The sequence below is a fragment of the Rhodococcoides kroppenstedtii genome (genome assembly GCF_900111805.1).
Lineage (GTDB): Bacteria > Actinomycetota > Actinomycetes > Mycobacteriales > Mycobacteriaceae > Rhodococcoides > Rhodococcoides kroppenstedtii.
Genome location: NZ_FOJN01000001.1, coordinates 169674 through 226677 on the forward strand (window position 1 = coordinate 169674; position 57004 = coordinate 226677).

At 70.4% G+C, this 57004-nt stretch carries 52 protein-coding genes and 1 other RNA gene (2 of these 53 only partly in view); 32 read left to right on the forward strand and 21 right to left on the reverse strand.

Going from position 1 to position 57004, the window contains the following annotated elements:
• A protein-coding gene (locus BMZ18_RS00830) for a hypothetical protein (RefSeq protein ID WP_068365838.1) crosses the window boundary here: on the reverse strand, positions 1-159 show its start. The gene continues 321 nt to the left of window position 1, outside the view; only the first 159 of its 480 coding nucleotides appear in the window; its start codon is at positions 157-159; its stop codon lies beyond the left edge, outside the window.
• Positions 160-436: 277 nt separating this feature from the next.
• On the opposite strand from BMZ18_RS00830, the gene ctaE reads away from it, so the two are divergent.
• The 4 genes from ctaE (at position 437) to qcrB (ending at position 4971) form a co-directional block, all read left to right on the forward strand.
• Positions 437-1051: an aa3-type cytochrome oxidase subunit III gene (gene ctaE / locus BMZ18_RS00835; RefSeq protein WP_068100383.1), complete on the forward strand. Its 615-nt coding sequence runs from the start codon at positions 437-439 to the stop codon at positions 1049-1051.
• 79 nt (positions 1052-1130) lie between these two features.
• Complete coding sequence (qcrC, locus tag BMZ18_RS00840; RefSeq protein ID WP_068100381.1) at positions 1131-2012, forward strand: cytochrome bc1 complex diheme cytochrome c subunit; 882 nt, start codon at positions 1131-1133, stop codon at positions 2010-2012.
• A complete protein-coding gene (gene qcrA, locus BMZ18_RS00845; RefSeq protein WP_082895225.1) occupies positions 2009-3247 on the forward strand; it encodes a cytochrome bc1 complex Rieske iron-sulfur subunit in 1239 nt (412 codons plus the stop codon). Before qcrC ends, qcrA begins: the two co-directional genes overlap by 4 nt.
• Positions 3244-4971, forward strand: coding sequence for a cytochrome bc1 complex cytochrome b subunit (gene qcrB / locus BMZ18_RS00850; RefSeq protein ID WP_068100378.1), 1728 nt, complete (start codon positions 3244-3246; stop codon positions 4969-4971). The genes qcrA and qcrB overlap by 4 nt, the downstream gene beginning before the upstream one ends.
• A gap of 958 nt (positions 4972-5929) precedes the next feature.
• Here qcrB and BMZ18_RS00855 read toward each other — a convergent pair.
• Together BMZ18_RS00855 and ctaC are read right to left on the reverse strand one after the other, a co-directional pair.
• Positions 5930-6346, reverse strand: a complete 417-nt coding sequence (locus BMZ18_RS00855; RefSeq protein WP_068100376.1) for a cytochrome c oxidase subunit 4 — start codon at positions 6344-6346, stop codon at positions 5930-5932.
• Between the two features lie 6 nt (positions 6347-6352).
• Positions 6353-7402 (reverse strand): aa3-type cytochrome oxidase subunit II, encoded by a 1050-nt coding sequence (ctaC, locus tag BMZ18_RS00860; protein WP_235606463.1) that lies wholly within the window; start codon positions 7400-7402, stop codon positions 6353-6355.
• A 266-nt stretch (positions 7403-7668) separates the two neighbouring features.
• Between ctaC and asnB the strand changes: the two genes are divergently transcribed.
• Complete coding sequence (gene asnB, locus BMZ18_RS00865; RefSeq protein ID WP_068365500.1) at positions 7669-9594, forward strand: asparagine synthase (glutamine-hydrolyzing); 1926 nt, start codon at positions 7669-7671, stop codon at positions 9592-9594.
• A 55-nt stretch (positions 9595-9649) separates the two neighbouring features.
• Here asnB and BMZ18_RS00870 read toward each other — a convergent pair whose 3' ends face one another.
• Both BMZ18_RS00870 and BMZ18_RS00875 read right to left on the reverse strand, forming a co-directional pair.
• Positions 9650-10621: a carbohydrate kinase family protein gene (locus tag BMZ18_RS00870; RefSeq protein ID WP_068365501.1), complete on the reverse strand. Its 972-nt coding sequence runs from the start codon at positions 10619-10621 to the stop codon at positions 9650-9652.
• Positions 10622-10787: 166 nt separating this feature from the next.
• Entirely contained in the window at positions 10788-11165 is a 378-nt protein-coding gene (locus BMZ18_RS00875) for a HesB/IscA family protein (protein WP_068100370.1), read from the reverse strand.
• A gap of 151 nt (positions 11166-11316) precedes the next feature.
• Between BMZ18_RS00875 and BMZ18_RS00880 the strand changes: the two genes are divergently transcribed.
• Genes BMZ18_RS00880 through BMZ18_RS00895 form a run of 4 tightly spaced genes read left to right on the forward strand, consistent with a single transcriptional unit; the run spans position 11317 to position 14343 of the window.
• A complete protein-coding gene (locus tag BMZ18_RS00880; protein WP_068105346.1) occupies positions 11317-11994 on the forward strand; it encodes a DUF3043 domain-containing protein in 678 nt (225 codons plus the stop codon).
• 8 nt (positions 11995-12002) lie between these two features.
• Positions 12003-12554, forward strand: coding sequence for a bifunctional adenosylcobinamide kinase/adenosylcobinamide-phosphate guanylyltransferase (locus BMZ18_RS00885; RefSeq protein WP_068365502.1), 552 nt, complete (start codon positions 12003-12005; stop codon positions 12552-12554).
• Positions 12551-13606, forward strand: a complete 1056-nt coding sequence (gene cobT, locus BMZ18_RS00890; protein ID WP_068365503.1) for a nicotinate-nucleotide--dimethylbenzimidazole phosphoribosyltransferase — start codon at positions 12551-12553, stop codon at positions 13604-13606. The genes BMZ18_RS00885 and cobT overlap by 4 nt, the downstream gene beginning before the upstream one ends.
• Positions 13603-14343: an adenosylcobinamide-GDP ribazoletransferase gene (locus BMZ18_RS00895; RefSeq protein WP_068365504.1), complete on the forward strand. Its 741-nt coding sequence runs from the start codon at positions 13603-13605 to the stop codon at positions 14341-14343. The genes cobT and BMZ18_RS00895 overlap by 4 nt, the downstream gene beginning before the upstream one ends.
• Here the strand turns inward: BMZ18_RS00895 and BMZ18_RS00900 are convergent.
• Together BMZ18_RS00900 and gcvT are read right to left on the reverse strand one after the other, a co-directional pair.
• A complete protein-coding gene (locus BMZ18_RS00900) occupies positions 14329-15444 on the reverse strand; it encodes a branched-chain amino acid aminotransferase (protein ID WP_068365525.1) in 1116 nt (371 codons plus the stop codon). The two genes, BMZ18_RS00895 and BMZ18_RS00900, sit on opposite strands and share 15 nt — an antisense overlap.
• Before the next feature lie 107 nt (positions 15445-15551).
• The gene (gcvT, locus tag BMZ18_RS00905) at positions 15552-16652 is read right to left on the reverse strand and encodes a glycine cleavage system aminomethyltransferase GcvT (protein WP_068100363.1); all 1101 of its coding nucleotides are present in this window, start codon (positions 16650-16652) and stop codon (positions 15552-15554) included.
• Between the two features lie 34 nt (positions 16653-16686).
• On the opposite strand from gcvT, the gene BMZ18_RS00910 reads away from it, so the two are divergent.
• The gene (locus BMZ18_RS00910; RefSeq protein WP_082833772.1) at positions 16687-18246 is read left to right on the forward strand and encodes a leucyl aminopeptidase; all 1560 of its coding nucleotides are present in this window, start codon (positions 16687-16689) and stop codon (positions 18244-18246) included.
• Positions 18247-18339: 93 nt separating this feature from the next.
• Here BMZ18_RS00910 and BMZ18_RS00915 read toward each other — a convergent pair whose 3' ends face one another.
• Positions 18340-18675, reverse strand: a complete 336-nt coding sequence (locus tag BMZ18_RS00915; RefSeq protein WP_068100359.1) for an oxidoreductase — start codon at positions 18673-18675, stop codon at positions 18340-18342.
• Between the two features lie 345 nt (positions 18676-19020).
• On the opposite strand from BMZ18_RS00915, the gene sucB reads away from it, so the two are divergent.
• The 5 genes from sucB (at position 19021) to BMZ18_RS00940 (ending at position 24723) form a co-directional block, all read left to right on the forward strand.
• Entirely contained in the window at positions 19021-20913 is a 1893-nt protein-coding gene (gene sucB / locus BMZ18_RS00920) for a 2-oxoglutarate dehydrogenase, E2 component, dihydrolipoamide succinyltransferase (protein WP_068365505.1), read from the forward strand.
• Positions 20914-21088: 175 nt separating this feature from the next.
• Positions 21089-21976 carry a TIGR01777 family oxidoreductase gene (locus tag BMZ18_RS00925; protein WP_068365506.1) on the forward strand — a complete coding sequence of 296 codons (888 nt, stop codon included), beginning with the start codon at positions 21089-21091 and terminating at the stop codon, positions 21974-21976.
• Between the two features lie 36 nt (positions 21977-22012).
• Complete coding sequence (gene lipB / locus BMZ18_RS00930) at positions 22013-22768, forward strand: lipoyl(octanoyl) transferase LipB (RefSeq protein ID WP_068365507.1); 756 nt, start codon at positions 22013-22015, stop codon at positions 22766-22768.
• Positions 22769-22828: 60 nt separating this feature from the next.
• Entirely contained in the window at positions 22829-23872 is a 1044-nt protein-coding gene (gene lipA / locus BMZ18_RS00935; RefSeq protein WP_170851431.1) for a lipoyl synthase, read from the forward strand.
• Between the two features lie 92 nt (positions 23873-23964).
• Complete coding sequence (locus BMZ18_RS00940; protein ID WP_068100352.1) at positions 23965-24723, forward strand: DUF4191 domain-containing protein; 759 nt, start codon at positions 23965-23967, stop codon at positions 24721-24723.
• A 116-nt stretch (positions 24724-24839) separates the two neighbouring features.
• On the opposite strand, the gene BMZ18_RS00945 is transcribed toward BMZ18_RS00940, so the two are convergent.
• Positions 24840-25313 carry an RDD family protein gene (locus BMZ18_RS00945; RefSeq protein WP_068365508.1) on the reverse strand — a complete coding sequence of 158 codons (474 nt, stop codon included), beginning with the start codon at positions 25311-25313 and terminating at the stop codon, positions 24840-24842.
• Between the two features lie 218 nt (positions 25314-25531).
• Between BMZ18_RS00945 and glnA (BMZ18_RS00950) the strand changes: the two genes are divergently transcribed.
• The 5 genes from glnA (BMZ18_RS00950) to BMZ18_RS00970 all read left to right on the forward strand — a co-directional run bounded on the left by glnA (BMZ18_RS00950) (position 25532) and on the right by BMZ18_RS00970 (position 30846).
• Positions 25532-26968 carry a type I glutamate--ammonia ligase gene (gene glnA, locus BMZ18_RS00950; RefSeq protein WP_068100346.1) on the forward strand — a complete coding sequence of 479 codons (1437 nt, stop codon included), beginning with the start codon at positions 25532-25534 and terminating at the stop codon, positions 26966-26968.
• 236 nt (positions 26969-27204) lie between these two features.
• Positions 27205-27855, forward strand: coding sequence for an ABC transporter permease (locus BMZ18_RS00955; protein ID WP_068100343.1), 651 nt, complete (start codon positions 27205-27207; stop codon positions 27853-27855).
• On the forward strand, positions 27848-29053 hold the full coding sequence (locus tag BMZ18_RS00960; RefSeq protein WP_068365509.1) for an ABC transporter ATP-binding protein: 1206 nt from the start codon (positions 27848-27850) through the stop codon (positions 29051-29053). Before BMZ18_RS00955 ends, BMZ18_RS00960 begins: the two co-directional genes overlap by 8 nt.
• 74 nt (positions 29054-29127) lie before the next feature.
• On the forward strand, positions 29128-29862 hold the full coding sequence (locus tag BMZ18_RS00965; protein WP_068105343.1) for an ABC transporter permease: 735 nt from the start codon (positions 29128-29130) through the stop codon (positions 29860-29862).
• On the forward strand, positions 29863-30846 hold the full coding sequence (locus BMZ18_RS00970; protein WP_068365510.1) for a glycine betaine ABC transporter substrate-binding protein: 984 nt from the start codon (positions 29863-29865) through the stop codon (positions 30844-30846).
• Positions 30847-30908: 62 nt separating this feature from the next.
• Here BMZ18_RS00970 and BMZ18_RS00975 read toward each other — a convergent pair whose 3' ends face one another.
• From BMZ18_RS00975 to BMZ18_RS00985, 3 genes are all read right to left on the reverse strand, one after another.
• The gene (locus BMZ18_RS00975) at positions 30909-33923 is read right to left on the reverse strand and encodes a bifunctional [glutamine synthetase] adenylyltransferase/[glutamine synthetase]-adenylyl-L-tyrosine phosphorylase (protein ID WP_068365511.1); all 3015 of its coding nucleotides are present in this window, start codon (positions 33921-33923) and stop codon (positions 30909-30911) included.
• A gap of 64 nt (positions 33924-33987) precedes the next feature.
• Positions 33988-35328, reverse strand: coding sequence for a type I glutamate--ammonia ligase (glnA, locus tag BMZ18_RS00980; RefSeq protein ID WP_068100336.1), 1341 nt, complete (start codon positions 35326-35328; stop codon positions 33988-33990).
• A 108-nt stretch (positions 35329-35436) separates the two neighbouring features.
• Positions 35437-36987, reverse strand: coding sequence for an alpha/beta hydrolase (locus BMZ18_RS00985; RefSeq protein WP_068365526.1), 1551 nt, complete (start codon positions 36985-36987; stop codon positions 35437-35439).
• 232 nt (positions 36988-37219) lie between these two features.
• On the opposite strand from BMZ18_RS00985, the gene panB reads away from it, so the two are divergent.
• The 4 genes from panB (at position 37220) to BMZ18_RS01005 (ending at position 41206) form a co-directional block, all read left to right on the forward strand.
• Positions 37220-38086: a 3-methyl-2-oxobutanoate hydroxymethyltransferase gene (gene panB / locus BMZ18_RS00990; RefSeq protein ID WP_068365512.1), complete on the forward strand. Its 867-nt coding sequence runs from the start codon at positions 37220-37222 to the stop codon at positions 38084-38086.
• Between the two features lie 13 nt (positions 38087-38099).
• Positions 38100-38540 (forward strand): hypothetical protein, encoded by a 441-nt coding sequence (locus tag BMZ18_RS00995; protein ID WP_068365513.1) that lies wholly within the window; start codon positions 38100-38102, stop codon positions 38538-38540.
• Complete coding sequence (gene pip / locus BMZ18_RS01000) at positions 38537-39511, forward strand: prolyl aminopeptidase (protein WP_068365514.1); 975 nt, start codon at positions 38537-38539, stop codon at positions 39509-39511. The genes BMZ18_RS00995 and pip overlap by 4 nt, the downstream gene beginning before the upstream one ends.
• Before the next feature lie 132 nt (positions 39512-39643).
• Positions 39644-41206: a CYTH and CHAD domain-containing protein gene (locus tag BMZ18_RS01005; protein WP_074921675.1), complete on the forward strand. Its 1563-nt coding sequence runs from the start codon at positions 39644-39646 to the stop codon at positions 41204-41206.
• Between the two features lie 9 nt (positions 41207-41215).
• Here BMZ18_RS01005 and BMZ18_RS01010 read toward each other — a convergent pair whose 3' ends face one another.
• Positions 41216-41395, reverse strand: a complete 180-nt coding sequence (locus BMZ18_RS01010; protein WP_068365516.1) for a hypothetical protein — start codon at positions 41393-41395, stop codon at positions 41216-41218.
• 413 nt (positions 41396-41808) lie between these two features.
• Positions 41809-42234: RNase P RNA component class A (rnpB, locus tag BMZ18_RS01015), an RNA gene on the reverse strand.
• A 61-nt stretch (positions 42235-42295) separates the two neighbouring features.
• Here rnpB and BMZ18_RS01020 point away from each other — a divergent pair.
• Both BMZ18_RS01020 and BMZ18_RS01025 read left to right on the forward strand, forming a co-directional pair.
• Complete coding sequence (locus tag BMZ18_RS01020; RefSeq protein ID WP_068365517.1) at positions 42296-42817, forward strand: DUF1697 domain-containing protein; 522 nt, start codon at positions 42296-42298, stop codon at positions 42815-42817.
• The gene (locus tag BMZ18_RS01025; RefSeq protein WP_068365518.1) at positions 42814-44091 is read left to right on the forward strand and encodes an SLC13 family permease; all 1278 of its coding nucleotides are present in this window, start codon (positions 42814-42816) and stop codon (positions 44089-44091) included. The genes BMZ18_RS01020 and BMZ18_RS01025 overlap by 4 nt, the downstream gene beginning before the upstream one ends.
• A gap of 59 nt (positions 44092-44150) precedes the next feature.
• Here the strand turns inward: BMZ18_RS01025 and BMZ18_RS01030 are convergent, their stop codons facing one another.
• From BMZ18_RS01030 to cobC, 4 genes are read right to left on the reverse strand one after another with little or no spacing between them, the layout of a single operon-like run.
• The gene (locus BMZ18_RS01030; protein ID WP_068365519.1) at positions 44151-45269 is read right to left on the reverse strand and encodes a bifunctional RNase H/acid phosphatase; all 1119 of its coding nucleotides are present in this window, start codon (positions 45267-45269) and stop codon (positions 44151-44153) included.
• Positions 45266-46003 (reverse strand): zinc ribbon domain-containing protein, encoded by a 738-nt coding sequence (locus tag BMZ18_RS01035; RefSeq protein ID WP_068105339.1) that lies wholly within the window; start codon positions 46001-46003, stop codon positions 45266-45268. The genes BMZ18_RS01030 and BMZ18_RS01035 overlap by 4 nt, the downstream gene beginning before the upstream one ends.
• 16 nt (positions 46004-46019) lie before the next feature.
• Entirely contained in the window at positions 46020-47174 is a 1155-nt protein-coding gene (locus tag BMZ18_RS01040; RefSeq protein WP_068365520.1) for a Nif3-like dinuclear metal center hexameric protein, read from the reverse strand.
• On the reverse strand, positions 47171-48205 hold the full coding sequence (cobC, locus tag BMZ18_RS01045) for an Rv2231c family histidinol phosphate aminotransferase CobC (protein ID WP_068365527.1): 1035 nt from the start codon (positions 48203-48205) through the stop codon (positions 47171-47173). The genes BMZ18_RS01040 and cobC overlap by 4 nt, the downstream gene beginning before the upstream one ends.
• A 113-nt stretch (positions 48206-48318) precedes the next feature.
• Here cobC and BMZ18_RS01050 point away from each other — a divergent pair, with 113 nt between their 5' ends.
• Genes BMZ18_RS01050 through BMZ18_RS01060 form a run of 3 tightly spaced genes read left to right on the forward strand, consistent with a single transcriptional unit; the run spans position 48319 to position 50443 of the window.
• Entirely contained in the window at positions 48319-49029 is a 711-nt protein-coding gene (locus BMZ18_RS01050; RefSeq protein ID WP_068100316.1) for an HAD hydrolase-like protein, read from the forward strand.
• Positions 49026-49514, forward strand: a complete 489-nt coding sequence (locus tag BMZ18_RS01055; protein ID WP_074921678.1) for a low molecular weight protein-tyrosine-phosphatase — start codon at positions 49026-49028, stop codon at positions 49512-49514. Before BMZ18_RS01050 ends, BMZ18_RS01055 begins: the two co-directional genes overlap by 4 nt.
• A gap of 2 nt (positions 49515-49516) precedes the next feature.
• A complete protein-coding gene (locus BMZ18_RS01060) occupies positions 49517-50443 on the forward strand; it encodes an SURF1 family cytochrome oxidase biogenesis protein (protein WP_068365521.1) in 927 nt (308 codons plus the stop codon).
• On the opposite strand, the gene BMZ18_RS01065 is transcribed toward BMZ18_RS01060, so the two are convergent.
• Positions 50425-51393 (reverse strand): cobalamin biosynthesis protein, encoded by a 969-nt coding sequence (locus tag BMZ18_RS01065; RefSeq protein ID WP_068365522.1) that lies wholly within the window; start codon positions 51391-51393, stop codon positions 50425-50427. The genes BMZ18_RS01060 and BMZ18_RS01065 overlap by 19 nt on opposite strands.
• Before the next feature lie 60 nt (positions 51394-51453).
• Between BMZ18_RS01065 and BMZ18_RS01070 the strand changes: the two genes are divergently transcribed.
• Positions 51454-52173, forward strand: a complete 720-nt coding sequence (locus BMZ18_RS01070) for an acetoacetate decarboxylase family protein (protein ID WP_068365523.1) — start codon at positions 51454-51456, stop codon at positions 52171-52173.
• Between the two features lie 121 nt (positions 52174-52294).
• On the opposite strand, the gene BMZ18_RS01075 is transcribed toward BMZ18_RS01070, so the two are convergent.
• A complete protein-coding gene (locus BMZ18_RS01075; RefSeq protein ID WP_074921680.1) occupies positions 52295-53782 on the reverse strand; it encodes an amidase in 1488 nt (495 codons plus the stop codon).
• Between the two features lie 178 nt (positions 53783-53960).
• Here BMZ18_RS01075 and BMZ18_RS01080 point away from each other — a divergent pair, with 178 nt between their 5' ends.
• Both BMZ18_RS01080 and BMZ18_RS01085 read left to right on the forward strand, forming a co-directional pair.
• Positions 53961-55439 carry an MFS transporter gene (locus tag BMZ18_RS01080; RefSeq protein WP_068361839.1) on the forward strand — a complete coding sequence of 493 codons (1479 nt, stop codon included), beginning with the start codon at positions 53961-53963 and terminating at the stop codon, positions 55437-55439.
• 5 nt (positions 55440-55444) lie between these two features.
• Positions 55445-56602: an iron-containing alcohol dehydrogenase gene (locus tag BMZ18_RS01085; RefSeq protein WP_068361836.1), complete on the forward strand. Its 1158-nt coding sequence runs from the start codon at positions 55445-55447 to the stop codon at positions 56600-56602.
• A 122-nt stretch (positions 56603-56724) separates the two neighbouring features.
• On the opposite strand, the gene BMZ18_RS01090 is transcribed toward BMZ18_RS01085, so the two are convergent.
• Positions 56725-57004 carry the 3' portion of a hypothetical protein gene (locus BMZ18_RS01090; protein WP_068361833.1) on the reverse strand. It continues 260 nt past the right edge of the window, so 280 of the gene's 540 nt are visible here — the last part of the coding sequence; its start codon lies off the right edge, out of view; the stop codon is at positions 56725-56727.

Consider the following 57004-nt stretch of genomic DNA (forward strand, 5'->3'; position numbering starts at 1 on the left):
CGGTGTGGACGCGGCGCGGTCGAGCGTGACCGAGCACGCCTCGACGTCGTCGAAGCACGACGCGACGACCACCAGGTCCGCACGGGTGGGGTCCAACGGCGCCGGATCACCACCGCCGAACAGACGCCGCCACCACCGGCCGGATCGCTTCTCGGTCATCACCCGAGGTTGCCAGACGGCGCCTCCCGCGGTGCCGAATCCCGTCGACTCTCGACCACCGATCGAGAGTCGGCCGTCTCGTTCGTCACGTCCGCCGAAAAACTTTTCGCACCCCCGTCCACCGGGGCCGACACCGCCTACTGGACTGAAAGTCCAGTACCGGGGCTCGAGACCGGCAGTCTCGCGCCCGTTTGGTACGCGCGCGCGAACGACGACCGACCCGCCGTCCGCACACCCGGCTATGCCATCCGTACTACGACGAGTCATACTTGCGAACGTGACGAGCGCAGTAGGTACTTCGGGAACAGCCATCACCCAGCGTGTCCACTCGCTGAACCGGCCGAACATGGTCAGCGTGGGCACCATCGTGTGGCTGTCCAGCGAGCTGATGTTCTTCGCCGGTCTCTTCGCGATGTACTTCGTCGCGCGCGCGCAGGCGCCGGAGGGCCAGTGGCCGCCGGAGCCCACCGAACTCAACCTCGCGCTCGCCGTACCCGTGACGGCCGTGCTGATCGCCTCGTCGTTCACCTGCCAGCTCGGCGTGTTCGCGGCGGAGCGCGGCGACGTCTTCGGCCTTCGCCGGTGGTATGCGATCACCCTCGCGATGGGCGCGTTCTTCGTCCTCGGACAGGGCTACGAGTACTACCACCTGGTGCACGAGGGCACGTCGATCTCGAGCAGCGTCTACGGCTCGGTCTTCTACATCACCACCGGCTTCCACGGCCTGCACGTCATCGGCGGTCTGATCGCCTTCGTCTTCCTGATCGCGCGCACGCTCGTCTCCAAGTTCACGCCCGCACAGGCCACCGCGGCCATCGTCGTGTCGTACTACTGGCACTTCGTCGACATCGTCTGGATTGCTCTGTTCGCCACGATCTACTTCATCCGCTAGCCGACCGCGCATCGAATCTTCCGATGACAGCCTCATCGGTCTCGTCCGACAAGCCGTCCCGACACGACAAGGGATACAGATGAGCTCCTCACCCCCCTCCACCTCCGGTGACGACGTCACCGGGACCGACGGTGCCGCCGACACCGCCGCGGCGGTCAAGGCGCGTCGTCGGCGACGCACCCGTCGTCGGGTCAGCGGTGCCATGGCGCTGTTCATGGGTCTCGTGGGTGCCGGCTTCCTGGCCGCTGCCCTGACCCCCAGCGCACAGGTCGCGACCGCGCAGGAGGACACCGCCGCCATGGTCCGCAAGGGCCAGCAGATCTACGACACGTCCTGCGTGACGTGCCACGGCGTGAACCTGCAGGGTGTGCAGGACCGCGGACCGTCGCTCATCGGCGTCGGCGAAGCCGCCGTCTACTTCCAGGTGTCGTCGGGCCGCATGCCGATGGCCCGAAACGAGGCCCAGGCCGAGCGGAAGCCCCCGAAGTACAACGAGGAGCAGGTCGACGCTCTCGGTGCCTACATCCAGGCCAACGGCGGCGGACCGACCGTCGTCCGCAACGCCGACGGATCCATCGCGCAGGAGTCCCTGCGCGGCGGCGACGAGGCCCGCGGCAGCGAGCTGTTCCGGCTCAACTGCGCGTCCTGCCACAACTTCACCGGTCGCGGCGGCGCGCTCTCGTCCGGCAAGTACGCGCCGATCTTGGATCCGGCCAACGAGCAGCAGATCTACCAGGCCATGGTGACCGGCCCCCAGAACATGCCCAAGTTCTCAGACCGGCAGCTCACGCCGGAGGAGAAGGCGGACATCATCGCCTACGTCAAGTCGTCGTCCGAGACCCAGCCTCCCGGCGGGTACGGACTCGGCGGCTTCGGTCCCGGTACCGAGATGATCGCCATCTGGGTCGCCGGCATCGGTGCAGTCGTCGCAGCAGCATTGTGGATCGGAGTGAGGTCATGAGCGACGAGGGTCGCAAGGACGGCGACGGAACCGCCGGAACCGACGGAACGGACGCGAGGGCTTTCGACCCCGACCGGAAGTACACCGACGAGGAACTGTCGGCCATGAGCCGCGACGAGTTGGTCGCTCTCGGCACCAATCTCGACCACGTCGACGTGGCGTTCCGTCGCCACCGGTGGCCCGTGCCCGGCACCAAGGCCGAGAAGCGCGCCGAGCGCAACGTCGCCCTGTGGTTCTTCCTGGCCGGCCTGTCGGCGATCTCCTTCGTCGCGATCTATCTGTTCTGGCCCTGGCAGTACGCGGGAATGGGCGAGGACAACTACGGCCTCTACAGCCTGTACACACCGCTGATCGGCCTCACGATGGGTCTCGCGATCATCTTCGTGGGTGTCGGAGCGGTGCAGTTCACCAAGAAGTTCATCCCCGAAGAGGTCTCCATCCAGGACCGCCACGACGGTGGCTCGTCCGAGGTGGACAAGAAGACCGTGGTGGCCGAGCTGTCCGACTCGTTCGAGACCTCCACCCTCGGTCGCCGCAAGATGATCAAGCGCAGCCTGGTCTTCGGTGGCGGCGCGCTCGGCATCATGTCGGTCCTCCCCCTCGGCGGGCTCATCAAGAACCCGTGGGCCGAGGGCGACGACTCCCCGCTGTGGGTGTCGGGCTGGACGCCGAACTACCCCGGCGAGACCATCTACCTTCGTCGCTACACGGGTCGCGTCGACGACGTCGTCCTGGTTCGCCCCGAGGATCTCGACGCCGGCGCCATGGAGACGGTGTTCCCGTTCCGCGAGTCCGAGCGCGGCAACGAGGAAGAGCTCTCGCACTCTCTCAAGGGCATCCGTAACGCCGTCATGTTGATCCGTCTCCGCACGGAGGACGCCGATCGCGCCGTCAAGCGGGTCGGACAGGAGAGCTTCAACTACGGCGACTACTTCGCCTACTCGAAGATCTGCACCCACCTCGGGTGCCCCACCTCGTTGTACGAGCAGCAGACCAACCGCATCCTCTGCCCGTGCCACCAGTCGCAATTCGACGCGTTGGAGTACGGAAAGCCGATCTTCGGACCGGCCGCCCGCGCTCTTCCGCAGCTTCCCCTGACGGTCAACGACGAGGGCTACCTCGTGGCCGCGGGTGATTTCATCGAGCCGCTCGGCCCCGCTTACTGGGAACGTCCGGCCGGAGTACACGAGCCGGAGAGCGCATCTGCGGCCTCGTCATCGGAAGGTGCACGATGAGTCCATCCATCGCCACGTTGGCCGCGAAGCAGGCGGAGGGAGTCGACTCCCGCTACCACCTGTCGTCCGGCCTCCGTCGTCAGATCAACAAGGTCTTCCCGACGCACTGGTCGTTCCTGCTCGGTGAGATCGCGCTGTACAGCTTCATCATCCTGTTGCTGTCGGGCGTGTACCTCACCCTCTTCTACGACCCCTCCATGTCGGAGACGATCTACGAGGGCGCCTACGCTCCCCTGCGCGGCGTCGAGATGACCAAGGCCTACGCCACCACCCTGGACCTGTCGTTCGAGGTGCGCGGCGGTCTGTTCATCCGCCAGATCCACCACTGGGCCGCGCTGCTCTTCGCGGCGTCGATCATCGTGCACATGATGCGCATCTTCTTCACCGGTGCGTTCCGTCGTCCGCGTGAGGCCAACTGGGTCATCGGCTCGCTGCTGCTCATCTTGGCGATGTTCGAGGGCTTCTTCGGCTACTCGCTCCCCGACGATCTGCTGTCCGGCACGGGCCTGCGCGCCGCGTTCTCCGGCATCACCATCTCGATCCCGGTGATCGGTACCTGGATGCACTGGCTGATCTTCGACGGGGACTTCCCGGGCACGATCATCATCCCGCGCCTCTACGTCGCCCACGTGCTGCTGTTGCCGGCCATCATCCTTGCCCTCATCGCCGCTCACTTGGCGCTGGTCTGGTACCAGAAGCACACGCAGTTCCCCGGCCCCGGCCGGACCGAGACCAACGTCGTCGGCGTGCGCATCCTGCCCGTCTTCGCCGTGAAGTCCGGTGCGTTCTTCGCCATGACCTTCGGCGTCCTCGCCGTCATGGGTGGTGTTCTGCAGATCAACCCGGTGTGGAACCTCGGTCCGTACAACCCGGCCCAGGTCTCCGCCGGATCGCAGCCCGACTTCTACATGATGTGGACGGACGGCCTCGCTCGACTGTGGCCTGCGTGGGAGCTGTACATCGGCAACTACATGATCCCCGCCGTGTTCTGGGTGGCCGTGATCATGGGTGCGGTCTTCGCGATCATGATCGCGTACCCGTGGATCGAGAAGCGGTTCACCAAGGACGACGCGCACCACAACCTGCTGCAGCGTCCGCGCGACGTGCCGGTGCGTACCGCGGCCGGCGCCATGGCGATCGCGTTCTACGTCGTCCTGACGCTCTCCTGCGTCAACGACCTCATCGCGTACAAGTTCTCCATCTCGCTGAACGCGATGACGTGGATCGGCCGCATCGGCCTGCTGGTGCTGCCGCCCATCGTGTACCTGATCACCTATCGCTTCTGCATCGGCTTGCAGCGGAGTGACCGTCAGGTGCTCGAGCACGGCATCGAGACCGGTGTGATCAAGCGTCTGCCGCACGGCCAGTACGTCGAGATCCATCAGCCGCTGGGACCGGTCGACGAGCACGGACACCCGATCCCGCTCGAGTACCAGGGTGCTGCCATCCCGAAGAAGATGAACAAGCTCGGAACGGCCGGCAAGCCCGGCTCCGGCAGCTGGTTCACCCCGGACTCGGACGAGGAGCACCGCCTGCACGAGGAGCTCGCTCACAAGGGTGAGCACGACCAGCTCACCATGCTCCGCACCTACCAGGCGAAGGTCCTGGCGCAGGGCAACGGGCACTCCCACGGCAACGGCTCGTCCAACGGCAACGGGCACGCTCCTGACACCAACGGCTCGTCCAACGGCAACGGCCACGGTCCGGAGTCCAACGGACACTGATCCCGGTCCAGCCGACAGGCGTCACCCCACACGGGGTGGCGCCTGTCGGCGTTTCGGAGGACCCCTCCCCTCCCCCACCCCCTATTCTGCTGCGCTGCGCAGCCCCCGGTGCGCAGCGCCAAAGGATCCGCGCGACTTCCAGCAATCCGCGTCGGCTGCAACACCAGCGGACAGCTGGAACGCACGCGGATCGCCGCCGGGGCCGCAACGTACACGCGCCCGGCGGGTGTTTCCGCTTCTCGCAGCACCGACAGGCGCTCCCGCCATCGATCCGCGTGACCTTCAGCAATCCGCTGGTGTTGCAGCCGACGCGAATGCCTGGAACCGGCGCGAATCGCCCACCCAGGGGCCCGCGACAGCCGCAGCACAGCCCCCGCCGCGCAGCCCAGCCACACGGGGGCGATTCGCTACCCCTCCAGCCACCTGCGCCTACTGTCGGCTCCGGTCGAAAACCGAGCATGTAGTCCGGTCGAAAAGTGAGCACTCATCTCGACGATGGAGGAGTGATCACTGTGGAGGACTTGGGCGTTGCTTCGTCGGCTGCAACGCCAGCGGATGCCTGGAACCGGCGCGAATCGCCCACCCAGGGGCCCGCGACAGCCGCAGCACAGCCCCCGCCGCGCAGCCCAGCCACACGGGGGCGATTCGCTACCCCTCCAGCCACCTGCGCCTATTGCAACACCCGCGGATGCCTGCAACCCGCGCGGATCGCCCGCCACGGGGTCGCCGGAGCCGCTCCCCCCACAGGTGCCCCCGCTAGCCCGGCCACCGATCCGCACGACTTCCAGCAATCCGCGCCAGCTGCAACACCAGCGGATGCCCGAAACCCACGCGGATCGCCCACCCAGGGGCCCGCGCCAGCACCTGCGGATCGACTGACCCGGCCGAGAGCGCACGAACCCCACCGACGCCGAACGCCCCCGAACCGGTCGGTTCGGGGGCGTTCAGGGACAGCGCGTCAGTGCTTCTCGGGTCCGACGTGGTACTCGAACACCAGGCCGGCAGCGGCGCTGATGATGGCGAGGGCACCGACCGCGAGCATCCAGGGCTCGTAGAAGGCGAAAGCCAGGGCCATGAACGCACCGGACGCGGCCAGCACGATGGGCCAGAAGCTGCCCGCGCTGAAGAAGCCGAGGTCACCGGCGCCGTCGGCGATCTCCGCGTCGTCGTAGTCCTCCGGGCGCGTGTCGAGACGGCGAGCCACGAACCGGAAGTACGTGCCCACGATCAGCGTCAGGCCCGCCGACAGAGCGATGGCGGTGAGGCCGGCCCACTCGACGCCCGTGCGCGAGAAACCGGTGAACACGCCGTAGAGGATGCCGACCAGGATGAAGAAGAGGGTCAGGATCTCGAAGAGCTTGGCTTCGATCTTCATCGGTGGTCAGTTCCCTTCGGCCACGGTCGCGGACTTGACGGTGCGATCGGTGTTGAACGGCGAGGTGGACGTGGCGCGCGGGGCCTGACCGATGGACTCGAGGGCCTGCGCGTTGGTCTGACCGTCGCGACGTGCGTCCATGTAGTTCTCGAACGCCTCCGGGCTGACCGCGCGCACCTCGAAGTTCATCATCGCGTGGTACGAGCCGCACATCTCGGCGCAGCGTCCGACGAAGGCGCCTTCACGATCGATCTCGCTGATCTGGAAGACGTTGTCGGAGTGGTTCTCCTTGGGGTTCGGCAGCACGTCCCGCTTGAACAGGAACTCCGGGACCCAGAAGGAGTGGATGACGTCCGAGGACGCGATCTCGAACTCGATGCGCTTGCCGGTGGGGAGCACGAGCACGGGGATCTCGTTGCTGGTGCCGACGGTCTCGACCTCGTTGTAGTTGAGGTACGACTGGTCGGACTTCTCGCGGCCGTGCACCTGGCCTTCGCCCTCTTCCGCAGGCGTGCCGGCGGCCTCGGCCGCGGCCTCGCGCTCGGTGTCGGTGCCGTCGTAGAGCGGACGCCCGTCCTTGAGGTCGACGGTGCGGTAGCCGAACTTCCAGTTCCACTGGAAGGCCGTCACGTCGACGACGACGTCCGGGTTGTCTTGCTTCTCGTGCACGTAGTTCTGCACCACGACGGTGAAGTAGAAGAGCACCGCGATGATGACGAACGGCACGGCGGTGTAGAAGAGCTCCAACGGCACGTTGTAGGCGGTCTGCCGCGGGAAGTCGGGCGAATCCTTCTTCTTCCGGTGGAAGGTCACGGTCCAGAAGGTCAAGCCCCAGACGATCACACCCATGATCAGGGCGGCGATGACCGACCAGGTCCACAGCTCACGCATGCGATCCGCCTGCGGGGTCACGCCCGAGGGCCACCCGAAACGAAGAACGGCGTTGTCGATGCCGCAACCGGACAGCATCACGGCCGCCAACGAGAGCGACGCCACCAGTCCGACACGTCTTGTCCTACGACGGCCGGAGCCCTCACCACGCTGCGCCACGATCACGCCTTCCTGCTTGCCAGACGGAGACTGCGGGAGACCCGTAATCGCAGGGTGTCGGCCACCCCACGCAGGAATTCCCCGTGTACTACGCAGCGTAGACCAAAGGGGCCCCGCCGATCGTGCCGGGTGGCACCGAGGCCCCGCGATTTTCGTCTCGCGACGCCGGATCGAGCGCCGGTCGTCTCGGTCCGCGGGAGGGTCCTGCGGCATACTCGTGCGCGGTCGGTCGGTCGACCGGGTACATCCAACGTGAAGCGAGGCCTGACACCGTGTGTGGACTGCTGGGACTGTTGACGTCGAACGCATCCGCGAAGGATGTGGTCGATGCGGTGGGCCAGGCGTCGCACTGCATGCGCCACCGCGGTCCCGACGAGCCCGGGACGTGGCACGACGACGACTTGGCGCTGGGCTTCAACCGCCTCTCGATCATCGACATCGAGCATTCGCACCAGCCGTTGCGCTGGGGGCCCGCCGAGAACCCGACGCGGTACGCGCTGGTGTTCAACGGCGAAATCTACAACTACCTCGAACTGCGCGAGACCCTCGCGCGCGATCACGGGGCGACGTTCGCCACCGAGGGCGATGGCGAGGCGATCGTCGCCGCGTTCCATGTCTGGGGTGACGACGCCGTCCGTCGCCTGCGCGGCATGTTCGCCTTCGCGCTGTGGGACACCGAGAAGCGGGAGCTGTTCCTCGCCCGCGACCCGTTCGGCATCAAGCCGTTGTTCTACTCGACCGGACCGTCCGGCACCGCGTTCGCGAGCGAGAAGAAGAGCATTCTCGAGTTGTTGGAGACTCTCGGCGTCGAGGACCACCTCGATCCCCGCGCCCTCCAGCACTACGCGGTGCTGCAGTACGTTCCGGAGCCGGAGAGCCTGCACGCGAGCATTCGTCGTCTCGAGTCGGGGTGCACGGCGCGTCTGACCCCGGGCAGCGATCCGGTGGTCACGCGCTACTTCCGGCCGTCCTTCCCCGTGCGTCCCGTGCCGTCGGGCACGGAGGACGCCCGCTACCGCGAGATCGCCGCCTCGCTCGAGGACTCCGTCGCCAAGCACATGCGTGCCGACGTCACGGTGGGCTCGTTCCTGTCCGGCGGCATCGACTCGACGGCCATCGCCGCGTTGGCGATGCGGCACAACCCGGATCTGATCACCTTCACCACCGGTTTCGAGCGCGAGGGGTACTCGGAGGTCGACGTCGCGGCGGAGTCCGCGGCGGCCATCGGCGCGAAGCACGTGATCAAGGTGGTGGGGCCCGAGGAGTTCGCGGCCAGCATCCCCGAGATCGTCTGGTACCTCGACGATCCGGTGGCGGACCCGGCGCTGGTTCCGCTGTACTTCGTCGCCAAGGAGGCGCGCAAGCACGTCAAGGTGGTGCTGTCGGGCGAGGGCGCCGACGAGCTGTTCGGCGGGTACACGATCTACCGAGAGCCGTTGTCGCTCGGTGCGTTCGACAAGCTGCCGGGCGGGCTACGCCGGGCGGCGGGTCGACTGTCCGAGCGCATCCCCGAGGGCACGCGCGGCAAGAGCCTGCTCCACCGCGGGTCGATGACCCTGGAGGATCGCTACTACGGCAACGCGCGCAGCTTCAACGACGCGCAACTGCGGTCGGTGCTGCGGGACTTCCGCCCCGAGTGGAACCACCAGGATGTCACCGCGCCGATCTACCGCGAGTCCCGCGGCTGGGACCCGGTGGCGCGCATGCAGCACCTGGATCTGTTCACCTGGCTTCGCGGCGACATCCTGGTCAAGGCCGACAAGATCACCATGGCCAACTCGCTCGAGCTGCGGGTGCCGTTCCTCGACTCCGAAGTGTTCGCGGTGGCGGAGCAGTTGCCGCTGGAGCAGAAGATCGCCAAGTCCACCACCAAGTACGCGCTGCGCCGGGCGCTCGACGGCATCGTTCCCGAGCACGTGCTGAACCGCGCGAAGCTCGGGTTCCCGGTGCCACTGCGACACTGGCTGCGGGGCCCGGAGCTGTTCGACTGGGCGCGGCAGCAGATCGTCGACTCGCAGACCGACCACCTGCTGGACAAGGCCGCCGTCACCCGGATGCTGGAGGACCACCGCGACGGCCGCAGCGATCACAGCCGACGACTGTGGACCGTGCTGGTGTTCATGATCTGGCACGGCATCTTCGTCGAGAAGCGCATCAGGCCGGCCATCGCCGAGCCGACCTACCCCGTCCGGCTGTAGTAGGCGGGCAGGCCGGAGGCCGGTCGGATCGGGCGGCCCGGCGTACCGGGGAGGATCAGGCCGGCAGGATCTCCGCGATCTCCCGCGCCGCCTCGTCGCCGTAGGCACCGGTGAGGCGCTTGACGGCGTCGTCACGGACGAGTGACCACTCCTGCGTGCCGGTGGTCTCGAGCACGAGGACGGCGACGTAGGACCCGAGCTGCGCGGCGCGTTCCAGACCGAGTCCGTGCGAGCGGGCGACCAGGAAACCGGCCCGGAAGGCGTCGCCGACGCCGGTGGGGTCGACCTTGCTGGTCTCCGGCACCACGCCGACGCGCAGGTCGATGCCGTCGCCGACGATCTCGACGCCGTTCTTGCCGAGCGTGGTGACCCGCAGACCCACCCTGGAGCGGATGTCGGATTCGGTGAGGCCGGTCTTCTGCCGCAGCAGGCCCCACTCGTACTCGTTGGTGAACAGGTACTGCGCACCGTCGATGAGCTTCGCGGCCTCGTCGCCGTTCAGCCGGGCGAGCTGCTGGGACGGATCGGCGGCGAAGGGGATGCCCAGCTCGCGGCACTCCTCGGTGTGGCGCACCATCGCGGCCGGATCGTTGGCGCCGACGAGCACCAGATCCAGAGTGCGGTCGCGGGCGACGTCGTGCACCGAGATGGACCCGGATTCGGTCATCGCGCCGGGGTAGAACGAGGCGATCTGCGCCATGTCCTCGTCGGTGGTGCACACGAACCGAGCGGTGTGCGCCGTGCTGGAGACGGCGACCGCGCCGCAGTCGACTCCGTTGGTCTCGAGCCACGACCGGTAGTCGTCGAAATCGGGCCCGACCGATCCCACCAGCAGGGGTGACCCCCCGAGGACACCCATCGCGTAGGCGATGTTCCCGCCGACGCCGCCGCGGCGAATCACCAGGTCGTCGACCAGGAAGCTCAGCGAGACGTGGGCGAGCTGATCGGCGAGGAACTGATCGGCGAACCGACCGGGAAACCGCATCAGATGGTCGGTAGCAATGGAGCCGGACACCGCAATGGTCACGTCCGAGGGCCTTTCCGCAGGAATCGGGTCTCGTCGACCTTACCCGGGAGTACCGACGCCGAACCCCGGCGCGACCCGAACCGCTCGACCCGAACCCGGCGGGTGCGAACCCCGGACACGAGAACACCCCCGGCCGTGGCCGGGGGTGTTCGGGTCGATCAGGGCGTCAGTTGAACGAGTCGCCGCACGCGCACGAACCCGTGGCGTTGGGGTTGTCGATGGTGAAGCCCTGCTTCTCGATGGTGTCGACGAAGTCGATGGACGCACCCTCGACGTACGGCGCGCTCATCCGGTCGACGGCCAGGGTGACGCCGCCGAAGTCGCGGGTCAGGTCGCCGTCGAGCGAGCGATCGTCGAAGAAGAGCTGGTACCGCAGGCCGGCGCAGCCACCCGGCTGCACGGCGATGCGCAGCGCCAGATCGTCGCGGCCCTCCTGGTCCAGCAAGGCCTTCGCCTTGGACGACGCTGCCTCCGTCATGACGACAGCGTGCGTTTCGGTCTCGGGTGCGGCCGCACCGGCGGTCACGTCGTTCTGCACTGTCATGGGGTCTCCCTCTTCGTTCGTAACTCCCGCGAACGGCTCAACGGTACTCCCGTCTCCCCTATTCCTCACCGGCGTCCTCACCTGCCAGGCGGGTGCGCGCACTGCGGTGTTCGCGGCGGGGCGCGCGTCGAATAACCTGGACTCCGTGAAACTGCCCTTCGGAAAGTCCGGCGATTCCGACACCCGCGCCGACCAGGCTACCGGTGACGACGGGTCCTCGGCACTCGGCGACTCGTCCACGGAGCGCACGGTGACCGGCAAGGCCACCCCGCAGGGGAAGGGTCGTCCCACCCCGAAGCGGCGTGACGCCGAGGCGCGTCGCCGCGGGCCGGTGGCCCCGGCGCCGCTGACGGCGAAGGAGGCCCGCGCACGTCGGAAGGCGAATCGGGGCACCAAGGAGGAGCGGAAGGCGGCGGCCGCCGAGCGGCGCGCGCGGTCGGCCGATCAGCGCGCCCGCATGATGGCGGGCGAGGACAAGTACCTGCTCCCCCGCGACAAGGGCCCGGTGCGTGCCTTCGCTCGCGACCTGGTCGATTCCCGGCGCAACTTCCTCGGCCTCTTCATGCCGATGGCCCTGATCCTGCTGGTGGCGCTGTTCTTGAGCCCGGCGATCCAGTCGGTCGTGACGTTGGTGCTCTTCGTCATGATGATCTTCATGGCCATCGACGGGTATCTGCTCGGCCGTCGCATCAACAACCGCGTGCGCGAGCGGTTCCCCGACACACCCGACGGTGGATTCAAGCTGGGCTGGTACACGTTCGTACGCGCGTCGCAGGTGCGCAAGATGCGCGCCCCGAAGCCCCGCGTCGGGCCCGGCGACGCGGTCTGACCCCGGCGATGCCGCGGACCCTGGTTCTCGGCGGCGCCCGGTCGGGCAAGTCCGGCCGTGCCGAGGCGCTGGTGGCCGACGAGTCGTCGGTGCGGTACGTGGCCACCGGCCGTCGTGACGCGGGGGACGCCGACTGGGCGGATCGCATCGACCGACACCGCGACCGGCGCCCGGCGCACTGGACCACCGTGGAGATCGCGCACCATCGGGACCTGGCGACGGCGCTGCGGACCGGCGGTGTCACGCTGGTCGACGATCTCGGCACGTGGTTGGCCGGGGCATTCGACGATCTGCAGGCCTGGGACGCTCCTCGCGGCGCGGTGACGGCAGCGGTGGACGAGCTGGTCGCCGCGGTCGCGAGCCGCTCCGACACGCTGGTGATGGTCACGCCGGAGGTGGGCCTGTCCGTCGTCCCCGAGTCGCGAGCGGGCCGGGTCTTCCGCGACGAGATCGGCGCCCTCAACGCCCGGCTGGCGGACCTGTGCGACCGCGTCGAGCTCGTCGTCGCCGGTCGAACCCTCGTTCTTCCCGAACCCGATCACGGACGGAGCCCTCGGTGACCGACACCGCTCCCCTCTTCGACCCCGTCGACCCGCCCGATGCGACGGTGGCGCGGCAGGCGCGCGAGCGGCAGGCCTCGCTGACCAAGCCGGCCGGATCCCTGGGCCGGCTCGAGACGCTCGGAGCCTGGGTCGCCTCGTGCCAGGGCGTCTGCCCGCCACGGCCTTTCGAGCGCGCCCGGGTGGTGGTCTTCGCCGGCGATCACGGCGTGGCTCGGCACGGCGTCTCCGCGTATCCGCCCGAGGTGACGGCGCAGATGGTGGCCAACATCCGGGCGGGCGGTGCGGCGGTGAACGCGTTGGCAGCGGTCGCCGGCGCGACGGTGCGCGTGGTCGACATGGCGGTCGACGCGGACACCGACGACGCCGTGAGCGACCGCAAGGTACGACGCTCGTCGGGCTCGATCGACCGCGAGGACGCACTGACCGAGGACGAGGTGCGGGCCGCGCTGGCGGCGGGCAAGGCGATCGCCGACGAGGAGATCGACGGCGGTGCGGACCTGCTGATCGCGGGCGACATGGGCATTGGCAACACCACGCCGGCGACGGTGCTGATCGCGGCCATCACGACCACGGAGCCGGTCGCGGCCGTCGGTCGCGGCACCGGCGTCGACGACGCCGGGTGGATGCGCAAGACGGCGGCCGTGCGCGACGCGATGCGGCGTGCCCGGCCGGTGGTCAAGGACCCGGTGGCCCTGCTCCGGACGTCGGGCGGCGCCGATCTGGCGGCCATGACCGGATTCCTGATCCAGGCCGCGGTCCGGCGTACGCCCGTGGTGTTGGACGGGCTGGTGGTCTCCGCCGCGGCGCTGGTGGCGCACGATCTGTCGGTCGGGGCGTCGGCGTGGTGGGTCGCGGGGCATCGGTCCACGGAGCCGGCGCACTCTCTGGCCCTCGCCCACCTGCGGCTCGAGCCGCTGCTGGAGATGTCGATGCGGCTCGGTGAGGGCTCGGGCGCCGTCGTGGCGTTGCCGATTCTGTCCGGTGCCGTCGCGACGCTCGCGGAGATGGCGACGTTCGACGACGCCGGTGTCAGCACGCGCGACGCATGAACCTGCGTCTGGCGCTGACGTGGACGACGGTGGTGCCGCTGCGGGGCCCGTCGTCCGTCACGCGTGACGACGCCCGACGCGCGATCGCGGCGGTCCCTCTCGTCGGCGTCGTGCTCGGCGCCGTGGCGGCCGGGATCCTGCTGCTCGCCGACGTCGCGTCCCTACCTCCGCTGCTCGGCGGCATCCTCGCCGTCGCCGCGCTGGCTCTGCTCACCCGAGGCATGCACGTCGACGGCCTCGCGGACACCGCGGACGGACTGGGGTGTTACGGCCCGCCCGAGCGTGCGCGGGAGGTGATGAAGTCCGGCGGTGCCGGACCGTTCGGCGTCGCCGCCCTCGCGACGGTCGGCGGCGTCCAGGCGGTGGCCTTCGGCGAACTCGTGGCCCGCGGTCATGCCCTGTCCGTCGTCGCCGCCGTGACGGTCGCCCGCTGCGCGGTGGTGCTCGCGTGCCGCACCTCGATCCCCGCGGCCACGACGACGGGCTTCGGTGCGCTCGTCGCCGCGACGCAGGGCCGGGTGTCGGTCGCGGTGTGGTGCGTCGTCGCCGTGGCCGTCGGTGCCGCGGTGGCCGCGCCGTGGTGGCAGGGCGCGATCGCGGTGGCTCTCGCGCTCGCTGCGGCGACACTGCTGGTGCACCACTGCGCACGCCGCTTCGGCGGGCTGGTCGGCGACGTGCTCGGGGCGTGCATCGAAACGACCACCGCGGTGGTCGCCGTCGGGCTACTGGTCGGCTGACCGCAGCGTGCTCATCCAGCCGTGGGTGTCGGCGAACGTTCCTCGCTGAATCCCGGTGAGGGTGTCGCGCAGGGCCATGGTGACCTCGCCCGGCTCGCCGCCGCCGACGACGAACTCGCCCTCGGCGGACTTGACGCGCCCCACCGGGGTGATGACCGCTGCGGTGCCGCAGGCGAACACCTCGGTGATCTCGCCGGACTCGGCCTTCTTCCGCCACTCGTCGGTGGAGATGCGGCGCTCCTCGACCGCGAAGCCGGCGTCGGTGGCGAGAGCCAGCAGGGAGTCGCGGGTGATGCCCGGTAGGAGCGATCCGGACAGCGACGGGGTGACCAACCGGGCGTCGGGGCCGGACCCGAAGACGAAGAACAGGTTCATCCCGCCCATCTCCTCGACGTAGTGCCGCTCGATCGCGTCGAGCCACACCACCTGATCGCACCCCTGATCCGCGGCCTCGGCCTGCGCGAGCAGCGACGCGGCGTAGTTGCCGGCGAACTTCGCCGCACCCGTGCCGCCGGGAGACGCGCGGACGTACTCCGTGGACAGCCACACGCTGACGGGCTTGACGCCGCGCGGGAAGTACGCCCCGGCGGGCGAGGCGATGAGCAGGTAGCGGTACGACGAGGCAGGCCGCACGCCGAGGCCCGCCTCGGTGGCGAACATGAACGGGCGCAGGTAGAGCGCGTCCTCGCCGCCGGCGACGGGCACCCAGCGGTGATCGACGGCGAGCAGCTCCTCGATCGACCGGCGGAAGAGTTCCGCCGGCAGGGCGGGCATGGCCATGCGCGCGGCGGAGGACTGCAGCCGGTCGGCGTTCGCGCCGGGGCGGAACGAGGCGAGGCTGCCGTCCGGCTGGCGGTAGACCTTCAGGCCCTCGAAGATCGCCTGCCCGTAGTGCAGGACCATCGCGGCCGGATCCATCGGGAAGGGCGCGTAGGGGGTCACGACGGCGTCGTGCCAACCGCGGTCGGTGTCCCAGTCGATGCTCACCATGTGGTCGGTGAAGTGCACGCCGAAACCCGGAGCCTCGAGTACCGCGGCCAGTGCCTGCTCGGAGGCAGGTGACGGGTGCGCGTGACGCGTGAACTCCAGGTGAGCGGTCATGCGAGTCATCCTAGGACACCAGGTCCTGCGGTTTGTCGGCGCTCACGACCGCGCCGCGGTCAACGCTCACGACCGCGCCGCGGTCAACGCTCACGGCCGCGCGGCGGTCACCGCACGTGCGACTCGACGAACGGCGGCCGCACCACCTCGCACGCCACGGCGCGACCCCGCACGTCCACCTCGACGGCGTCGCCGACGGCCACCCCCGCCGCCGTGTCCACCAGCGCGAGGGCGATGCCGACCTTGAGGCTCGGCGAGAAGGTTCCCGACGTCGTCGTCCCCACGGGCTCGCCGTCGCGCAGCACCGCCAGCTCGGCCCGCAGCACTCCGCGACCGACGGCGCGCAGACCGACGAGCGTCCGGGGTGCACCCGACTCCTTCTGTGAGACCAGGGCGTCCTTGCCGTGGAACGCCGGCTTGGACCACCCGACGGCCCATCCGCATCGGGCTTCGAGCGGGGTGATGTCGACCGACAGCTCGTGACCGTGCAGCGGGTAGCCCATCTCTGTCCGCAGCGTGTCACGCGCGCCCAGACCCGCGGGCTGTCCACCCTCGGCGCGCACCGCGGCCAGCAACGCTTCCCACAGCGGCGCCGCGGTGTCCCACTGCGGCAACAGTTCGTACCCGTGCTCGCCGGTGTATCCCGTGCGGCAGACCCGTACCTCGCCGTCGCCGAAGGGCACGTCCTCGAACGCCATGTACGCCAGCGACGACGGCAGGCCGACGGCCGCGAGCACGGCGGCCGAGCGCGGCCCCTGAACGGCCAGCACCCCGCGGCCGCGATGCAGCGATTCCACCGTCACTCCCGACGGGGCCTCGGCGGCCAGGACGTCGACGACGGCGGCGGTGTTGGCCGCGTTGGGAACGAGGAAGACCTCCTCGGCGGACACGACGTACGCGATGAGGTCGTCGACGACGCCGCCGGATTCCGTGCAGCACAACGTGTACTGCGCCCGGCCGGGTCCGATGCGGCCGAGATCGTTGGTCAGGACGGCGTTCACGTGGTCCGCGGCGCCCGGTCCGCGGACGACGGCCTTGCCGAGGTGGCTGACGTCGAACAGTCCGACGGTGGTGCGCGTGGCGGTGTGTTCGGTGACGGTGCCCGCGTAGGAGACGGGCATCGACCATCCGCCGAACGACGCGAACGTCGCTCCCAGCGCGACGTGGGCGTCGTGGAGGGGTCCCTGCTGCAGTGCGACATCGCTCATGAGGGGCAACGCTAGTGCCTGCCCCGCCGGAACGATGCCTGTCGGCCGGTCGCCCTACGATCGAGGTCTTCGACCGTCCGCCGACCCACAGGAGTCACCACTCGTGAGCAGCACACCCGGACCCGACCTGGTCCTCGCCGGCACCGTCGACAAGGCCGCCGACGCCATCCTCGTCGGACTCGAGACCACAGCCGGCGAACCGCGCCTGATCGGCGACCACTTCCTGGGCGACGCCGCTCGCGACGTCCTCGCCGGACTCGTGGCCGTCGGTGCCACCGGTCGCCGCGATCAGGTCCACCGCATCCCCGCCCCGTCCTCGTTGCCGGTCGCGTCCGTCGTGAGTGTCGGGCTCGGCGGTGCCGACGACCGGACGGAGGACCTGGTCCGCGCGGCGGCGGGAACGGCCGCGCGCGCCCTCACCGGTGTGGGCCACGTCAGCACCACCCTCGCGCCGGCCGGGCTCGGTGCGGTCGCCGAAGGGCTCGTGCTCGGGTCGTACCGCTTCACCGAGTTCAAGAAGCCCGCCGACGACGACGCTCCGTCCCTCACCCGGATCGACCTGCTGGTCGACTCGCCGCGCGACAAGCAGACCAAGGCCGACCTGGCCCGCGCCGTCGCCGTGGCCGAGGCCGTCGGGGTCGCACGCGATCTGGTGAACACCCCGCCGAGCCATCTCTTCCCGGCCGAGTTCGCCGAACGGGCGCGCACTCTCGGGTCCGCGGCCGGGCTGTCGGTCGAGGTGCTCGACGAGCGCGCGCTCGAGCGCGGCGGGTACGGCGGCATCGTCGGCGTCGGCAAGGGGTCCTCGCGTCCGCCCCGGCTGGTCCGGCTGTCGTGGACCGGCGGCAAGAAGAAGGCGCCGTCCGTGGCCCTGGTCGGCAAGGGCATCACCTTCGACACCGGCGGCATCTCCATCAAGCCGGCCGCCGGGATGGAGAACATGACCTCGGACATGGCCGGCGCGGCAGCGGTCGTCGCCACGGTCGTGCTCGCCGCGAAGCTCGAGCTGCCGGTGAACGTCACGGCCACGGTGCCGATGGCCGAGAACATGCCGTCCTCGACGGCGCAGCGGCCGGGCGACGTTCTCACCCAGTACGGCGGCACCACCGTCGAGGTGATCAACACCGACGCGGAGGGTCGACTCATCCTCGCGGACGCGATCGTGCGGGCCTGCGAGGACGAACCGGACTACCTGATCGACACCGCCACGCTGACCGGCGCGCAGATGGTCGCGCTCGGCACCCGGACACCGGGCGTCTTGGGAACGGACGCGTTCCGCGACCGCGTGGCGGCGATCTCGCAGCGGGTCGGCGAGGGCGGATGGGCCATGCCGATGCCGACGGAGCTGCGTGCGGACCTCGACAGTCGAGTGGCCGATCTGGCGAACGTGACCAACCACCGGTGGGGCGGGATGCTCGTCGCCGGCCTCTACCTGAAGGAGTTCGTGGCCGAGGGCGTCCAGTGGGCCCACATCGACGTCGCCGGTCCGGCGTTCAACACCGGCGGCCCGTTCGGCTACACGCCGAAGGGCGGAACCGGTGTTCCGGTCCGCACCATGATCGCCGTGCTGGAGGACATCGCCGAGAACGGCTGATCGTCTCCGCCGAGAACGGCTGATCGTCTCCGCCGAGAACGGCTGATCGTCTTTGCCGAAGAGCTGACCGTCACCCGGCCGTGAGCAGGGCGCTCAGGCGCCCTGCTCACGCCGGCGGATGATCTTCTGCCGGGCGTCGTGGTCACGCATCCGCTGCGGGTAGCCGACCTTGCGGACGTCGTAGACCGGAATCTTCAGGTCCTCCCCGAGCTTTCGGGCGCCCTTCGCCCCGCCGACGGCCCGCCGCGTCCACTCGCCGTCCTTCGCGACCAGCACCACGGTGATCGGGGTGACGGTGGTCTCCGGTTCCACGAACGCCTCCACTCCCACCCGCGCGGCCGTCCAGTCCGCGAGGTACTGACGGTCGCTCGTGGTCGCGCCGCTCCCTCGTCGTCCACCCGATCGCCGCAGCCTGTCGAACAGTCCCACTCTTCCGCTCCTGCCTCGTCCGCCCTCGACGTGTTCTGCGTTCCGCTGCTTCTCACGTGCCGTCGTCGTTGCCGTCGTCGTTGCACGTAATGCACGCAATCCTTCTTGTTCCATCATCCAGACGCCGCGCCGACCCCGCCGGGCGCGCCGCGTGGCGGGAAGTGACAGGATGGGTCCGCACGCGCGTGAACCACCTCACGCTGTGGGTCGAAGGTCGCGGGGACAACGCCCCGTGTCGTCACCGACGGCCGACTCGGATTACGCGCCGCACCAGCACACTGCACGCGACCACGAGTCGGCACCAGCCGCTACACCCGCTCAACAACTGTCGAGGAGTCAACAGACATGACCTTCTCCGTCCAGATGCCAGCCCTCGGTGAAAGCGTCACCGAGGGAACTGTCACACGGTGGCTGAAACAGGAGGGGGACACGGTCGAAGTCGACGAACCCTTGCTCGAAGTCTCCACCGACAAGGTCGACACGGAGATTCCGTCGCCGGCCGCGGGTGTGCTGACCAAGATCGTCGCGCAGGAGGACGACACCGTCGAGATCGGCGGCGAGCTCGCCGTCATCGGTGACTCCGACAGCGACGCGGCCGACTCCAGCAGCGCCGACACCAGCGACGACTCCGCCAGCGACGACGACAGCGACGACGAGGCCGACGCAGGCCCGTCCGACGCCGCCGAGAAGGCATCCGTCGAGGGTGAGGACGAGACCGAGGCCCCCGCGCCGTCCGCCGAGTCCGACCAGTCGAACTCCTCGTCCGATTCCGGCTCCGGTGACGGCACTCCGGTCACCATGCCGGAGCTGGGCGAGTCGGTCACCGAGGGCACCGTCACCCGGTGGCTCAAGGCCGTGGGCGACGAGGTCGCCGTCGACGAGCCGCTGCTCGAGGTTTCCACCGACAAGGTCGACACCGAGATCCCCTCCCCCGTCGCGGGCACGCTCCTCGAGATCACCGCCGAGGAGGACGACACCGTCGAGGTCGGCGGACAGCTCGCCGTCATCGGCTCCGGTGCGCCGGCGAAGTCGGAGAAGGCGCCCGAGCCGAAGCAGGACGCCCCGAAGCAGGAGAGCAAGCCGGAGCCGAAGCCCGAACCGAAGGCCGAACCCAAGGCCGAGGCCGCCCCGGCCGAGCAGAAGTCCAAGCAGGCCGATCCCGAGCCCGCCGGGGAGCACTACACCCCGGAGCCGAAGTCGGAGTCGAAGTCCGAGAACAGCTCGGGCGGCGGCGAAAAGCCCGCGTCGGACTCCTCGTCCACCTCGTCCGGGTCCAGCCCGTACGTCACCCCGCTGGTGCGCAAGCTCGCCGCGGAGAACGACGTCGATCTGAACTCGGTCACCGGCACCGGTGTCGGCGGCCGCATCCGCAAGCAGGACGTCCTCGCGGCCGCGGAGGCCAAGAAGGCTCCCGCGAAGCAGGAGTCCGCTCCCGCCGCGCAGCAGGCGCCCGCGGCGTCGGCTCCCGCCCCGTCCGCGCCGTCGAACGCGGGCGTGCGCCCGGAGCTCGCGCACCTGCGCGGCACCACGCAGAAGATCAACCGGATCCGCCAGATCACGGCGAAGAAGACCCGCGAGTCCCTGCAGACGTCGGCCCAGCTGACGCAGGTGTTCGAGGTCGACATGACCCGGATCGCCGCGCTGCGCACCCGCGCCAAGGCCGGCTTCAAGGAACGCGAGGGCGTCAACCTCACCTTCCTGCCGTTCTTCGCCAAGGCCGTCGTCGAGGCGCTCAAGGTGCACCCGAACGTCAACGCCAGCATCGACGAGGACAAGAAGCAGATCACCTACTACGACTCGGAGCACCTCGGCATCGCCGTGGACACCGAGGCGGGTCTGCTCTCGCCGGTCATCCACAACGCCGGCGACCTGTCGCTGGCCGGCCTGGCCCGCGCGATCGCCGACATCGCGAACCGCGCCCGCTCCAACGGCCTCAAGCCCGACGAGCTGTCCGGTGGCACGTTCACCATCACCAACATCGGCAGCCAGGGCGCGCTGTTCGACACCCCGATCCTCGTCCCGCCGCAGGCGGCGATGTTGGGTACGGGTGCGATCGTCAAGCGTCCCGTGGTGGTCACCGACGCCTCCGGCGCGGAGTCCATCGGTGTCCGGTCGATGGCCTACCTGCCCATGACCTACGACCACCGCCTGGTCGACGGTGCCGACGCCGGTCGCTTCCTGACCACCGTCAAGCACCGCCTCGAGGAGGGTGCGTTCGAGGCCGACCTGGGCCTGTAGTCGCCGGGCCGTCGTCGGCCCGGCCGGGTCGGTACCGTCGGGTACAGCCCCCGGCAGTCGGCACCGGCCTGCATCGACGCTCGACTGCACGAGGGGCATCCGCCGAGGCGGATGCCCCTCGTGGCGTCTCCGCCCGGTCCCATCCGCGTTCCACCAGCACAGGAGGCCCGTCACCGTGCGTGTCGTCGTCGCCGGTTCGTCCGGCTTGATCGGAACTGCTCTCGTCGCATCGTTGCGCCGGGCGGGGCACGACGTCGATCGGTTGGTGCGGCGCCCGGCCGCCGGCCCCGACGAGATCACCTGGAACCCTGCGGAGGGCCGGCTGGACGACTCGGCGTTGGCCGGCGCGGACGCCGTCGTCAACCTGTGCGGCGTGGGCATCGGCGACAAGAGGTGGACGGGCGCCTACAAGCAGGCCATCCGGGACAGTCGCATCGAACCGACGGAACTGCTCGCGCGCGCCGTCGTGGCGGCGGGGGTGCCGGCGCTGATCAACGCGAGCGGCATCAACTTCTACGGCGACACCGGCGACCGAGTGGTCGACGAGACCGCGCCCGCCGGTTCCGGGTTCCTGGCCGAGGTGTGCCGGGACTGGGAGGGGGCGACGTCGTACGCCGCGGAGAACGGTGTCCGAGTGGTCCTGCTGCGCAGCGCGGCCGTGCTGTCCCGCCACGGCGGGATGATGGGCAAACTGCGCCCGCTGTACAAGCTCGGCCTGGGTGGCCGCCTCGGTAGCGGCCGCCAGTACTTCCCGTGGATCTCGCTGACCGACGAGGTGCGGGCCATCGTGTTCGCCGTCGAGAACGCCGAGATCCACGGTCCGGTCAACCTGCAGGGCCCCGCTCCGGTGACCAACGCGCAGTTCAACAGCGCGATGGGTCGCGCCGCCCGTCGGCCCGCACCCTGGGTGGTGCCCGGGTTCGCCGTGTGCGCCCTCATCGGAGAGTTCGCGAACGAGGCCATTCTGTCCAATCCTCGCGCCATTCCCGCGGTGCTCGAGAAGCACGGCTTCACGTTCGAGCACAACACCATCGGCGAGGCGCTCGCGGACACCGTCGGCTGATCTCCGACGCCCGGGCGCGGGCGTAGAGTCGTCCCGATGAGCCGCCCCATCCGTCTCGAATCCACTCCGGTCGACGTCCGCCGTCTCGGCACCGTCGACTACCTGCAGGCGTGGGAGTTGCAGCGCGCGGTGGCCGATCGGCGCGCGCAGGGAGTCGGGCAGGACGAGCTGTTGCTGCTCGAGCATCCGGCGGTGTACACGGCCGGTCGGCGGACCGCGCCGGAGGATCGCCCCGTGGACGGAACCCCGGTCATCGACGTCGATCGCGGCGGCAAGATCACCTGGCACGGCCCCGGTCAGCTGGTCGGCTACCCCATCGTGCGTCTGGCCGAGCCGGTCGACGTGGTGCGGTACGTGCGTCTGATCGAGGAAGCGCTGATCTCGTTCTGCGACGAGTTGGGGCTGACCACCGGACGGGTCGACGGACGCTCGGGCGTCTGGCTCGCGGCCGGTCCGGTCCGCGGTGTGTGGCAGCCGGAACGCAAGGTGGCCGCCATCGGCGTGCGTGTGCAGCGCGGCGTCGCGCTGCACGGCTTCTCCCTCAACTGCGACGCGAGCCTCGACGGATTCGGCGCAATCGTGCCGTGCGGGATCACGGACGCGGGGGTGACGACGTTGTCGGCGGAACTCGGGCGGTCGGTCACCGTCGACGACGTGACGGCCGACGTCACGCGCTGGATCGTCGACGCGCTGGACGGCCGACTCGAGGTGACAGAGCGAGAACTCGACCGCACCCCGTCGGCGGAGAGTGCGCCCGCCGCACCGCAGTTCACCACCACCGTCTTCCGCTGATCCGACGGCCGGTCACGGCAGGACCCCGACCGCGAACCCGGCGGTTCGGTCGGGCGTAGGATCGGCCCGGTGACCGTCGCACCCGAGAACCCCGCACACGCCCCGAACGGACGCAAACTCCTCCGCCTCGAGATCCGAAACGCGGAGACCCCGATCGAACGCAAGCCGTCGTGGATCAAGACCCGCGCCAAGATGGGCCCCGAGTACACCGAACTCAAGGGCCTCGTGAAGCGCGAGGGACTGCACACGGTGTGCGAGGAAGCGGGCTGCCCCAACATCTACGAATGCTGGGAGGACCGCGAGGCCACCTTCCTCATCGGTGGTGAGCAGTGCACCCGGCGGTGCGACTTCTGCCAGATCGACACCGGCAAGCCGGCCGACCTGGACCGCGACGAGCCGCGCCGCGTCGCCGAGTCGGTGCAGGCCATGGGTCTGCGCTACTCCACCATCACCGGAGTCGCGCGCGACGACCTCGAGGACGGTGGCGCCTGGCTCTACGCGGAGACCGTGCGCGAGATCAAGCGGCTCAACCCCAACACCGGTGTCGAGCTGCTCATCCCCGACTTCAACGCCGATCCCGATCAGCTCGCCGAGGTCTTCTCCTCGCAGCCGGAGGTGCTCGCGCACAACGTGGAGACGGTCCCCCGCATCTTCAAGCGCATTCGCCCGGCCTTCCGGTACCAGCGCAGCCTCGACGTCATCACTGCGGCGCGCGACGCCGGCCTGGTCACCAAGTCCAACCTCATCCTGGGCATGGGCGAGACCCCGGAGGAGGTGACGCAGGCGATGCAGGATCTGCACGACGCCGGCTGCGACATCCTCACCATCACCCAGTACCTGCGTCCGTCGCCGCGCCACCACCCCGTCGAGCGGTGGGTCAAGCCGGAGGAGTTCGTCGAACACTCCGCCGCCGCCGAGGCCATGGGCTACGCGGGCGTCATGGCCGGACCGCTGGTGCGCTCGTCGTACCGCGCCGGTCGTCTCTACGCCCAGGCGATGGCGCACCACGGCCGTCCCATCGCGGAGAACATGGCGCACCTCGGCGACGCCGGCTCGGCGTCGCAGGAGGCCAGTTCGTTGATGGAGCGCCTCGCCGCGCGGTAGGACCTGCGTCCGATTCGTCCCCCGGCCCGCCCCCGCTCCTGCGGGTGGCGGGCCGTTCGGTTCCCCGGCCGTCGGGGCCTATCCTGGACGTCATGGCATCGACGAAGACCGGCAGATCCGGCTCCGGTAAACCCACAAAGGAAGCCAAGGCCGCCGCCAAAGCCGCACGCAAGCAGGCCTCCAAGGAGCGGCGCGCTCAGCTGTGGCAGGCGTTCCAGATGCAGCGCAAGGAGGACAAGCTCCTCCTGCCGCTGATGATCGGATCCGTCGTCGGCATGACGGTGCTGTTCTTCCTGATCGGCCTGGTCTTCGGCATCGAGTGGTTGCTGCTGCCGTTCGGTCTGCTCATCGGCGTCCTGGTCGCCTTCGTCATCTTCGGCCGTCGGGTGCAGAAGTCGGTGTACGGGAAGGCGGACGGGCAGGCCGGCGCCGCGGCATGGGCGCTGGACAACCTGCGCGGGAACTGGCGCGTGAAGACGGCCGTGGCCGGAACAGCGCAGCTCGACGCCGTCCACCGCGTCATCGGACGCCCCGGCATCGTCCTGGTCGCCGAGGGATCGCCCACCCGCGTCAAGTCGCTGCTGGCACAGGAGAAGAAGAAGATCGCCCGCCTGGTCGGCGACACCCCGATCTACGACGTGGTGGTGGGCAACGGCGACGGCCAGGTGCCGCTGTCGGGTCTGCAGAAGTTCCTCACCAAGCTGCCCCGCAACATCGACGCCAAGCGTATGGAGACCATCGAGGGTCGACTCGCGGCACTGGGAACCCGGTCCGGTCCCCCGCTGCCGAAGGGTCCCATTCCCGGTGGCGCCAAGATGAAGGGCATGCAGCGCACCATGAAGCGCCGCTGACCCCGGTCGGCGCCGACCGACGTGACGTCCGCTCCCGCGCTGCCACTTGCCTCGCGCGCTGCCCGTTCGCAGCGCCGGAGACGAGTCGCAGCGCGGGAGTTCGTCGTTCTGCCGGCTCAGCGGGCGACCAGCAGCGCCGTTCCCGTGGCGCGGTCGTGCATGCCGCGGCTGTCGATGTCGGAGATGACGGCGGGAACCACGGCGGCGAGGAAGACCTGACGGACGAGCGCGCGTACGACGCCGACGCGTCCCGGCCCGTCGATCCGCCCCACCTGGATTCCCATGACGAACTGGCCGGGCGTGAACGAGAACAGGCTGACGCTGAGAACGCCCAGGACGAACCACACGCCCAGGGTCGCCGTCGAGAGATACCCCCCGTCGAGCGCGGCGCCGAGGAACAGCGCGGACACCCCCATCGACATCAGCCAATCGATGGTGAGGGCGGCCACCCGGCGGGGCGTCGCCGCGAGCGAGCCGCGACCGGTCTTCGGCAGTCCCAGGTATTCGCCCTGGTAGGCCTGGGCGTCGTGGTCACCGCCGGGGTTCGCCGCCGCCGGGCCGGACAGCCACGACCCTGTCGCGCGCGCCATCAGCGGTCACCTGCCGTGCAGAGGTCGAGAGCCATGACCCCAGGATAGGCGGTCCGCAGGTCGGGACGACGTGGCGTGCGTAACCTCCGTAACACCGACGAAACACGGGCTTGACGGTCAGGCAACACCGCTTCCCTACCGTCGTGCCTCGACGGAGCTGCCGCGCACCCGGTGACGGATCGACGCGGATCGGCACTCGACACAGAAGGAGCACAAGCGTGGCTTTCACCACGGCCGAAGAGGTCATCAAGTACATCGCGGACGAGGACATCGAATACGTCGACATCCGCTTCACGGACCTCCCGGGCATTCAGCAGCACTTCTCGATCGCAGCGAAGGCCTTCACCAAGGACACCCTCGAGGACGGCCTCGCCTTCGACGGTTCGTCGGTCCGCGGCTTCCAGTCGATCCACGAGTCGGACATGATGCTGCTTCCCGACTACGGCACGGTGCAGATCGACCCGTTCCGTCGCGCGAAGACGCTGAACATGGACTTCTTCGTCCACGATCCGTACACGCGTGAGTCCTACAGCCGCGACCCCCGCAACGTCGCGCGCAAGGCCGAGGAGTACCTGGTCTCGACGGGCATCGCCGACACCGCGTACTTCGGTCCCGAGGCGGAGTTCTACATCTTCGACTCGGTGCGCTACGACTCGCAGATGAACGGCGCGTTCTACGAGCTCGACTCGAGCTCCGGCGCCTGGAACACCGGCGCGGAGGCCGAGATCGACGGCTCCCCCAACCTCGGCTACAAGGTTCGCCCCAAGGGCGGATACTTCCCGGTCGCGCCGTACGACCACTACGTCGACCTGCGCGACGCGATTTCCACCAACCTGCAGAACGCGGGCTTCGAGCTCGAGCGCGGCCACCACGAGGTGGGCACCGGCGGCCAGCAGGAGATCAACTACAAGTTCAACACGATGCTGCGTGCGGCCGACGATCTGCAGCTGTTCAAGTACATCGTCAAGAACACCGCGTGGCAGCACGGCAAGTCCGCGACCTTCATGCCCAAGCCGCTCTTCGGCGACAACGGCTCCGGTATGCACGTGCACCAGTCGCTCTGGAAGGACGGCAAGCCGCTCTTCTACGACGAGAAGGGCTACGCCGGTCTGTCGGACCTGGCTCGTCACTACATCGGCGGCATCCTGCACCACGCGCCGTCGCTGCTGGCGTTCACCAACCCGACGATCAACTCGTACCACCGTCTGGTGCCGGGCTACGAGGCCCCCATCAACCTGGTGTACTCGGGCCGTAACCGCTCCGCCGCGGTGCGCATCCCGACGACGGGCAACAACCCGAAGGCCAAGCGCCTCGAGTTCCGCGCGCCCGACGCGTCCGGCAACCCGTACCTGTCGTTCGCCGCGCAGATGATGGCCGGCCTGGACGGCATCAAGAACAAGATCGAGCCGCTCGCTCCGGTGGACAAGGACCTCTACGAGCTCCCGCCGGAGGAGGCCAAGAACATCCCGCAGGCACCGACCTCGCTGCCGGCCGTGATCGACCGCCTCGAGCAGGATCACGAGTACCTGACGGCCGGTGGCGTGTTCACCACCGACCTGATCGAGACCTGGATCTCGCTCAAGCGCGAGTCGGAAATCGCCCCGGTGAACCTCCGTCCGCACCCCTACGAGTTCCAGCTCTACTACGACTGCTGATCACTCGATCGCACCCCGAACGCCCGGCCCGGATCTCTCCGGCCGGGCGTTCGGCGTTCACCGGGCGGTCTCGATTCGGCCGCCGATATCGCCGTTTCCGTTTGTCTCGGCATCGATCGGGGTAGAAGTGGGAACGTCCCGATGGGCCGTGGGTGCCGATCCACCCGCAGATCCGGACGGCGCGGTGCACACGTGCCGCTGCGCCCCACTGTTCCCGAACAAAGGATCTGCGCCTGATGGATGCCCTCTGGGACTTCGTGGTCGGGCGGCGCAAGCAGCTCGCGATCGATTCCTACCTGCACGTCTCCGCCGTCGTGCAGTGCGTGCTCATCGCCACTCTGCTCGGCGTCGTCATCGGCATCCTGGTGTACCGCAGTCCTGCGGGGTCCGCGGTGGCGACGGCCCTGGCCAGCACCGTTCTGACCATCCCGTCGTTCGCCCTCCTGGGCCTGCTCATCCCGATCCTCGGACTCGGTGTCGGCCCGACGGTCACCGCCCTGGTGCTCTACTCGCTGCTCCCGATCATCCGGAACACGGTGGTGGGACTCGCGGCGGTCGACCCCGCGGTGAGCGACGCCGCCCGCGGCATCGGCATGAGCCGCGTCGCGGTGTTGCGGCGCATCGAGATTCCGCTCGCGTGGCCGTCCATTCTCACCGGCATGCGCGTCAGCACGCAGATGGCGATGGGCATCCTGGCCATCGCGGCGTACGCGAAGGGCCCGGGCCTCGGCAACCTGCTCTTCTCCGGCCTCGCCCGCGTCGGCAGCCCCACCGCTGTTCCCCAGGCCCTCACCGGCACCGTTCTCATCGTCGTCCTGGCGTTGATTCTCGACGGCATCTACGTGCTCGTCGGCAAGCTCACCACCTCGAGGGGTATCCGTGACTGACAGCAATCGCACCACCACCGGCGCGGAGATCGTGCTCGAGGACGTCACCAAGTCCTACCCGGGCCAGAAGAACGCCGCCGTCGACCACGTGTCGATGACGATTCCGGCCGGCGAGGTGGTCGTCCTGGTGGGCCCGTCGGGCTGCGGCAAGACCACCACCATGCGGATGATCAACCGCCTGATCGAGCCGACGTCGGGTCGCATCACCATCGGCGGCAAGGACGCACTGTCGATCGACCCGAACGAGCTCCGGCGCACCATCGGGTACTCCATCCAGCAGGCGGGACTGTTCCCGCACATGACCATCGCGCAGAACGTCGGCATCGTGCCGGGGCTCATCGGGTGGGACAAGAAGAAGATCGAGAGTCGCACCGACGAGATGCTCGACCTCGTCGGTCTCGACCCGGCCCAGTACCGCGGCCGCTACCCGCGGCAGCTCTCCGGTGGTCAGCAGCAACGCGTCGGCGTGGCACGAGCCCTCGCCGCCGATCCCCCGGTACTGCTCATGGACGAGCCCTTCGGGGCCGTCGACCCCATCACTCGGGGTCTGCTGCAGGACGAACTCATGCGCCTGCAGTCGGAACTCGGCAAGACCATCGTCTTCGTCACCCACGATTTCGACGAGGCGGTCAAACTCGGCGATCGTATTGCCGTCCTGGGCAACCAGTCGCGGATCCTCCAATACGACACACCGGAGGCCGTCCTCGCCAACCCCGCCGACGACACCGTGGCCGGCTTCGTCGGTGCCGGCGCCGCACTCAAGCAGCTCACCCTCATGCGCGTGCGCGACATCGAACTGTCCGACGTGCCCGCGTTCGGCGAGAACGAGCCCGTCGAATCCATGAACGCCGCCCTCGGTTCCGACCCGCAGGCCTGGGGTCTGATTCTCGACGAGCGGCGTCGCCCGGTGCGGTGGACCGACCGACGCCATCTGAAAGGTGTCGGCAGCCTCCGCGACGTCGGCGTCCCGATCGGAGAACTGGTCTCGACGCAGTCGACGTTGCAGGACGCGCTCGAAGCCCTTCTCGCCGAGGGCAATGCGACGGCCACCGTGACCGGCAACCGCGGCGAGTACGTCGGCACCATCACCATCGAGCAGTTGATCGACACCATCAAGACCATCCGCTCGGCGCACGCCGACGACCACGTCGATCAGGATCCGGCCGCGTCGCCGGCCGCGGCGGGAGCGTCCTCGTGACCACCGCGTCGGAGGCGCCTGCCCTCGGCGGTGACGTCGACCCGGCCGCCGACGCGGAGTCCGCGGCCCGCGCCGTGCGGCGCGCGGAACGAATCCGCCTGCTCATCCAGCCGCTGATCGTCGTCGTCATGGTCGCCGTCCTGCTGACCTACGCCCTCACCCGGGAGCTGACGGCCACCCAGGCCGAGACCATCAACATCGGCACGATCTCCGAGACGGTGCTGCAGCACGTCCTCATCACCTTCGTGGTGACCGCCCTCGTCGTCCTGGTGGCCGTTCCCCTGGGAATCCTGTTGACCCGCAACGGGTACCGCAGACTCGCGCCGATCTTCATCGGAATCGCCAACATCGGACAGGCCGCTCCGGCGGTCGGTCTGCTGGTGCTGCTCTTCCTGCTGACCAGCACTACCGGCTTCTGGATCGGCGTGCTGCCCATCGCCTTCTATTCGCTCCTGCCGGTCCTGCGGAACACGATGCTGGGCTTCCAGCAGGTCGATCCGAGCTACATCGACGCCGCCCGCGGGCAGGGCATGTCCAGCGGTGGGGTGTTGCGCCGCATCGAGTTCCCGCTAGCCGTGCCGTACATCCTGGCGGGCCTGCGCACCTCGCTCGTGCTCGCCGTCGGTACCGCCACGCTGAGCTTCCTGGTCGGCGCCGGTGGTCTGGGCGTGCTCATCGACACCGGCTACAAACTCAACCAGCCGCTCATCCTCGTCGTCGGTGCCGTCCTGGCCGTCGCACTCGCCCTGCTCGTCGACTGGCTCGGCGCGCTCGCCGAGGCCTATCTCGGACCGAAGGGACTTCGCTAGATGCGCCGCATTACACGGTTGTTCGCGGCGCTCGGCGCCTCCTCCCTCCTCCTCGCCGGCTGCGGGCTGCAGTCCGGCAGCGCGGTCCCGCTCGACGTCGGGCCGGGCAGCATCACCGCCCAGCCCGGACTCGAGGGTGCCGAACTGACCGTCGGGTCGAAGGACTTCACCGAGCAGATCGTGCTCGGCTACATCCTCGAATTCGCCCTGGAGGCGGCGGGCGCGAACGTCCGCGACCTCACCAACATCTCGGGGTCCAACAGCACGCGGCAGGCCATGATCAGCGGCCAGGTCGACCTGGCCTACGAGTACACGGGCACGGGCTGGATCAACTACCTGGGCAACGAGACCCCGATCGCCGACGCCACCGCACAGTTCGACGCGGTGCGGGACGCCGACGAGGAGAACGGCATCGTCTGGGTCAACCCGGCGCCGATGGACAACACCTACGCACTCGCGATGAACCAGCAGACGGCGGAGGCGACGGGCGTGAAGACCCTCTCCGACTACGCCGCGCTGGCGAACTCCGACCCCGCCGCCGCGTCGGTGTGCGTGGAGACCGAGTTCAACTCCCGCCAGGACGGTTTCCCCGGCCTCGCGGCGACGTACGGGTTCGACGCCAACGCCGTGCCGCGGCAGATCCTGCAGACCGGCGTGATCTACCAGGCGACCGCCGAGGGGTCGCAGTGCAAGTTCGGTGAGGTGTTCACCACCGACGGCCGCATCAAGGGCCTGAACCTCGTGGTGGTCGAGGACGACAAGTCGTTCTTCCCGCGCTACAACGCCACCGTCACCATGCGCCAGGAGGTGGCGGACCGGTACCCGGAGATCGCGGAGATCACCGCCCCCGTCTCGGCGGCGCTGACCAACGACGCCATCACCGAGCTCAACAAGGAAGTCGACGTCGACGGCCGGGAGCCGGCCGAGGTGGCGCGGGACTGGATGGTGCAGGAAGGGTTCGTGACCGTCGGCGGTGCCGACTAGCCGACACCGTCGGCGGTGCCGACTGATCATCCCCGCGGGCACCGACTGAGCCGCAGCACCCGTCAGCTCCCGAACGCCCGTTCGACCACGTTCTTCGCCCGGCGCGTGACACGCAGGTAGTTGTCCAGGAAGGACCCGGCGTCACCGCCCGGCCAGCCGGCGACCTGCGCGACGGCGGAGAGCACCTTGCCGGGGGCGGGCAGTTGATCTGTGGGCTTGCCGCGCACCAGGACCAGGGCGTTGCGCGCCTTGGTCGCGGTGAGCCACGCCTGCCGGAGCAGGTCGACGTCGCCCGGACTCATGAGTTCGGCCGCGCCGATGGCGTCCAGCGCCTGCAGGGTCGAGGTGTTGTGCAGCGCCGGAACGCGGTGGGCGTGACGGAGCTGCAGCAACTGCACGGTCCACTCGACGTCGGCCAGACCGCCTCGTCCGAGTTTGGTGTGGGTGGTGGGGTCCGCCCCCTTGGGCAGACGTTCCGCGTCCACGCGAGCCTTGATGCGCCGGATCTCGCGTACGGCCTCCTCGGAGACACCGCCCTCCGGGTAGCGGACGGAGTCCGCCACGAGCAGGAAGCGGATCCCCAGGTCCTGATCCCCGGCCACCTGGTGGGCGCGCAGCAGCGCCTGGATCTCCCACGGCTGCGCCCACTGGGTGTAGTACGCCTCGTACGCCGACAGCGTGCGCACGACGGGGCCCTGACGGCCTTCCGGCCGCAGTCCGGTGTCCACCTCGAGGGGCGGGTCCTGGCTGGGTGAGCCGAGCAGCGTGCGGACACGGTCGGCGATGGCGTTGGCCCACTTGACGGCCTCGGCGTCGTCGGCACCCGGCACGGGCTCGCATACGAACAGCACGTCGGCGTCGGACCCGTAGCCCAGTTCTCCGCCGCCGAGACGGCCCATGCCGATGATGGCGATCGTGGCCGGGGCGGGCTCGCCGCGGTCGGCGACGGACGCACGAACGGCCGCGTCGAGCGCGGCGTTGATGACCGCGGCCCAGACCGACGACAGCGCCCGGCACACCTCGGGCACGTCGAGCAGGCCGAGGATGTCGGCGGACGCGACGCGGGCGAGTTCGTAACGGCGCAACGACCGGGCAGCACCGACGGCACGCACCGGATCCTCGTAGCGTGCGGACGATTTGAGAATGGCCCCGTACGTCTCGGTGGGGTCGACGTCGAGCAGGTTCGGCCCGGAGGCGCCGTCGCCGTAGAGGCGGATGACCTCGGGGGCGTTGACCAGAACGCTGCGCAGGTATTCCGACGAGCCGAGGACACGCATCAGCCGCTGCGCCACCGGGCCCTCGTCACGCACGAGACGCAGGAACCAGGACTGCTCCGCGACCTCCTCGCACAGACGCCGATAGGCGAGCAGGCCGGCGTCGGGATCCGGTGTGTCGCCGAGCCATTCGAGCAGCGTCGGCAGCAGCATCGACTGGATACGACCCTTGCGTGCACCCATGCCCACCAGGGCGGTGAGATGTCCGAGCGCGTTCTGCGGCGCCGAGTAGCCGAGGGCGGAGAGCTGCCGCTTGGCCGAGTCGGCGCTCAGGCGCAGCGTGTCGCTGTCGAGCCGAGCGACGGACTCGAGCAGCGGCCGGTAGAACAGACGGGCGTGCAGCCGTCGGATGCGCTGAGCGTTGCGGCGGATCTCCTGGCGCAGGACGCCCAGCGCATCGTGGTTGCCGTCGGGTCGCATGTGCGCGGCGCGGGCCAGCCACCGCAGGGCCTCGTCGTCGTCGAACGGCGGAAGGGTGTGCGTCCGTTGCAGTTTCTGCAGTTGCAGCCGGTGCTCGATCAGCCGGAGGAACTCGTAGGACGCGGTGAGGTTGGCGGCGTCGTCACGGCCGACGTACCCGCCGTCCGCCAGCGCGGACAGCGCGGACACCGTGCTCTGCACGTGCAGCGACTCGTCGCCGCGACCGTGCACCATCTGCAGCAACTGCACGGCGAACTCCACGTCGCGCAGACTGCCGCGGCCGAGCTTGATCTCCCGCTCGCGCAGCTCCGGCGGCACCATCTCCTCGACCCGTCGGCGCATCGCCTGCACCTCGGGGACGAAGTCCTCGCGCTCGCTCGCGTTCCACACCAGTGGCGTCACGGCGGCGACGTAGGCAGCGCCCAGCTCGACGTCGCCGGTCATCGCGCGGGCTTTGAGCAACGCCTGGAACTCCCAGGTCTTCGCCCACCGCTGGTAGTAGGCGAGGTGCGAGTCGAGGGTGCGCACGAGCTCGCCCTGCTTGCCCTCGGGCCGCAGCGCCGCGTCGACTTCGAAGAAGGCCGACGACCCCACGCGCATGAGCTCGCCCGCGAGCCGCGTCGCGGCGGTGGTCGCCGGTTCCGCCACGAAGACGACGTCCACGTCGGAGACGTAATTGAGTTCGCGCGCACCGCATTTGCCCATGGCGATCACCGCGAGCCGCACCGAGCACGGCTCGTCGGGGAACGTGGTGGCGACGGCAACGGCCAAGGCGGCGGTGAGCGCGGCGTCCGCGAGGTCGGACAGGTGACGAGCGACCGTCTCGTAGGGAACGACGGCTTCGTTCTCCACCGTCGCCGCGAGATCCGCGGCGGCCAGGATCATCAGATGGTCGCGGTAGACGGTGCGCAGCGCCAGAACGGCTTTCGGTCCCGTCAGTGCCGCGCGGAACAGTCCGTCGGACGCGCACTCCCCCGTCTCGGGGGTTGCCTCCACGGCCCCGAGAAGATCGGACCGCACCTCGTCGGGCGTAGGCAGCGCCGTCCGGTGCTCGGCGAGCAGACGCCACTTCTCCGGCTGCCCCACCAGGTGGTCCCCCAGCTCGGCCGACGAGCCCACCAGGGCGAGCAGGCGTCCGCGCACCAGCGGGTCGCGGCGCAGGGCGGTGTCGAGGTCGGACCACCCGTCGCCCAATCCCTCGGCGAGACGCACCACCGTGCGCAGCGCGAGGTCCGCGTCCGGCGAGCGCGACAAGGACCAGAGCAGGTCCACGTCGGCCTCACCGGTCCATCCCAGGCGCGCGAGGTCGGCCGACGCGGTCTCCGCGACCAGACCCAGTCGCCCCGGACTGGGCAGAGTGGATCGGCCGGGCGGTGGAGTCATCGGGCACTCTCTCGGGTCGAACGGACTCGTCGAACGGGCGACACGCTGCCGGCGGCGCTACGGCTCACAGTCCGAGGTAGGTCTCGAGCTCGAACGGCGTCACGCGTGACCGGTAGGACTCCCACTCACGACGCTTGTTGCGCAGGAAATAGTCGAACACGTGCTCGCCGAGCGTCTCGGCCACCAGTTCGGACTTCTCCATCGCGGCCAGCGCCTCGTTGAGACTGCTCGGCAGCTCGCGGTACCCCATGGCACGCCGCTCGGCGGACGTGAGCGACCAGACGTCCTCCTCCGCCTCCGGCGGCAGCTCGTACCCCTGCTCGATGCCGCGCAGTCCGGCGGCCAGCAGCACGGCGAACGTGAGGTACGGGTTGCAGGCCGAGTCGGGGCTGCGGATCTCGACGCGCCGCGACGACGCCTTGTTCGGCGTGTACATCGGCACGCGGATCAACGCGGAGCGGTTGGACGGGCCCCACGACGCCGCCGTCGGAGCCTCCCCACCGTGGATGAGGCGCTTGTACGAGTTGACCCACTGATTGGTGACCGCGCTGATCTCGTTGGCGTGCTCGAGGATCCCGGCGATGAAGGCTTTCCCGGTGTCCGAGAGCTGCATCGGATCGTCCGGGTTGTGGAAGGCGTTGGTCTCGCCCTCGAACAGACTCATGTGGGTGTGCATCGCCGAGCCGGCCTGATCGCTGAACGGCTTGGGCATGAACGTCGCGCGCACGCCCTCCTCGATCGCGACCTCCTTGACCACGTAGCGGAAGGTCATCACGTTGTCCGCCATCGACAGCGCGTCCGCGTACCGCAGGTCGATCTCCTGCTGGCCGGGCGCGGCCTCGTGATGACTGAACTCGACGGAGATGCCCATGGACTCGAGCGCGTCGATCGCGTGGCGGCGGAAGTTCGGCGCGGAGTCGTGCACGGCCTGGTCGAAGTACCCGCCGTTGTCGGCCGGGGTGGGCGGACGCCCGTCGTCGGGCATCTCGCTGCAGAGAAAGAACTCGATCTCCGGATGCACGTAGCAGCTGAACCCGAGGTCGCCGGCCTTGCTCAGCTGGCGCCGCAGGACGTGCCGCGAATCCGCCCACGACGGCGAGCCGTCCGGCATGGCGATGTCGCAGAACATGCGGGCGGAGTGCTGCTCACCCTTGCTGGTGGTCCACGGCAGGATCTGGAACGTGGTGGGGTCGGGCTTGGCCACCGTGTCCGCCTCGGACACGCGGGAGAAACCCTCGATGGCGGACCCGTCGAAGCCGATGCCCTCCTCGAAGGCACCTTCGAGTTCCGCCGGAGCGATCGCCACCGACTTGAGGTATCCGAGCACGTCCGTGAACCAGAGGCGCACGAATCGAATGTCGCGCTCCTCCAGCGTGCGCAGCACGAATTCCTTTTGGCGATCCATGACCGTCAGGCTAGGCACGCCGCATTAAATCCGTGTTACATCGCCGGGGTCCGGCGCGTCGGACAGGGCCGGGGTCCGGCGCGTCGGACAGCGCCGGGGTCCGGCGCGTCACGGGCAGCGCAGACCGGCCGGCGGCACCGTGAGGTCGACGAGGTAGTCCGTCACCGCGTCGTCCACGCACGCCACCCCGTCGAACGACGCCGTGTGCCGGTCGCCCTCGAACGTCACCAGGGCCGCGCCGAGTTGGTCGGCGAGCGCGACACCCGCCTCGTACGGCGTCGCGGGGTCGGCAGTGGTGGAGACGACGACGGTGGGCGGCAGGCCCGTCACCGTGAGCCGACCCGGATCGGCGCGCGTCGGCACGGGCCAGAACGCGCACGAGTCCAGCGGTGCCTCCCCCGTGCCGCGGCCGTCGTCGAGGAACGGCGCGGCGGCGCGGAACTCGCGGTCGACCGCGCCCGTCTCGGCGCGGTCCTGGATCCGCGGATCGTCGACGCACCGCACGGCGGTGAAGGCGTCGTTGCTGTTGGTGTAGCTGCCGTCGGGCAGACGTTGGTTGTAGAGGTCGGCCAGGGCGAGCAACTTCGTGCCGCGGCCGGACGCGAGTTCGGTGAGACCGCGCCGCAGCGGTTCCCACAGCTGCTCGGTGTAGAGGGCCTGCTGGACCCCGGTGATGGCGTCGTCGTAGCTCAGCGCCCTGCCGTTCCCGGCCGGCACCGGCGCCCCGATCAGCGGATCGACCAGCGCGCGGAACCGCGCCACGGCGTCGGCCGGCGTCGTCCCCAGCGGGCAGTCGGCCCGCGCGGCGCAGTCGGTCGCGAAGGCGTCGAACACCGTCTGGAAGCCGGCGGCCTGGGCGACGGTCTCCTCCGAGACGTCGGCGGCGGGGTCGAGGGCGCCGTCGAGCACCATCGCACGCACTCGGTCCGGGAACAGCTCGGCGTAGGTGTACCCGAGCCGGGTGCCGTAGGAGAACCCCAGATAGGTCAGCGCACGGTCACCGAGCGCGGCGCGGATCACGTCCATGTCGCGGGCGACGTCCTCGCTGCTCATGTGCGCGAGCAGCACCGGATCGTTGCGGTCCGCGCAGCGCTGGGCGTAGGCCTCGTTCTCCGACTCGGTCTCGGCGATCCCGGCGGGCGAGGTGTCGACGTCGTCGTCGGCACGCTCGGCGTCGAACTCCGCCGCGGTGTCGCAGCGCACCGCGGGCACCGAGGCGCCGATGCCGCGCGGGTCGAATCCGACGACGTCGAGTCGGTCGGCCACCGGGGTACCGCGGGCGACCGTGGCCGTCGAGAGTCCGGACGCGCCCGGCCCGCCCGGGTTCACCAGCATCGACCCGATCACCGGGCCCGTCGCGGGAGAGCGGGACAACGCGATCGATGCGAGCGGACCTGCCGGGTCGTCGTGGTCCAGGGGGACGAGAACCCGACCGCACTCGAGGGCGGTGTCGAGAGCCGTTCCGTCCGTGGCGAATCCGTCGCACGAACCCCAGCTCACCCGCTGGGCCGCGTACTCGGCCGGGGTGCGCGGGCGCGGGTCGTCCGGGCCCGGCAGCACCTCCGGCCCGGGCGTGGCCGCGGCCGCCGGTGCCTCGTCGCTCGGGGCGGTCTCGGTCCCGGTCCCGCCCGGCTGTCCGCAACCGGCGATCCCCAGCATGGAGACGGCGGCGAGCACCAGCAGCGACCGCGCGGCGTCGACACGGCGGGGACGGTGGGAACGGCGCACGCCGAGCGGGAGGACCACGCCTGCGATAGTGGCACGGTCGGCCGACATCGCGACGAGGGTGACGGACACCACAGCGGCGACCGGCGGGGTCGGTGGCAGACTTGCCTGGTCAGTACCCACCCGGGGACCCGCACGGCGGGCCTCGAGGACGAAAGGGACTTCCGTGTCCACTTCTGCACCCGGCACCGATCCGTCCGCCGATTCCGGCGAGACCCCCCTCTACGGCGCACCGACCGGCCGCAAGACCCGAGTCCACCACCTGCAGGCCATGAAGGCGTCCGGCGACCGGTGGGCCATGCTCACCGCCTACGACTACTCCAGCGCCCGCATCTTCGAGGACGCCGGCATTCCCGTGCTGCTGGTGGGCGATTCCGCCGCCAACGTCGTCTACGGCTACGACACCACGGTTCCCGTCACCGTCGACGAGCTGCTTCCGCTCGTGCGCGGCGTGGTGCGGGGCGCTCCGAACGCCCTCGTCGTCGCCGACCTGCCCTTCGGCACCTACGAGACCACCCCCCAGCAGGCCGTGGAGACGGCGGTGCGGTTCATGAAGGAGGGGCAGGCCCACGCGGTGAAACTCGAGGGCGGCGAGCGGGTCGCCGGGCAGATCGCCGCGATCACCGCCGCGGGCATCCCGGTCATGGCGCACATCGGCTTCACGCCGCAGAGCGTCAACGGACTCGGCGGATTCCGAGTCCAGGGCCGCGGGGACGCCTCCGAGCGACTCGTCGCCGATGCGATCGCGGTTCAGGAAGCCGGCGCGTTCTCGGTCGTGATGGAGATGGTCCCCGCCGAGCTCGCCGGCCAGGTCACCCGCAAGCTGATGATCCCCACCGTCGGCATCGGCGCAGGCCCCGACTGCGACGCCCAGGTGCTCGTCTGGCAGGACATGGCGGGCTACACCAGCGGCCGCACCGCGAAGTTCGTCAAGCGGTTCGGCGCGGTGGGCGACGAGCTGCGCCGCGCGGCCGCGGAGTACGCGCGCGAGGTGCGTGTGGGCTCGTTCCCGGGGGCCGAGCACAGCTTCTGACACACTCGCAGACATGATTCGCCGAACCGTGTCTCGCTCCGCTGTCCCCACCCGCGTCGGTCTCGCCCTCGCGGCCACCGCTCTGTGTGTGACCGCGTGCGGGTCCGGCGGTACGGACCCCGGTCCGGCCGAGTCGACGACGGCGCCGTCGTCCACCACGTCGACGACGGCGGCGAGCGCGACGGCGACCGTGACGTCCGATCAAGCCGAGACCCTGTGCCGCGATCTGGAGGCCCAGCTCTCGAACTGGCGGACGCAGGGTCCCACGCTCGGGCGCGGTGGACTGAACATCCTCGTGCAGACCTGGGCCGCGCAGTACGGCCTGAACGCCGCCGTCGTCCAGAACCGGGCAATCGTCGACGACGCGACCGAGGAGACGTGCGGCGACGTCCGGTCGCAGGCGATCGACCTGCTGGAGATTCCCGACCTCGCGTCGGGACTGGTGGGCCTGTGACCGCGGGCGCAGACCGCCGCACGTACTACCCGCCGATCGACCCGCACGAGACAGGCCTGCTGGACGTCGGCGACGGGCAGCGTCTCGCCTGGGAGGTCAGCGGCACCGACGCCGGCGTTCCCGTGGTGTTCGTGCACGGCGGGCCCGGCGGCGGAACCAACCCCGATCAGCGCCGGTACTTCGACCCCGAGCACTACCGCATCGTGCTGTTCGACCAGCGAGGCTGCGGCAACTCCACGCCCCACGTCGCCGACGGCGCCGATCTCTCCGTGAACACCACGCCCGCGCTGATCGCCGACATGGAACGGCTCCGCGCACACCTCGGCATCGAGTCGTGGATCGTCTTCGGCGGCTCCTGGGGGTCGACGCTCGCGCTGGCCTACGCCCAAACGCATCCGGACCGCGTCCGGGCTCTGGTCCTGCGCGGAATCTTCCTGCTCCGCGACGCCGAGATCGACTGGTACTACCGCGGCGGCGCGGGCCATCTTTTCCCCGAGAAATGGGAGGAGTTCCTCGCTCCGATCCCGGCCGATCGACGGGACGAGGACCCGGTCGCGGTCTATCACGACCTGCTGCACTCCCCCGATGAGGACGTCGCCGTGCGCGCCGCGGTGGCGTGGTCCACGTGGGAGGGCGCGACCAGTTCCCTGCTGCCGTCGCCGAGCCGTCTCGACCAGACCGCGGACCCGCGATTCGCACTGGCCTTCGCACGCATCGAGAACCACTACTTCGTGCACGGCGGCTTCCTGGAGCCGGGGCAGCTGCTGCGGGACATCGACCGCATCGCCGACATTCCCGGCGTGATCGTCCAGGGGCGGTACGACGTGGTGACCCCGGCACGCAGCGCCCTCGATCTGCACCGGGCGTGGCCGTCGTCGACCCTGCACGTGGTCGACGACGCGGGCCACTCGGCGGCCGAGCCGGGCATCGTGCACCACCTCGTCGAGGCCATGGACGCCCTGCGTCGATAGCTGCGGACGCCCTGCGTCGATAGCTGCGGACGCCCTGCGTCGATAGCTGCGGACGCCCTGCGTCGATAGCTGCGGACGCGCTGCGTCGGTGAACCACCGGCGCGTTCACCCTCGGCTGGTAGAGATGTGGTCATGACGAGAAAGCCCGAGGCGCACACGGAGATCGAAGTGAAGTTCGACGTCGGGATGGACACTCCCGTGCCGGATCTCGCGGGTGCGCCGTCGGTCACCGCCGCGTCTGCGCCGGAACTGACGCACCCGGTCTCGACCTACTTCGACACCGCCGATCTGGCTCTGGCCCGCGCCCGCATCACGCTGCGGCGGCGGACCGGCAGCGCCGATGCGGGGTGGCACGTCAAGCTGCCCGTGTCCTCGGACGAGCGCGTCGAGGTGCGCAGCCCGCTCTCCGCGGGCGGGAACACCACGCGCGTTCCCGACGAGGTCGCCCTGGTGGTGCGCGCTCACACCCGGGGGCGTCCTCTCGTGCCGGTGGCGAGCATCGAGACCCGTCGGGTGATCACCACGGTGTCGACGGCGAAGGCCGATCGTGCGGCCGAGCTCTGCGACGACACGGTGACGGCGCGAAATCTGCTGGACGACATCACCGTTCGCTGGCGGGAGTGGGAGCTGGAACTGGTCGACGGCACGCGCTCGACGCTTCGCGATCTGGGCACGTTCCTCACCGACCACGGCGCGAAACCGGGCTCGTCGCCGTCCAAGCTGGCGCGCGCCCTCGGTTCACGGTTGGAGGCGGCCCGGGAGTCCATCTCTCCGCAGCCCGACGGCACGGCCGGCTCCGCACTCCGCGTCGCGCTCGCGGCCGACGTGTCCGCGCTGATCTCCGCAGATCCCCGCGTGCGACGCGACGAGGACGATTCCGTGCACGCGATGCGCGTCGCCACACGGCGGCTGCGCAGCGTCCTCCGGTCCTACCGCGCGCTCCTCGACCGCGCGGAGGTCGACGCCGTCCGGAGCGAATTGTCCTGGCTCGCCGGCATTCTCGGTACCGCGCGTGACGCGGAGGTCCTGGCCGAGCGGTACCGCGACGCCCTGGCCGCACTTCCGGCCGACGCCGTGCGCGGCGACGTGGCGGACTCGCTGGTCGGCACCCAGCAGCGGCTCTACTCGCTCGCACACGCCGAGGTGGTGCGCGAACTCGACGGCGAGCGGTACTTCGCTCTCCTCGATTCGCTCGATGCACTGCTCGCGTCGTCACCGACCGGGAAGAAGGCCGGCAAGCCGGCGGCCCGGGTCTTCGATCGCGTGCTGCGCACGCAGTACACCCGAGTGGACGAGGCCCATCGTCGCGCTCTCGCGCTCCGCGATCGCGGCGCCGAGGACGAGCACGAGGACGCGATGCACGACGTGCGCAAGCTGGCCAAGAAGCTCCGCTACGCCGCCGAGGCGGCCGGGGTGGTCGAGTCGCCGAAGCGCTTCGCGCGCACGGCCGCACGGGCGGCGAAGTCCGCGAAGAAGGTGCAGTCGGTGCTCGGCGACCACCAGGACAGCGCGGTCGCGCGGCGCACCCTGCTCCTGGAGGCCGACTCGGCCCACGCCCGCGGCGCGGACACCTTCACGCACGGCGTGCTGTACGCCGCGGAAACGCGCGCCGGAGCGGACGCCCTGGGGCCCTTCCCGTCCGCGTGGACGAAGCTGCGGCGTACCGCCGATCGCGCCGGGTGGACCGACCGCTAGGTCAGTGGGTCAGGACCAGTCACGGTCCGCGTCGTCCGCCGCCTTGTTCCGCTCCGCCGCGATCTCGAGGGCACGTTGGGCGGTCTCGCGGTCCGGATAGGGACCCATGCGGTCCATCGCGCCCGCGTCCTTGCCCTGCACCACAGCCTTGTCGCTGATGCGGAAGTACCACTGCTCGTCGTCGCTCATGGGCACAGTGTGCCCCGTCTCGGTGACCCGTACGCGATGCCTCGCGGGTGCACACGCCACGGCACGAGACGCGCGCGCAATCGTGGTGGTTACCGCGATACACTTCCCGGGAACGCCTGCGCAGGGCCACCGTCCACACGGTGCATCACGACGAAGGAGTAGGACATGTCAGTCATCATCTTCGACCACCTGTTGCCACTGGTCGGACCCGACGCCGCGACGTACTGGGCGACCCTGCTGGCGGTCAACCCCATCTGAGCCGTGTGAACACGTGCGAACGGCCCCCGTCCTCGGACGGGGGCCGTTCGTCGTCTCGGGTGGTCCGGCGGCGGGCCGACGCTTCCCGTAGTCACCTACCGCCGGCCCGCCGGGACCGACTCTATCAGGCGATCGAACACGTGTTCTAGTGGGGGCGGGCGAGTCGACCTGTAAGCCGGATCCTGTCCCCGGACGCGAGCGTCCGGGCGGCGACCATCCATCTGGGCACACCGTCACCGGGTACCTCGAGCGATCCACCCGCAGGCTCGGGCGAGCAGCCCTCGGGCACCTGCGCAGCCGCACCACCGCGAACGACGGTGCGACCTTCGATCTTGCTCCGGGCGGGGTTTACCGAGCCACCCCGGTCACCCGGGGTGCTGGTGCGCTCTTACCGCACCGTTTCACCCTCACCGACGCGTCACGAGGACGATCGGCGGTCTGTTCTCTGTGGCACTGTCCCGCGAGTCACCTCGGGTTGCTGTTGGCAACCGCCCTGCTCTGTGGAGTCCGGACTTTCCTCGGCGTGAGGCCTGGCGACACCGGTCGCCGGTTCCTCCCGCCGCGGCCGCCCGGTCGACTCGTCCGCACGGCAGATGCTACTCGGCGGACCGCCGTGTCGGAGCGTCGCCCTAGAGTCGTGCCATGCGATACGTCGTCCTGCTCCGCGGCGTCAACGTCGGTGGGGTGCGCCTCGTGATGAGCGAGCTGCGGTCCGCCCTCACCGCCGCCGGGTACGCCGACGTCACCACGGTGCTCGCGTCCGGCAACGTCCTGCTCACGGCCGACGGCGACGCGGCGTCGGTGCGGTCGGACGTCGAGGCCCTGCTGCGCCGGGAGTTCGGCTACGACGCGTGGGTGGTGGTGCTGACCGCGGACCGGCTCGCCGAGGTGGTCGCGGCGTATCCGTGGCAGACCGACGAGGAGGTGCGCCATCCCTACGTGATCTTCTCCTCCGACGGTCGTTCGACGGCCGAATTGGGCGCCCTGGACGGTCTGAATCCGGCCGTCGAGCGGACCGCGCCGGGGCCGCACCACGTCCTGTTCTGGGAGGTCGTCCGCGGCGACACCCTCGGCAGCGTCGTGGGCAAGGCGAGCGCCAAGGCGGCGTACAAGTCGACGACGACCACCCGCAACCTGCGCACGCTGCGTCGCCTGCTCGCGTGAGGGACGTCGTTCTTCCCGTGCTGCTGGTCGGGGCGGTGCTGGCGTTCGCCATCGTGCGTCCGCGCGGACTGCCCGAGGCCGTGCTCGCGGTGCCCGCCGCCGGTCTGGCGCTGCTCCTCGGCGTGGTCGGCCTCGACGGGGCCCTGCGGGAGATCCGTGAGCTGGCACCGACCGTCGCGTTCCTCGCGGCGATCCTGGCGCTGGCGCACCTCGCGGACCGCCGCGGGGTGTTCCGCTGGATCGCCGGAGTGCTGCACCGCCGGTCGGCGGCGTCGCCGGTGCGTTTGCTGGGCGCCGTGTTCGTCACCGCCGCCCTCACCACCGCGGTGCTCAGTCTCGATGCGACCGTCGTGCTGCTCACGCCGGTGGTGATCGCTGCCGCCCGCCGGGCCGGGTTCTCCGCCCGCCCGACCTCCTACGCCGTCGCACATCTGTCCAACTCGGCGTCGACGCTGCTGCCGGTCTCGAACCTCACCAACCTGCTGGTGTTCTCGGCGACGGGACTGTCCTTCCTGCACTTCTCCGCACTCATGGCGGGGCCGTGGGTGGTGGCGATCGTGGTCGAGTTCCTCGTGTTCCGGTGGTTCTTCCGCGGCGACCTTCGGGGCGGCGGGACTGCGAGGCCGGCCGTGGTCGACGACGCCCGCGACGGCACCCCGGCGGACGAGACCCCAGCACCCATGTTCGCACTCGGGGTGATCGCCTGCGCCCTGGTCGGTTTCGCCGTGAGCGGGGCCGTCGGAGTCGAGCCCGTGTGGGTGGCGGCCGCCGCGGCCGTGGTCCTCGCCGTCCCGGCCGTCCGCGCCGGCGAGACCACCCCGACGGCCGTCGTGCGCGCGCTCGACCTCTGGTTCTGCGTCTTCGTGTTCGCCCTCGGCATCGTCGTCGCCGGCCTGGCCGACGGACCCGTCGGGTCGTGGGTGGCCGGACTGCTCCCCACGTCGACGTCGTTACCGTCCCTGCTGCTGATCGCCGCGATCGCCGCCGTGGCCTCGAACGTGCTGAACAACCTGCCCGCGACCCTGCTGCTGCTCGCCGCACTCACCGCGTCCGGCGCTGCCTCGGTTCCGGCCCTGCTGGCCCTGCTGATCGGGGTCAACCTCGGGCCGAACCTCACCTACGTGGGGTCGCTGGCGATCATGCTGTGGCGCAGGGTCGCTCGCGCCGAGCAGGAACCGGTGAGTCTGCGCACCTTCACCGCGCTCGGGGTGCTCACCACCCCGGTGACACTCGTGGCCGCCACGCTCGCCCTCTGGGCTGCACTGCAGATCTGACGGGCGGGTCGCCCTCCATGTCACGGACGGGTCTCTCCGAAAGTCGTCGGCAGGTCGCCTCAGTCGCCGAGGAACGACGTGTCGTTGACCAGCCGCACCGATGCCGCGTCGTCGTCGTAGAAGTCGACGACGCTGACGGACGCGAGATCGAGGTGCAAGCGGTAGAGAATCGACGGGCCCACGGCGAGCCCGAGCTGCAGAAGAGTCTTGATCGGGGTCACGTGGGAGACCACCACCACCGTCTGTCCGGCATGCTCGCGGCGCACCGTGGCCAGCGCCCGCTCGACGCGGGCGCGCACGGCGTCGAAACTCTCGCCGTCCGGCGGCGCGATGGAGGTGTCGCCCATCCACCGGCGGTGCGCGTCGCCGTCACGGGCGGACACCTCGGCGAACGTCAGTCCTTCCCAGGATCCGAAGTCGGTCTCGGTCAGATCGCCGATTACGTGCACCGACACCCCGACCCGCGCGGCGACCGCCTCGGCGGTGTCGCGGGCGCGAGCCAGCGGTGACGAGAGGATCGCGTCGATCGGCCCCAGCCGGGCCACGCGCTCCGCCGCGGCCGCGGCCTGCGCGCGCCCGACGTCGGTCAGGTCGGGGTTGCCGCGTCCGGAGTAGCGCTTCTCCACCGACAGCGGTGTCTGCCCGTGTCGCAGCAGGATCAGACGCGTCGCCGCGCCGGTGACCGCCTGCCACGCGGGTCGCTCCGTCGTCGTCGGCGCGCTCGGGGCCTCCGACACGGCCGACCCGTCGAGCAACGCCGGCTCCCCGTCCATCGCTTCGTTGGCCAGGCGGTCGGCCCGGGCGTTCTCGGCGCGCGGGATCCAGGTCCAGTTCACCGAGTCGAAGGTGCGCGCCACCTCGGCCGCCCGCCGCTGCAGGGGAATCATGTCCGGGTGCTTGACCTTCCACCGCCCGGACATCTGCTCGATCACCAGTTTCGAGTCCATCCGGACCGCCACCTCGGCCGCGCCGAGCTCACGCGCGGCCTCGAGACCGGCGATGAGACCGCGGTACTCCGCGACGTTGTTGGTTGCGGTGCCGATGGCCTCCCGACGTTCCGCGAGGACCGACCCGGCGTCGTCGAGAACCACCGCGCCGTACCCGGCCGGGCCGGGGTTACCGCGCGATCCGCCGTCGGCCTCGATCGTCACCCGACCGACACCACCGGGCGTCGTCACAGACCGGATTCCTTGGTTCGCACCAGGATCGCGTTGCATTCCGAACAGCGGACGACGGCGTCGGCCGGCGTCGCGGCGATGCGCGCGATCTCGCCGCGGTCGAGTTCGATGCGGCAGGCACCGCAGCGGCGGCCGCGCAGCAAAGCCGCACCGACGCCGGACCGTTCGCGCTGCTTCTCGTACACCGAGACCACCTCGTCCGGCAACGACGACGCCAGCTCGGCCCGCTGACCGGTCCGCGTCTGCACGAGGCGGTCGACGTCGGCGAGGGCGTCGTCGCGTCGTCGGGTCACGTCCACCAGATCGTCCTCGGCCTTGGACAGCCGTGCACCCGCGTGGTCGTGATCCGCCGCGAGGGCCTCGCGCTGCTCCATGACCTCGAGCAGCTCGTCCTCGAGGATGCTGCGGCGGCGTTCGAGGCTGCCCAGCTCGTGCTGCAGTTCCGTGAGCTGCTTCGCGGGCGCGGAGCCGGACTCGAGCACGGCGCGGTCCTTGTCCTCACGCTTGCGGACGGCGTCGATCTCGCCCTCGAGCTTGCGGATGTCGCGATCGATGTCGTCGAGCTGGATCTCCACGCCGACGGCCGCGTCCTTGCGCGCCACCCGCTCGGTCTCGAGCGCGTCGAGTTCGGCCTGCTCGGGCAACGTCCGTCGACGGTGGGCGAGCTGAGCGAGTTCGGTGTCCATGGCAGCCAGGTCGAGCAACTGCTCCTGGATCTTCGGGTCGACGTTCACCGGTGTCACGCTACCGTCAGCGGCCGGGGTCGACGGCACCGATCGTCCAGGGATCGGTCCGCTCCCCCAGGACCGCGCTCGACCACCCGGGCCGCTCGCCGAAGGCGCGGTCGAGCACGCCCAGGGCTTGGGCGCACCACGGGAACTCCCCGGCCCAGTGCGCCACGTCGATCAGGGCGGGACCGCCGCCGCGCAGGTGTTCGTCGGCCACGTGGTGGCGCAGGTCGGAGGTGACGTAGACGTCGGCACCGGCGCCGCGGGCCGCGGCGAGGTACGAGTCGCCCGATCCCCCGCACACGGCCACCCGCTCGATGCGCAGGTCCGGATCGCCCGCGGCGCGCACGCCCCACGCCGTCGCCGGCAGACGCTCGGCGACCCGAGCGGTGAACTCGCGCAACGTGACCGGTGGGTCCACCCGGCCCACGCGACCGAGGCCCAGCGGGCCGGGCAGACCCACCTGAGCGAAGACGTCGAACGCCGGCTCCTCGTAGGGGTGCGCCGCGCGCAGGGCCGCCAGGACGGCGGCACGCGCCGAGCGCGGGGCGACGGTCTCGATCCGCTGCTCGTCCACCTGTTCGAGCGATCCGACCGACCCGAGTGCGGGATGCGCGCCGTCGACGGGCCGGAACTGCCCCACGCCCGTCGTCGCCCAGCTGCAGTCCCGGTAGTCGCCCAGTGCCCCGGCGCCGGCGGCGAACAGCGCGTCGCGCACCGCAGCCGCGTCGGCGTCGGGCACGAACACCACCCACTTGTCCAGCGGGACATCGTCTTTCGGATCCAACGGCACGGTGTCGACGAGCCCCAGGGCGTCGGCCAACGCGTCAGACACCCCGGGACGCGCGGAGTCCGCGTTGGTGTGCGCGGTGAAGAGCGCGCATCCGGCGCGGACGAGGCGATGAATCAGCGCGCCCTTGGGGGTGTGGGCGCCCACGGTGTCCACCCCGCGCAGCAACAGCGGGTGGTGGACCACCAGCAGGTCGGCACCGTCGGCGATTGCCCGATCGACCACCGCCTCGGTGGCGTCGACGGCGAAGCGCACGGTGCGCACCTCGTCCGCCGGATCCCCGGTCACCAAACCCACCGAGTCCCAATCCTCGGCCAGCACAGGCGGATACACGCGATCGAGCTCGGCGATCACGTCGGACAGGAGCGCGGGCCGAGGGGACGTCATGGCCCCAGGGTAACGGCGTGCCACGCCGTCACCAGCCGGTCCACCGCGCCGCGGTCGCGCACGGCCAGCCGCAGCTGATCGCCGAGCCCGGGGAACGTGTCGCACCGTCGCACCGCGACGCCCCGAGCACGCAGACCCCGCCGCACACGCTCGGCGTCGGGGACGTCGACGAGGACGAACGACGACGACGGCGGTGCGGCCGACCGGACCCCGACGGTCGCCAGCCGGTCGATCAGATACGTGCGTTCGTCGGCGATCACCGCGGCATCGCGCTCGACCCGGCGCACCGCCTCCGGGCTGCTGCACGCGGCCACCGCGTCGAGCTGCAGCGTCCCCAGCGGCCAGTGCGCCCGACCACGCGTGAGACGAGCGAGCACGTCGGGATGCCCCAGTGCGTAGCCGCACCGCAGACCGGCCAGGGCGAAGGACTTGGTGAGGCTTCGCAGGACCAGCACGTCGGGGTACGACTCACCGGCGAGCGATTCCGGCTCCCCCGGCGTCGTGTCGGCGAACGCCTCGTCGACCACCACCAGGCGACCGGGCCGACGCATCGCCAGGACGTCACGGCGCGGGTGGAGGACCGACGTCGGATTGGTGGGGTTGCCCACCACGACCACGTCGGCGTCCTCCGGGACGGTCGCCGCGGCCAGAACGTATGGCCGCGACAGGATCACCCGCGTCGTCGGCACCCCCGCCTCGCGCAACGCGAACTCGGGCTCGGTGAAGGACGGGTGGATCACGGCGGCCCGGCGGCGGACCAGCCGCGGCAACATCGCGAAGCCCTCCGCGGCGCCGGCGAGCAATAACACCTCGTCGGGGTGCCGCCCGTGGCGGGCCGCGACGACCTCCCGCACCGCGCGATCGTGCTCGGCCGAGGGATAGGACCCCACGCGCCCCAGCGAGTCGACCAGGATCGCGCGCAACCACTCCGGCGGCCGCGTGCCGCGGACGTTGACCGCGAAGTCCTCCATCCCCGGTTCGGCGTCGACGTCGCCGTGATGACGGAGGTCGGGGTCGTGCGCGTCGCTCACGGGGACGAGACTGTCACGGACCGTGACGGCGTGCACTGTCACGGGCCGTGACGCGGTGTCACTGTCACGGGCCCGGCTCCGACGTCGGAACCCGTCCGTAAACTGAGCGCATCATGCCTGCTACCGCACCCGACCCTGCCGACCGCGAACCCGCCGATCTGATCCTGTTCGACCTCGACGGCACGCTCACCGATTCGGCGCCCGGCATCCTGGCCGGGTTCGACCGCGCGCTCACCGCGGTGGGGGTGCCGCTGCCGGGTGACGACGTCCGCTCGCACGTGGTGGGTCCGCCGATGATCGACACCTTCCGGTCCCTCGGCATGACGCCGGATCAGGTCGACCGGGCACGGGCGGCGTATTCGGAGTACTACGAGGAGTCCGGGTGGGCCGAGAACCGCGTGTACGACGGCGTCGTCGACGTCCTCGAGGCCGTGGCCGCGGCCGGTGTGCCGATGGCGGTGGCCACCAGCAAGAACGAGCGCGTCGCCACCCGCATCCTCGAGCACTTCGACCTCGCCCGGTTCTTCGGCGCCATCGCCGGCGCCAGTGACGACGGCGCCCGGCGCGCCAAGTCCGACGTCGTTGCCCGTGCCCTGGGGCTGATGGGTCGCGAGCCGCGGGCCACCGCCGACGGCGGCACGCCCGCGGTGGTGATGGTCGGCGACCGCGACCACGACGTGTTCGGCGCCGGCCACTGGGGCATTCCCGTCGCGTTGGTGGAGTGGGGATACGGGTTGCCGGCCGAGCACGCCGCCGCGTCGTGGTCCGTCCCGACGCCGCAGGCGCTGTCCGACCTGTTGGCGACGACGATGGTGGCCGCGTGAGCGTCCACGTCACCTTCGTGTGCACCGGCAACATCTGCCGGTCGCCGATGGCGGAGAAGATCGCCGCGGACGCACTGGATCGTGCGGGGCTCGCCGATCGGGTGCGGCTGACGAGCGCCGGGACGGGCAGCTGGCACGTCGGCGACCCGATGGATCCGCGGGCTGCCGCGGAACTCGGCGGACACGGCTACTCCGAGGAGCACCGCGCCCGGACCGTCGACCAGGACATCCTCGGCGCCGATCTGATCGTGGCGCTCGACGACTCGCACCGGCGCGCACTCGTCCGGCTCGGTGTGCCGACCGACCGGCTGGTTCTGCTGCGGTCCTTCGACCCGGCGGCCGAGCCCGGCGCCGAGGTGGCCGATCCGTACTACGGTCCGGAGTCCGGGTTCACCGAGGTCCGGACGCAGATCGAAGCCGCCGTCCCCGGCCTGGTCGAGCACGTCCGGACCCTGCTGTCCGAGTCCGACGACTACGCTGTGTAGTTGTGCGTCGCCTGTCGTTCCTCCTGCGCCCCGGGTGGTTGGCGCTCATGGCCGTGGTGCTGCTGTTCGCCTACCTGTGCTTCTCGGTCCTCGCACCCTGGCAGCTGGGCAAGAACTCGTCCACGTCGGCACGCAACGAGCAGATCTCCCGATCGTTCGAGGCCGACCCCGTGGACGCCGCGACGTTGATCGGTGACGGCGTCGTCTCCGGCGACGACGAGTGGCGACGCGTCGGCACCACCGGTACCTACGTGCAGGACAGCGACGTCGTCGTGCGGTTGCGCAGCGTCGGCGACACACCGGCCTTCGAGGTGCTGACCCCGTTCCGCACCGATCAGGGCGCGACGCTCATGGTCAACCGGGGGTACGTGCTGCCCACGCAGGGCGTCGAGGTCCCCGACATCACACCGCCGCCCAGCGGTCCCGTCTCACTCGACGGGCGACTGCGCGTCGCCGAACCGGCGGTCGACGGCAAACCCGCCGTCACCGGCCCCGGGCTGCCGCAGGTCTACACCATCACTCCCGGCCAGGTCGGTGAGCTCACCGGCACTCAGCCGATCGACGGCTATCTGCAGTTGGCCGAGGATCAACCCGGCGGTCTCGGCGTGATCGCGCTGCCGCAGCTCGACGCCGGGCCGTACCTGTCCTACGGGCTCCAGTGGCTCGCGTTCGGTCTCATGGCGCCGCTCGGACTGGCGTATTTCGTCCGCGCCGAGATCAAGGAACGACGGCGGGTGCGCAGCGAGGCGGAGGAGACGACTCCCGCGACCACCGAGCCCGTCGGTCCCGCCGAGCAGGAGGCGACGCCGGAGTACGACGACGGTCTCGACGCTCTGCTGACCCCGCGCCGCAAGCGTCGCAAAGCAGGGTCCGGCCGGTCGGCCGTGACCGACGATCGCCTCGCCGACCGCTACGGCCGTCGCCGCTGACCGGTCCGCACCGATGCGCCTGCGGTGACCAGCGCCGTCGCGCCGGCGGTCACGAGCGCCGCCGCGGCCTGTACCGCCGCGGACAGACGGACCGCGCGCCGCAGATCGTCGGTCGTCGGAGCCGGACCGCGACCCAGTCGAGGCCGCTGCTCCACCCCGTGCCGGTAGGCCGTCTCGCCGCCGAGGCCCACCCCCAGCGCTCCCGCCGCCGTCGCCTCGGCCACTCCGGCGTTGGGACTCGGATGGGACCCGGCCTCCTCGCGCCAGGCGCGCAGAGCCCGCGCCGGTGAACCGCCGACGACCGGCGCGAGCCCGACCGTGAGCAGCCCGGTCAGTCGAGCAGGGACCAGGTTCACCACGTCGTCGAGGCGCGCGGCGCACCACCCGAAGCGGGAGTAGCGATCGTTCCGGTAGCCGATCATGGCGTCGAGCGTGTTGACGGTGCGGTAGCCCACCGCCCCGGGCAGGCCGGCGACGGCGGCCCAGACCAGCACCCCCACCGTGGCGTCCGAGGTGTTCTCGGCTACCGATTCCACGGCCGCGCGCACCACGCCGGCCTCGTCGAGCAGCGACGGGTCGCGTCCGCACAGCGAGTGCACGATGGCCCGCGCGGCGTAGAGGTCCCCGGCCGCCACCGCGTCGGCCATCGCCGCGCCGGTGCGTCCGAGGGTCGTGCCGCCCAGGCACGCCCAGATTCCGGCGGCGGTGACCGCGGTGTGCAACCACGGCCACGGACGCAGCGCCCGGTCGACCGCGACCGCCCCTCCCACCACGGTGGAGAGGACGACGGCCGTGTGCACGACGCCCGCGGCCCGGGTGTCGCGGTAGGTGAGAGTCTCGAGTCGCGCGGCGGCGGACCCCACCGCCGCGACCGGGTGTCGATGCTGCGGATCGCCGAGAACGACGTCGGCGAGCCACGAGAGAAGCAGGGCGGAGGACCGAGTGCGCACCGCGCGAGCCTACGGACCGGTACATGGTTGGACGTCCATGTATCGGCTATCCTGACCGGCATGACGGAGCTGCGGGCGGCGGACTGGCACATCGGCGCGGACGGTGAGACGTACCCGCCCGAACCCTGGTACCTCGGAGGCACCCTGCTCGTCTCGACCTTCCTGGTCCCGACGCGGGAGTTGCCCGCCCGGGTCACCGATTCGGTGCGAGACGCGGCCGTTCGACCTGTCACCGTGGGGGGCCGCGCCGTGGTCGGTGCGGCGTTCGTCCGCTACACCTCGGGCGGCGTGCTGTCCTACGACGAGCTGATCGGGTCCGTCCTCGTCCGCCGCGGCGCGTCGATCATGGCCACCATCCCCGACATCTGGGTGGACAGCCCGCAGTCCCGCACGGGCGGGCGAGAACTGTGGTCGATTCCCAAGCACCTCGGGGATTTCCGACGGGAGAGTTCCGGCCGCCGCGTCGCCGCCTCCATGACGATGGACGGTGCGCCCGTCGCGGCCCTCGACGCGACGATCGGCCGCGCGTCGCTACCCGGGTCGATCGGCATACCCCTCACCACGGCCCAGGCGCTGGACGGACGACGCGTGGTGTCCCGCAACCGCCTCTTCCCGCGGGTCCGCACCCTGAACGCGACCTGGACCTTCGCCCCGGACGGACCGCTGGGCCACCTGCACGGCCGCCGTCCCGCGGTGAGTGTCGCGCTGACCGACGCCTCCATCGTGTTCGGGGCGCACGTGGTGCGGTCGGGTCAGAACTCCCACCCGCGGAACAGGTAGGAGATGCGGGTCAACAGGTCGACGATCGTGATTCCCACCGACATCGGACACCCCTTCGGTCACGGACTCGTACTGTGACCGAACACTAGGCCCCCGACCGTGACTGTGGGGCTGCTACGACTCAAGCGGTCGACGACCCCGATCGTCGAGCCGAAGCCGGTCCCGTTCCTGTTCCCGAGTCGCCGAGGGTCGGCCACGGTGCCGCCTGTTCGAGTTCGAACGCCAGCTCCAGCAGAGTGCGATCGTCGCCCTGTCGCGCCGAGAACATCACGCCCAGCGGAGCCGGGGACGGCGGCCCCAGCGGCAGGCTGATCGCCGGCGCCCCCACCACGTTGTGCAACGGGGTGAAGACCGCGACGTCGGTCAGTCGCTCGAGCAGCAGATCGAACGGCACTCGGGGCGACAGGTAACCCAGCGGCGGGGTGGCCTTGCCCGTGACCGGAGAGAGCACCACGTCGACGGACGCGAACATCGACGCGTAGTCGGCGGCGGCGCGGCGCAGTCGACGGATCACGGCCGGCAACCGCCACGCGTCGCGGCGGAAGCGGTCGGCCAGACCCACGGTGAGCGGATCGAAGTCCCGCACGGTGGTGCGCGGGGCCCGCGGCGTGGAGCGCTGCAGCGCGAAGGCCAGGAAGGACCAGTACCGCACGAAATCGTCGGGGAACCCCGCGTCGATGGGCAACCGATCGATCGGCTCCACCCGGTGGCCGAGCGACTCGACCACCGCGGCCGCGTCCTCCGTGGCCTGCCGGGTGGCGTCGTCGATGCCGCTGCCCGCGAGCGAGGACAGGACCAGCCCGACACGGAGGCGCCGCGCCGACGGTCCCGTCACCGACCCGATCGGCCGCAGCGATCGCGTCGAGTGCCGATCGGCCTCCGCCCAGAACCGCGCGGTGTCGCGCACCGTGCGCGTCACGACCCCGTCCGCGACGATCGGAACCGGCAGCATCTTCTCGACGGTCGGCAGGACGAAGCGCCCGCGTGAGGGCTTGAGGCCCACCAGCCCGCAGCACGCCGCCGGGATGCGGATGGATCCGCCTCCGTCGTTCGCGTGGGCCAGGGTCACCGCCCCCGCGGCCACCAGAGCGGCCGACCCGCCCGACGACGCACCCGACGAGTAGCCGGTGTGCCAGGGGTTGCGGGTGGGTGGGCGCGTCGGGAACTCGGTGGACGCGCTGAGTCCGAACTCCGGCAACGTGGACTTCGCGATGATGGTCAGGCCCATCCGCAGCAGCTCACGCGCCACCGGGCCGTGGGACGACACGGGGACTTCCCGGACGATCTCGGACCCCACACCCGTCGGCACCCCGGCCAGATCGCTGTTGTCCTTGAGCAGCGTCGGCACGCCGCCGAACGGTCCCGCCGGGCTGCCGGCCACGGGCGTCTCGAACACCGACCCCACCACCGCGTTCAGGTCGGCCGCCGCCGCCAGCCGGTCGCGGGTCGCCGCGAGCACCTCGTCCGGCGAGACCTCCCGTCGTCGCAGGGCGTCGGCGAGGCCCACCGCGTCGTGTCGGCCGAGCGCGTCGTCGGCGAACACCGACACCCGACGCCCGTCCGGTGCGGTCGCCGCGTCTGCCGCATGGTCCGTTCGCGTCGACTCCATCCCATCCCCGTCCGTGTTTCCGGGACGCGTCCCGCGTCCGTTCTGTCCGGTGTTCCCGCAGCGTACGACGCGGGTATCCGCTCGCGTCCGCACCCGTCGTCCGCATCGACGGTCCGACGGTTGTCGGTGCGCCGAATCAGGCTAGGCAAGTTGTTCCCTGTGCGAAAGGTTCTCGAGGGTGTCCACCAGTTCTCCCGCGTCGCCGTCCACCTCGGACGCGTCCGCCCCCACCGTGTCCCGGCGCGCGTGGCAGTCCCTCATGGTCCTGCTCATGGGCATGTTCATCGCCCTGCTGGACACCACCATCGTCAACGTCGCGCTCCCCACCATCCGCACGTCGCTGGACGCCGGCGAAGCGACGCTCTCGTGGATCATCTCCGGCTACGCCCTGGCCTTCGGCCTCGCGCTCATCCCGGCGGGCCGCGTGGGCGACCGCATCGGCCACAAGTGGATCCTCGTCACCGGCCTCGCGATCTTCACCCTCGCCAGCCTCGCGTGCGGCCTGGCGCAGAACGACGTGCAACTGGTCGCGGCGCGCATCGTCCAAGGCCTCGCGGGCGGCATCTTCGTTCCCGCCGTCACGGCCTTCATCCAGCTGCTCTTCCCGCCGCAGTTGCGCGGCAAGGCGTTCGCCATCATGGGCGCGGTCATCGGCGTCTCCAGCGCCCTCGGCCCCATCATCGGCGGGCTCATCATCGAGGCCGTCGGCCCGGACAGCGGCTGGCGACTGGTCTTCCTGGTCAACCTGCCCTTCGGCATCGCCGGCGTCCTGCTCGCGGCGAAGATCCTCCCGACGCACGACGAGATCGGTACCGACGCCGCCGATCGCGGTATCGACTGGGTCGGCTTGCTGCTCGTCACCGCCGGGCTGGTCGCGCTGCTCGTTCCGTTGATCGAGGGCCAGGACACCGGATGGCCGGCCTGGACCGTCGTCACTCTGGTGATCGGTGGTCTGCTGCTCGCCCTGTTCGGCGCGTGGGAGGTGCGGTACACCCGCAGCGGCCGCACCCCCCTGGTCCCGCCGCGGCTGTTCACCCGCCCGGCGTTCACCGGCGGCGTGATCCTCGCGTTGGTCTACTTCGCCGCCTTCACCTCCATCTTCTTCACCATCTCGATCCTGTGGCAGACCGGTCTGGGCAACACGGCGCTGGCCTCGGGCGTGGTGTCCATCCCGTTCGCGATCGGCAGCATCGTCTCGTCGTCGCAGTCGAATCGGTTGGCGGAGCGGCTCGGTCGCCGCGTTCTTCTGCTCGGTGCCGGGCTGGTGAGCGTCGGCCTTATCTCCGCATGGCTGATTCTGCTCACCACCGAGGCCGCCGACCTCACCAACTGGAAGCTGCTGGTGCCGCTCTTCGTCGCCGGCCTCGGCAACGGCGCGTTCATCGCCCCCAACGCCCAGTTCATCGTGGCCACCGTCGACCGCCCCGATGCCGGAGCAGCCAGCGGGGTCATCTCCACCATGCAGCGCATCGGTAGTGCCATCGGCATCGCGATCATCGGCAGCGTCCTGTTCGGGTCGCTCACCGTCGCCGGGCCGGGGCCGGACGCCCTGGCCACCGGCTTCACCGACGCCGCAGCCCACGCGATGGGCGTCAGCGCGGCCTTCGCCGTCGCGGCGTTTCTGTTGGTGTTCGCGCTTCCGAAGCGGGCACACTGAGCCTCATGGCGACCTCCCTCTCCTTCCCTCGATTCCTGCGCGTCGGGCCCGGGGCGCTGGACGATCTCGGTGCGGTGCTCACCGACCTCGACGTCCGCCGACCCCTCGTCGTCACCGACGGTTTTCTGGTGAGCACCGGTGCCGCGGGACGAATGATGGACCTCGTCGCCGCCGCGGGCATGGACGGCGCCCTGTTCTCCGACACGGTGCCGGACCCCACCACCGAGTCGCTGACGGCCGCGGTCGAGGCGGCCGTCGCGCACGACGCGGACGTGGTGATCGGCTTCGGCGGAGGCAGCCCGATGGACACCGCCAAGGCCGTCTCCGTCCTCGTCCGCGGTGGGGGTCGGATGAACGACTACCGCGCCCCCGGCCCGTACACCGGACCCGCGCTGCCCATCGTGGCCGTGCCCACCACGGCCGGATCGGGTTCCGAGGCAACGCAGTTCACGGTCATCACCGACAGTGCGACGGACGAGAAGATGCTCTGCCCCGGCCTGTCGTTCCTGCCGATCGCCGCTGTCGTCGACCCGGACCTCACGGTGAGCATGCCGGCCCGCCTGTCCGCCGACACCGGGGTCGACGCCCTGACCCACGCCATCGAGGCGTACGTCTCCGCGAAGAACAACCCGATCGCGGATGCGTTGGCGCTGAACGCGATGCGCACCATCGGACGGTACCTGCTCCGGGTGTATCGAGACGGGGAGGACCGTGAGGCTCGCGGCGCGATGATGGTGGCGGCCACCCAGGCCGGGATGGCCTTCTCCAACTCCAGCGTCTGCCTGGTGCACGGCATGAGCCGGCCCATCGGCGGCAACTTCCATGTGGCGCACGGACTCTCGAACGCCATGCTGCTGCCGGCCGTCACCCGGTTCTCCGTGTCCGGCGCCGAGGCCCGCTACGCCGAGTGCGCCCGCCAGCTCGGGGCGGCTGCGGCGGCTGACGAGGATTCCGCCGCTGCAGCGCAGCTGGTGACCTACCTCGAGCAGCTCTGCGCCGACGTCGAGGTCCCCACGCCGTCGAGCCACGGCATCGATCGCGCCGAGTGGGACCGCTTGATCCCCACCATGGCGCAGCAGGCCCTGGCATCGGGCTCACCGAACAACAACCCCGTCGTTCCCACCGCCGAGCAGATCGAGGACCTGTACCGCGAGGTGTTCTGAGGCCGAGCGGCTCCCCGGTTCTGCGCGGGCTCCCCCGATCGGGGGTGCCGGACCGAAACCGGGGCGCCGCTCGACTGCGCCCCCGCCCGCGGTGCGAGGGCGGGCGTCCCCCCGGGTTACGGTCAGCAGCGCACCGTGTACGTCCAATTGGTGCCGTTCGGTCCGCTGACCCGCACGAGCACCGTCGTCGCGGCACCCGGCGGCAGGCTCACGACGGCAGAACCGGTCCCCTCGTTCAGATCGTCACCGATGTACCCGGACTCGAACACCTTCCCGCCCTGGTAGAACACCTCGATGTTGTCCGGGACGTTCTCGGTCTCGTAGACGAGCTCGAACGACGTCGGGCCCGGTCGGCCCAGCTGATGGTTGGTGTCCGTGACACCGGCGCCCCCGGACACCGTC

Bases quoted from the DNA above. Each gene is read 5' to 3' on its own strand.
- qcrC (WP_068100381.1), top strand. From the start codon at position 1,131: ATGAGCTCCTCACCCCCCTCCACCTCCGGTGACGACGTCACCGGGACC.
- gcvT (WP_068100363.1), bottom strand. From the start codon at position 16,652: ATGAGCGATGTCGCACTGCAGCAGGGACCCCTCCACGACGCCCACGTC.
- BMZ18_RS00985 (WP_068365526.1), bottom strand. From the start codon at position 36,987: ATGCTGGGGATCGCCGGTTGCGGACAGCCGGGCGGGACCGGGACCGAG.
- BMZ18_RS00900 (WP_068365525.1), bottom strand. From the start codon at position 15,444: ATGACCGCTCACCTGGAGTTCACGCGTCACGCGCACCCGTCACCTGCC.
- BMZ18_RS00855 (WP_068100376.1), bottom strand. From the start codon at position 6,346: ATGAAGATCGAAGCCAAGCTCTTCGAGATCCTGACCCTCTTCTTCATC.
- BMZ18_RS01070 (WP_068365523.1), top strand. From the start codon at position 51,454: ATGACGGAGCTGCGGGCGGCGGACTGGCACATCGGCGCGGACGGTGAG.
- BMZ18_RS01040 (WP_068365520.1), bottom strand. From the start codon at position 47,174: ATGACGTCCCCTCGGCCCGCGCTCCTGTCCGACGTGATCGCCGAGCTC.
- BMZ18_RS01005 (WP_074921675.1), top strand. From the start codon at position 39,644: ATGACGAGAAAGCCCGAGGCGCACACGGAGATCGAAGTGAAGTTCGAC.
- BMZ18_RS01050 (WP_068100316.1), top strand. From the start codon at position 48,319: ATGCCTGCTACCGCACCCGACCCTGCCGACCGCGAACCCGCCGATCTG.
- BMZ18_RS00940 (WP_068100352.1), top strand. From the start codon at position 23,965: ATGGCATCGACGAAGACCGGCAGATCCGGCTCCGGTAAACCCACAAAG.
- sucB (WP_068365505.1), top strand. From the start codon at position 19,021: ATGACCTTCTCCGTCCAGATGCCAGCCCTCGGTGAAAGCGTCACCGAG.
- BMZ18_RS00895 (WP_068365504.1), top strand. From the start codon at position 13,603: ATGAACCTGCGTCTGGCGCTGACGTGGACGACGGTGGTGCCGCTGCGG.
- BMZ18_RS00875 (WP_068100370.1), bottom strand. From the start codon at position 11,165: ATGACAGTGCAGAACGACGTGACCGCCGGTGCGGCCGCACCCGAGACC.
- BMZ18_RS01020 (WP_068365517.1), top strand. From the start codon at position 42,296: ATGCGATACGTCGTCCTGCTCCGCGGCGTCAACGTCGGTGGGGTGCGC.
- BMZ18_RS00970 (WP_068365510.1), top strand. From the start codon at position 29,863: ATGCGCCGCATTACACGGTTGTTCGCGGCGCTCGGCGCCTCCTCCCTC.
- glnA (WP_068100336.1), bottom strand. From the start codon at position 35,328: ATGGATCGCCAAAAGGAATTCGTGCTGCGCACGCTGGAGGAGCGCGAC.
- BMZ18_RS00945 (WP_068365508.1), bottom strand. From the start codon at position 25,313: ATGGCGCGCGCGACAGGGTCGTGGCTGTCCGGCCCGGCGGCGGCGAAC.
- BMZ18_RS01075 (WP_074921680.1), bottom strand. From the start codon at position 53,782: ATGGAGTCGACGCGAACGGACCATGCGGCAGACGCGGCGACCGCACCG.
- BMZ18_RS00910 (WP_082833772.1), top strand. From the start codon at position 16,687: ATGCCTGTCGGCCGGTCGCCCTACGATCGAGGTCTTCGACCGTCCGCC.
- BMZ18_RS00885 (WP_068365502.1), top strand. From the start codon at position 12,003: ATGCCGCGGACCCTGGTTCTCGGCGGCGCCCGGTCGGGCAAGTCCGGC.
- qcrB (WP_068100378.1), top strand. From the start codon at position 3,244: ATGAGTCCATCCATCGCCACGTTGGCCGCGAAGCAGGCGGAGGGAGTC.
- lipB (WP_068365507.1), top strand. From the start codon at position 22,013: ATGAGCCGCCCCATCCGTCTCGAATCCACTCCGGTCGACGTCCGCCGT.
- BMZ18_RS00955 (WP_068100343.1), top strand. From the start codon at position 27,205: ATGGATGCCCTCTGGGACTTCGTGGTCGGGCGGCGCAAGCAGCTCGCG.
- BMZ18_RS00995 (WP_068365513.1), top strand. From the start codon at position 38,100: ATGATTCGCCGAACCGTGTCTCGCTCCGCTGTCCCCACCCGCGTCGGT.
- BMZ18_RS01010 (WP_068365516.1), bottom strand. From the start codon at position 41,395: ATGAGCGACGACGAGCAGTGGTACTTCCGCATCAGCGACAAGGCTGTG.
- BMZ18_RS01085 (WP_068361836.1), top strand. From the start codon at position 55,445: ATGGCGACCTCCCTCTCCTTCCCTCGATTCCTGCGCGTCGGGCCCGGG.
- BMZ18_RS00975 (WP_068365511.1), bottom strand. From the start codon at position 33,923: ATGACTCCACCGCCCGGCCGATCCACTCTGCCCAGTCCGGGGCGACTG.
- qcrA (WP_082895225.1), top strand. From the start codon at position 2,009: ATGAGCGACGAGGGTCGCAAGGACGGCGACGGAACCGCCGGAACCGAC.